Genomic DNA, 55,277 nt, shown 5'->3' with positions numbered 1-55,277 from the left:
GTGGTGCCCGGCATCCTGCTGATGGCGATCGCCAGCGCCTGCCAGGGCACCGCGATCTCGGTGGCGATGGACATGACCGAGGGCATCGTCGCGAGGTTCCGTACGATGGCGATCTCCCGGGCTTCGGTGCTGACCGGACACGTCCTGGGCAACATCGCGCAGAGCGTGGTCAGCCTCGCCATCGTGCTGGGAGTGGCGATATTGCTGGGATTCCGGCCGGCCGCGAGCCCGCTGGGCTGGCTCGCGGCGACCGGCATGGCCGTCCTGGTGATCCTGGCGCTGACCTGGCTGTGCGTCGCGCTGGGCCTGGGGACCAAAAGCGTGGAGACCGCCAGCAACCTCCCGATGCCGCTGACTTTCCTGCCGTTCCTCGGAAGCGGCTTCGTGCCCACCACGTCCATGCCGGCCGGGTTGCGCTGGTTCGCGCAATACCAACCGTTCACCCCGATTATCGAGACCTTCAGGGGACTGTTGATGGGCACTGCGGTCGGCGGCACCGCGCTCATCGCGATCACCTGGTGCGCTGTCATCGGGCTGGCCGGATACCTGTGGGCGAAAAAGCTCTACAACCGCGATCCCTCGCCGCGCTGAAACACAAAACGTCACCTTCGCGGCGATCGCGAAGGTGACGTGTTTTTGCTAGATAAGACCGTGTTTGAGGGCGTACGCGACGGCGTGGGAGCGGTTGCGCAGGTGCAGTCGGCTGGTCACGTCGTGCAGCACGTTTTTGACCGTACGCTGCGAATACGACAGCTTCTGCGCGATTTCCTCGGTGTCGAACCCGTCCGCCACCAACCGCAGCACCTGCACCTCCCGCTCCGCCAGACCGGAGAAGGTCAACCCCCGCGGGCCGAGCACCTGCCGCTGCAGCTGACCGACCTGGTTAAGCAACCTCCCCAGCAAATCCGGCGGCACCGCCCCATCGCCGGCCGCGGCCGACTTCAACACCGTCACCAAATGCTCAGCGGTAGCCTCCGCGCGCCGTACCAGACCGGCGACACCGATCTCCACGACCGCCACCAGCTCCGACTCCTCGATCTGAGTCGCGATGATCACCAACCGGTTGATCCCCCGAGCCCGCAGGCCACGAAGAGCGCGAATCGCGGTCTCATCGATCCGGTCCGTCACCACCAACGCGACCTGCGCGGACTGCCACTCGTCGTTGCTGACGATCCGAACCTCGGGACGCGGAGCCAACTGCCCCTTGATCCCCGCGTAGGAAATCGGGTCACGAGCGTGAAGAAGAACTGGTAGACGTTCCATCATCTGAACCACCTGCCGGAAGACGTGTCAATCTGATGGGACAAGCATCTTCGGCGTCGTTAAGGTGCCCTTAAAGCGCCGGTAAGGGCAGGTGAACGGGCATCAGCCGAGCAGCCGGTCGAGCGCCGCGCGGTCCATCCGATGGGCCAGGATCATGCCCGCCAGCGTCTTCACCATCAGGTCGAAATCCTCGTCGTACGGCAGCGGGCTCGCCATCCGGTGCAGCGCGAAACCGTCCGCGATCGCCACGAACGCCTTGGCCGCCTGGGCCGGCTCGCGGACCCCGAGCCGCTCCAAATGGCCGGCGGCGACCTGTTCGAAGGCGCTCATCGACTCCTGCACCACCTCCCGCAGGGCCGGGTTCCGGGTGGCCTCCAGATAGACCTCGTACTGCGCGACGCTGACCCCGGACTGACCGCGAATGAGTGCTTCCACGACACGTTCACCCAGCTCACGGGCCGTTTTCGCGGCCTGGGCAATGCTCTCGATGAGGGCCGCGAGGGTGGCCGAGCGCTCCCGTACGTGAAAGCGCAGCGCCTGCTCGATCAGCTCCTGCGCAGTCTGGAAGTAGTAGCCGGCGGCGGCCGGCGGCAACCCGGCTCGCGCCGACACCGCGCGATGGGTCACCGCCCGCGTACCGCTCTGGGCGATCAGCTCGATGGCCGCGCGCAACAGCGCTTCCCGCCGTTCGCGGCTGCGCTCCTGATGAGCCCCTCGAGACGTGACCATTGACACACCCTAATTCGTGACCGATACTCCTGTATCACTTAAAAGTAATACAGATGTATTAGTCTATCCGCCCTCCCGAGGAGGCTCCATGACCACACCCCGGTGGCGCGCGCTGTCGATCGCGCTCGCCACGCTGCTGAGCTGCCTGCTGGTCGGCGCGAGCGGAACCGCCGCGCACGCCGCGCAGGCGGCGCCGGCCGCGGTCCTGCCGCCCGACCAAGACCCCTTCTACCAACCGCCGGCCGGCTTCGAGGCCAGCAGCCCGGGCACCATCCTGCGCGAGCGGCAAGTCGCCGCCAGCACGTACCTGATCCCGGTGCCCGCCCGGGTTTTCCAAGTCCTCGTACGCACAAACGACGCCAACGACCAGGCGATCGCGACCGTCAGCACGGTCGTCGTGCCGCTCACGCCGTATCCCGGCAAGCGCCCGCTGCTCTCGTTCCAGATCGCCATCGACAGCCTCGGTCGCGACTGCAACCCGTCGTACGAGCTGCGCCAGGGCACCGAGCTGGACTCGACCGGCATCTGGACCCCGCTGTCGTACGGCTGGGCCGCGGTGATCACCGACTTCGAGGGCCCGAAGATGACCTTCGCGGTCGGCCGGGTCGCCGGGCACGCCACCCTGGACGGCATTCGCGCCGCGCTGACGCTGCCCGAGGCCGGCCTGGACGTGACCACCCCGATCGCCGGCTGGGGGTATTCCGGCGGCGGGCAGGCCACCGCGTGGGCCGCCCAAATGCAACCCGGCTACGCACCCGAGCTGAACGTCAAAGGCTGGGTGGCTGGCGACTTTCCAGGAGATCTCAAGAAAACCCTGGTCGGCGTCGACGGCGGCCCGTTCTCCGGCTTCACCCTCGGCGCGGTCGTCGGGATGCAGCGACAATATCCGGAGCTGACATCTTTGTTCAACGACAAGGGAAAACAGCTTGAGTCGAAAATCGGCAAACAATGCCTGGTGCAACTGGTGTCCACCAACACCTTCCAGAAAGTCAGTGACTACACCACTGCCGACGTGGTGACTGACCCGCGTACGCAACGAATGTTCGCCGACAACAGCACCGGAGCCACCGCGCCGAGCGCGCCGGTGCTTTTCCAGCAGTCGCCGCTGGACGAGATCATCCGGCCGGACTTCAACATCGACACGTACCATTCCTGGTGCGCCAAGGGTTCCACCGTGCAATACCAGGACTATCCGGTGCCCGAACACGTGCTGAACCTGTTCGCCACCATCCCGAACTCACTGGTCTGGCTGACCAGCCGCTTCGCCGGCCTACCGGCCAGCAGCACCTGCTAGCACAGTCGTGGGAGCGGGCCTGCGTCCGCTCCCACGACTGCTACTTTCGTTACGACGCCTGATCGTTTCGAAAGGACAACACGTGCAGCTCAGCGACGAACCGCTCGAAGGATCGTTGGTACGACTCGTGCTGGTCAGCCCGGACGAGGTGAAGATCCTGGCGGCCGGCGAGCGGCTGGAGTGGTTCGCGGAAGGTTATCCGCGCGAGGACGACCAGGACGCGATGACTCTGGTGAGCCGTACGCTCGAGGCCGACCGGCGGTGGTCCGTGCGGCACATCATCCGCCGCAGCGACGGTCTCGCGGTCGGAACGATCGGGTTTTTTTCGGGCCGCCTGAGGACAACGGCGAGGCCGAGATCGGCTACGGGCTGGTCCCGTCGGCCCGCCGCCTGGGCCTGATCACCGACGCGATCGCGATCGCGGTGACCGCCGCCGCCGCCGAGGCCGCCGGTGCCCGGGTCGTGGCCCACACCGCCGCCGACAACCTGGCCAGCCAGGGCGCCCTGCTCAAGAGCGGTTCGTCCGCGAGGAGGGCACGAACGAGGACGGCGAGTGGCGCTATGCCCGCCCGCTCGTACGCGCATAGTGCCGGTCGAAGCGGTCCGCACTCCAGCCGAATTCCACTGTCGGCCGCGGCTCTGCTTCGATTTCGCGCCATCGTTTCGGTGGATTTTCGAGCCTGTGCCGGGCCGCCGGCCGGCCGCCTCGGTGGATCGTGAGCCACCGCTCGCACAGGAAATTTTCCAGCGCCAGGTGGGGAAACAGCGGCGCATTTTCTCCTTGTGGAGATAACAAAAAACGTAGTAGTGGACATTTCGGTTATCCGACAAATCAACTCTTGTGTCGATGGTCAGGTTTAGTTGATACTTCCACCGACTCGGCATTTGGTGCGTACGAAGGTGTCTGCGCCTTTCGCGAAACATGTCCGTCGCCGCGTCTCCACTCCCATCAGGAGGCTCACGTGAGACTCACAAGGTCCTCGCTCCGCCACGCCGCCGTCGCCACGGCGGCCCTTGGCCTGATCGGCACCGCGCTGATGGCCGCCCCCGCGCAGGCCGCCACCAGCAGCACCATGTCGCCGGCCAGCGCCCAGGCACTGGCCAGCCAGCTCGGCGCCCGGTCCGCCGGCAACTATGTCGACAGCGCTGGAAAATCCGTCGTCACGGTGACCGACAACGCGGCCGCCCAGCAGGGTCGCGGCGGCCGGCGCGGTGCCGAAAATGGTCACCTACGGCGCCGCCCAACTCGCCGGCGTGACCGCCGCGCTGGGCCGCTCGGCGACCGTTCCGGGCACCGCCTGGGCCACCGACCCGGCCACCGACCAGGTCGTGGTGAGCGTCGACCAGAGCGTCACCGGCGCGAAGCTCGCCCAGGTCACCGCGGCGACCCGGCAGCTCGGCGACGCCGTCCGGGTGGAGAAGGTGGCCGGCGTGTTCAGCCCGCGTCTGAGCGGCGGCGACGCGATCTGGGGCGGCCAGTATCGCTGTTCGCTCGGCTTCAACGTCCGCAACGGCAGCACGTACTACTTCCTGACCGCCGGTCACTGCGGCAACGTGGCCTCTACCTGGTACGCCGACTCCGGCCACACCCAGCTGGTCGGCAGCAACCAGAACAGCCAGTTCCCGGGCAACGACTTCGCGCTGGTCAAGTACGCCGCCAGCTACACCAACCACCCCGGCACGGTGGGCAGCGTGGACATCACCGGCGCAGCCAACCCGACCACCGGCACAGCGGTGACCCGGCGCGGCAGCACGTCGGGCATTCACAGCGGCACGGTGACCGGCCTCAACGCCACGGTCAACTACTACTCCGAGGGCACGGTGACCGGCATGATCAAGACCAACGTGTGCGCCGAGCCCGGTGACAGCGGCGGCCCGCTCTACGGTGGCCACACCGCCTACGGCCTGACCTCCGGCGGCAGCGGCAACTGCAGCTCCGGCGGCACCACGTTCTTCCAGCCGGTCGTCGAAGCGCTCAACACGTACGGCGTCTCGGTTTACTAGGTTTACCCTGAAAAACCCTCCCCTGAAAACGCGCCACCCTCGGCCTGCCAAGGGTGGCGTTTTCTCGTCCCTGGGCCGTTTTAGTCTCTGGGCCGGCGGAGGCGGGAGAGTTTGCGCGGTTGACCGGGCGGACCGCCGGCGGTGCCGGGATAGTCGGCCGTGCCGATCACGGTCGCGAGCATGATCGCATCCGAGATGCCGACCACCTGTTCGGTGACGTCGTCAATGAAACTCATGCCGGAGCCGCCGCGGCCAAGCGCGAAAGCGGCCAGTTGCAGCCGGCCGGAGACGATGCCGGCCTCCAGCTGCGCGCTCCGGTAGCCGCGCTCGCCAGCCAACATGCCGAGGTCAGCCGAATGCACCGCGGTGTAGCCGCTGTCGCCGCCGAGCGTCTGCCGCTCGCAGAAAATACGTGGCCTCGTCCCGAAGATCGCCCAGCCGCTCGGCGATCAGCTCACCGTCGGACCAAAGATAGAGGCCAGGTCTTACGCCTTGCACCGCGTGCGCGAAAATCCGGTGCCGCAGGATCGAAGGGCCAGCATCCCAGGGCAGCGGCCGGGTGGCCGCCGCGAACGCCCAGCGCAGGCAGTCCGCCGGCAGCACGGCGGCCGGTGCGAACGTACGGGTGGACCCGCGGCGCAGGATCAGCGCCTCCAAGACGTCGGTGTCGCCCGGATCCTCGACCGGCGGGCCGGCCGGCACCGGACCGGCGCCCCAACTGTCCACATCGGACGCTCGCTGGGTGCTGGTCACCAACCCGAACTCGAGCACGTTCGTACCCACCAGGCCGGCCGCCGCGGTGCCCTCGGCCTTCGCGACCGGCTCGCCCGTGCCGAGCGCGACAACCGCGAGCGGGAACTCGTCGCGGCCGTCGGCGCCCACCAGCGCGCCGACTTCGTGGTCCGGGAAGGTCATCCGCAACCCGGCCGGGATGCCGGCGGACTCGGCCAACGCCAGCAGCTGGGCCAGCAGCGAGCCGCAGTCCCACCACAGGTGCCGGTAGCCGCGCTCCGCGTAGTAGCGCCATCCCGTACGCCACGGAATGCCAGTGATGACAACATAACTCGGGCCTGCTGACGGCGCGGCACCGACGCGTACCAACCGGTGCTCGATCGGGTCGTGATGCCAGACGCCGTCGGGCAGCCCGTCGATCCCGTTGGCCACCACGTAAAGCTCCAGCGGATGGGTGGCACCAGCCGAGCCGGCGGCCCGCAGATAGCGCCTGCCACGGGCGTCCTCGAGGTCGACATAACGCACCACGCCCGCCGAGTAGAACAGCAGCCGGGTCAACGCCGGCAGGTCCAGCCGGCCAGCTCCGTTGCGCTGTCCGGAAAGGGCCGCCGAGGCCGACACCCCAGGCGACGGCAGCTCGGTCGGCAGGCCCACCACCGGCAGATCAGGGTCGTACGTTTTCACCTGCCCGGGCCAAAGATCGACCAGGTTCGGCACGTACTCAGTGCGCAGTCGTGGGTCGTCCTGCGGCTGGTCCCAGGGACGGTCCGGTGAATAGTCGGTCAACCGGGTGAAAAGTGGCTGCTGCGGACATCGGTTCCCATCGTTTTCGCTGCTGTGGAGACCATAATCGTTCAGGCGATCGGGGGCCAGCGGCAAAGACCCCCAGCGAGGCGCTCGTCGCGTCGGACTGGGCGAGCACCCCTGGTACTTCTGCCCCGAGAGCCACGTTGACGATCTGTCGACACGCCGAGAGAGGGCGGTATCCAGCCGGTACGGGTGCGGATTGGGCATCCTGGTGCTATGCAACCCGTGTCGTCGGGTGACGGCGCCCCGGAGACCGACCTGCCGGTGGAGCGCCGATACCAGGTGCCCGCTCGCTGGCCGGCCGGTCGGGTGCCCAGCGGGGACACCGAGTTCCGCGCCGCGGTGAATTGGATGCGGCACGAGAACCTGGTGCTGCGCCAGCTCGCGGTCCGCGACCTGGTGGGCCTGCTGCGGCCGTTTTTCGAGAGCGGCTACCGCATCCGGGACATCGCGGAGGCACTGGAGACCAGCCCGACCGGCGACGGGTACGACGACGGGCCGCCGCTGCTGCGATGGGGATCCGTACGCATCCTGCAGTGGGTCAAGACCCGGCTGGAACGCTGGCTGGATCCGGCCAGCTCGCGGCCGCTGCGGCCGCCGTCCGCGGACGTCGCGCAGGAGGCGGCGCAGGCCAAGGCGGCCCACCGCCAGCAGGAGCGGACGTACGAGCAGTTGCGCGCCGCCGCCGTACCGATCGCCTCCTCACCGGCCGCCCAGGAGGCACTCCGGATCGCCCGGCAAGCCAGCCACCGCCGCCGTACGCCCCGCTGACGGTTTTGTCCACAACGTCCCGTTGCGAGCAGCGGGGCGTTGCGGACATAAGAGCAGTCAGGGGGTGGCGAGGGTGGGTTGGGAGCGGCGGGCCTTGCGGCGGCGATAGCGGCGAAAGGCCCACAGGAACAGCACGGTCATGCCGGCGAAGAAGATCAGCACCAACAGCGGTACGAAGATCGCCGCGAGGATCAGCACCACCGAGACGATGTCCTCGAAGAAGCTGACGAAAGGCGCGCCGAGCCCGACCGTACTGGCGTTGACCACCGCACGGGTGGTCGCTTTGCCGCCGTGGAAGAAGAGGGCGATGACGACGCCGACCACGATCGGCACCCAGTTCCAGTTCTGCAGGAAGGTGACCGGGTCGGCGAAGGTGGCGGTCTCACCGCTCGCGGCCGCGCCGAAGGTCAGGCCACCGGCGCTCGGGCGGATGACCGTCTGCACGATGTCGTTGAGGTGGTCGACGGCCGGCACCTTGTCCGCGACGAACTCCACGACCACCAGCACCCCGAGGACGCCGAGCACCCACGGATTCTGCAGCCACATCCAGCCCGTCGGCACCGCGACGAAACTGGTGAACTTGCTGGCCAGGCCCACGGCGAGCAGCGGCAGATACGCGTTCAGGCCGGCCGAGGCGGACAGCCCCATCCCGGTCAGCACCTCGATCATCCCCGACCGCCTTCCTCCGGTACGGGGTTAGCTTGCCATGACCACGCCAGCACGCACGGCGAAGCCGGTCAGCGCCGGCCCGGCCGGTCGGCCGCCGAGGGAGGGGCGACCGGCCGACCGGGTACGTACGAAACCTAGGCGCCCGCGCTGACATTGCGATGTCAGGAGGTGGCGCCGGCGAAGTCAACCAGTGCCGCGTTGATCTCCTCGGGACGTTCCTGCTGCACCCAGTGGCCGGCGCCGGGCAGCAGCCGGAAACCGCGCAGGTCCGAGATGACCGACCGCATGGACGCCTCCAACCGGACCGGGTCGAACCATGAGATGACCGGGTCGCGGTCGCCGGCCAGCATCAGCGCCGGCGGGGTGATCTTTGCGGTCTCCCAGGCCGCGGTCAGCGCCCAGTTCCGGTCGATGTTGCGGTACCAGTTCAGCGGGCCAGTGAGGCTGGTGCCCGCATATTCCCGCACGTACGCGCCGATGTCCTGCTCGGTCAGCCACGACGGCAGTTTCTCCGGCGCTGGCCAGATGTCCGCGAAACCGCGCCCTCCGGTACGACCAGTGGCCGGATGTGCGGGCTGTCGCCGGAAAGCCCGACCAGCGACCGGCGAAAGGCGCGGTCCAGGTCGGCTTCGAATCCGGCCTCCGCGACGCCCGGCTGCTGGAAATACAGCTGGTAGAAGTTGTCGCCGAACCGGGACCGCAGCCCGGTCAGCGTCGGCGTCGGGGAACGTTTGCTGTACGGCACGCTCAAAGCGGCCACCCCTCGTACGACATCGGGGCGCAGCAACGCCGTGTGCCAGGCCACCGGCGCACCCCAGTCATGCCCCACCACGGTCGCGGTCGACTCGCCGAGCGCCTCGATCAACGCCACCGCGTCCCCCACCAGGTGCAGGATCGTGTAGTCCTCAACGGCAGCCGGCCCGCCGGTCCCCGGATAGCCCCGCTGGTTGGGCGCCACCGCGTGGAATCCGGCCTCCGCCAACGCGACCAACTGGTGCCGCCACGAATACCAGCTCTCCGGAAAACCGTGCAGCAGCAGCACGAGCGGTCCTTCACCGGCCTCCGCGATCCGCAGCTGAAGCCCATTCGCCGGTACGGTTCGGTGCCTGATCTCAGTCATACCCGCGATTCTGCCTCGCCGGTCAGGAGTGCGCCTTGACCGCGGCCGTAGGCACCTCCGGGTCGATTTGCCAGCTGATCACCCGGCGCGGATGCACCCGGATGACCTCGCGACTGAAGAAGTCCGGCGCGAGCGGCGGATCCGCGTCGGTCAGCAGCTCAGCCTCGCCGCGGATCTCCCACTCCCCGCCCCCAGCCCGGCGCGAGCGCGCCAGGCTCGTCCGGCGTCATGTCGTCGACCAGGAACGACACCAGCGGCCGGGCCGCCGCGTTCCGATATTTCTGACTGGCCGCGTTGGCCGGTCCGCCGATGTCGATGGTGTCGTCGTCGTCATTCAGCTTGAATCCGACCGGCCGGACCTGCGCACCGCCGTCCGGCCCCACGGTGGCCAACCGGCCGAGGCTCTGGCCACGAAGATAGTTCCGCTCAGCTTCGGTTAGACCCACGGATCGTCCTCTCATCGGTGAAGCTTCAGCCTAGAACCTCAAGAATGCTTGATGTCAATCGCGAAATAATCGGCTGACTCGCGACCGCCGGCTCGCTAGCATGCGCGGTGAGGAGTTCATCGACCCAGGGAGTCGGGATGCGCCAGTCGTCGCAGGTCATCAAGACAGACGACTGTTCGGCAACCTCCCTGGGGATCTCTCTTGGCAAAAACGCTCAACATCGGCATCGTCGCGCATGTTGACGCCGGCAAGACCAGCCTGACCGAGCGGCTGCTCTACGCCACCGGCGTCATCGACCGGATCGGCAGCGTCGACCGCGGCACCACCCAGACCGACACACTTGAGCTGGAACGCCGGCGCGGCATCACCATCCAGTCCGCGGTGGCGTCCTTCATGCTCGGCGACCTGGCCGTCAACCTCATCGACACTCCCGGGCACAGCGATTTCATCGCCGAAGTGGAGCGGGCCGTAACGAGTGTTGGACGGCGCGGTGCTGGTCGTGTCCGCGGTCGAAGGCGTGCAGCCGCAGACGCGGGTGCTCATGCGTACGCTCGCCGCGTTGCGGATCCCAACGCTGATCTTCGCCAACAAGATCGACCGCGTCGGCGCCACATACGACGATCTTCTGAGCTCTGTCAAACAAAAACTCGTGGCCGGCACGGTTCCCATGAACACCGTCACAGACCTGGGCACGCGATCGGCTCGGACGACCGCGACCACCACCGACGGGTGGATCGAGACGCTCGCCGAGCACAGCGACGAGCTGCTGGAGTCCTATGTGGAGGGACGAGTGGTCAGCGAACAGCGGTGCCGGCGCGAACTCGCCCGGCAGACCGCGCGAACGCTGGCCCACCCGGTTTTCTTTGGTTCGGCGGTGACCGGCGAAGGCGTGGCCGACCTACTCACCGGCATCCGGGACTTGTTGCCGGCCGCCCAAGGCGCCAGTGACGGGCCACTGGCCGGCCGGGTGTTTCAAGATCGAGCGCGGTCCGGCGGGCGAGAAGCTCGCGTACGTACGACTCTTCTCCGGCTCTGTCGCGGCCCGCCAGCAGGTCACCTTCCATCGGCAGGATCTCGGTGCCGGACAAGGAAAAGTGACCTCGGTGCAGGTCTTTCGGCCCGGCGGGGCGGTGGTGGCCGACCAGGCCGTCGCCGGCCAGATCGCGAAACTCGGCGGACTGCCCGAGCTGCGGATTGGCGACCAGCTGGGGACCCCGGACGAAGCGGCCGAGCGCGCGTACTTCTCGCCGCCCAGTCTGGAAACCGTGGTGCGCACCGCGGATCCAGCGCAGCGGCCGCGACTTTTCGCCGCGTTGCAGGCATTGGTGGAACGCGACCCGCTGATCGCGGTCCGCCAGGACGCCGAGAGCGGCACCCTGTCGGTCCGGCTTTACGGCGAGGTGCAGAAAGAGGTGATCGCCGCCCAACTGGAATCGGAGTTCGGCGTGCGGGCTTTCTTCGCGGACACCCAGACCATCCACATCGAACGGCCGGTGGGCATCGGCGAAGCCGTGCACCAGATCTCCCGGCGCGGGCCGAACTTCTTCTGGGCCACCATTGGGTTGCGGATCGCGCCGGCCTCGGCGGGCAGCGGAGTAACGTACCGCATCGAGGTCGAGGTCGAGCTTGGCTCCTTGCCGGCCGCTTTTCACCACGCCGTCGAGGAAAAACCGTCCGACAGGAGCTGCGTCATGGGCTCTACGGCTGGGAAGTCACCGACTGCACGGTGACCATGACACACAGCGGATTCGCCAGCCCGCTCAGCACCGCCGCGGACTTTCGTGGCCTCGGCACCCAGGTCATCCGGGATGCCTTGAAGGACGCCAAAACTCGGGTTTTCGAGCCGTACCATCACTTCGACCTCGAAGTCCCGGCGGACGCGATGGCCGCCGTGCTGCCCAAAATCGCCGAGGCCGGCGGCATCGTGCGGGAGACGGTCGTACGCGCCGGCATCGGGCACCTGAACGGCCTGCTGCCCGGCCGCCAACCTGCACGCCATCGAACAACAGCTGCCAGGACTGACCCAGGGCGAGGCCGTACTCCGCGCCGCGTTCACCGAGTTTGCGCTGGTTAGTGGCCCTTTCCCGAAGCGCCAACAGGCGCTGGTCGCTGGCGTTGGCGGGGAACCTCTACGGTGAGCATCATCGACGTTAAGGATCGTTCCGAAGGGTTTCAGATGACTGTGGTGATAGCGGGCGCGACCGGCAACGTGGGCAGCGAAGTCCTTCGCGCCGTACTGGCGGCCGGCGGCAAGGCACGAGGGTTGGTACGGGCCGAAAAGCAGCTGCCCGAAGGCGCGGAGGTCGCGATCGGGGATCTCAACGACCCAGCTTCGCTGGCCGACGCTTTCCAGGGCGCGACGGCGGCCTTCCTGCTCAGCGGCTATGCCGACATGACCGGCCTGTTGGCCGCCGTCCAGCGGGCCGGCCTGGAGCGGGTCGTGCTGTTGTCAGGAGGCTCGGCCGAGCTCGGCGACCTCAGCAACGCCGTCAGCGCCTACATGGTCCGGTCGGAGGTGGCGGTCCGCGAGTCCGGTGTCCCGTTCACCATCCTGCGGCCGAGCATGTTCATGACCAACACCTTGGACTGGCTGCCACAGCTGCGAGAATCCGATGTCGTACGCGCCGCCTTCCCGGACGTGGCCGCCGCGGTCCTGGACCCGGCCGACATCGGCGCCGTCGCCGCGACGGCCTTGTTGAACACCGGCCACGAAAATCGTACGTACCGGCTGACTGGCCCGGAGGCACTGACGCCGGCGGACCGGGTACGCATCCTGGCTGGGATCCTCGGCCGCGACCTGCGTTTCGAGGGTCTGTCGAACGAAGCGGCGCGGGCTCAGATGACCGCCGCGATGCCGGTCGAATACGTCGACGCCTTCTTCAGTTTCTACGTCGACGGCACCCTCGACGAGTCCCCCGTACTGCCCACCGTCACCGACATCCTCGGCCGCCCGCCCCGCACTTTCCGTGAGTGGGGCGCAAACCCACGCCGCCAGCTTCTCCTAACTCTCAACGCACGCATTCGGTTACTGGGCGTGGGAGTGCTCGGAGTCGGGGCTGCCGCCCATCATGCGCAGCATCGGGAGGCCGCCGGAGCGGAAGAACCGCAAGACCAGTAGGGCGGCCAGGATCAGGAAGGCAATGTTCAGCCAGGTGGTGTAGTTCCAGGAAATGCCGGACTCCATCACCATCGCGCCACGGTTGGACGGCACCAGACCGAGGCCGCCAAAGATCAGCTCGATCGCGTAGCCGGCGATCACCATCGCGAGATAGAAAGCACCGACCATCAGGGCCGCCATTTTCAGGCCGTAGTATTTCCGATAGATGTTCAGGATCGGCAGGATAATCAGGTCGGCGAAGATAAACGCCACCACACCACCAAAAACTGATGCCACCGTTCCAGAGCACCACCGCGAGCGGCACGTTGCCGATCGAGCAAACGAAGCTGATGACGGCCACCAGCGGGCCGACAATCGGTCCCCAGATGCCGGCGAGTACGGGATCATTGGCCAGAAAGAAGGCTCTCCAGAAGCTGTCCGGCACCCAAGCGCCAATCGCGCCAGCGATCAACAAACCGCCGACAATGTCCTTCCAGACGGCTGCCCACTCCATCACGAAAATGTGCGAAACCGCGGTCAAACCCGGCGCGGACCGCAGCCGTCTCCACAGCGATCCCTGCATTTGTACGCTCATATCCATCGCCGCGTGACCCTCCATCGAGCCGGTCAGTCCGCGGTCGGCCTGTTCCAGTGCCTTTTCCAGGAGCTGTTTGCGGAGGAAGATGCGGAAGAACACGGCCAGCGCCACGATCATGATCGGCCCACCGACGAACTCGGCCAGGGTGAACTGCCAGCCCATCAGCAGCGCGAGGATCACGCCGAGTTCGATCACCAGGTTGGTGGACGCGATCTCGAAGGCCATCGCGGCGGTGAAGTTGGCGCCCTTGCGCAAAAGCGACCGAGCCAGCGCCACTGCCGCGTACGAGCAGGACGACGACGCGATGCCGAGCCCGGTGGCGATCGCCAGCGTGCGCGGCCGGTCGTCGCCGAGCAGTCGGACCACGGTGGCCCGGCGGACCAGCGCCTGCACGACCGCGGACAGCGCGAATCCGAGGATCAGCGCCCACAGAATTTCCCAGGTCATCGACCCAGCCAGCGCGAGCGCTCGACCGACGGCTTCCATCTTTTGGCTCCTTCCAGGGCTCGACATACCCCTCTGGGGTATGTCGAGCCCGACTGTACACCGCGGTTGGGGTTACCGCACCCGGAGTGTGATCGCCGCCGTGCGCAGCCGCCCGCCGGTCTGGAACTGGACGAACAGCCGCCAGTCGCCAGACTTGGGCAGCATCGCCACGAAAGTCAGCTTCGGCCCGCCGTGATCACCCTGCACCGAGCCCTCCGGGTGCAGGTGTGCGAACGCCTGGTCGCCGGCATGGAAGGCGGTCAGGTGTGCGTACGTGTCGAGGTACGGCTGGAGGTCCGTCACCGGCTTCCCCTCCCGCGCCACGCTGACCGTGAGCGGATGGGACATGCCGGCCAGCAACGACGGGCTGTCGACCGTCAGGGTGTAGCCGTCGACCGTGGTGGTCGTCGTCGGCGGTGGCAGCACCATCGCGGATGCCTTGCCAGGCACCGAAACTGGTTGACTGAGCACCAGCGCCTTGCCGGCGGAGAGGAAGGACGCGTACGCCCGATAACTGCCCGGTGCGGCAGTGGCGAGGTTCGCTGTCCAGGTGCCATCGGCGGCCATTTCCGGGTGGACGTGCTGAAAACCGGTGAGATCGGACCGGACGAGATAGAAGTGCATTCTCTTGGTCTGGTCGACTTCGAAGCTGGTGACCGGCTTCCCGTTCGTACCAAGGATCTGGAAGGTCAGTGGCCCGGCGGTTTTGCCGATGGCCAAACGGAATCCATCGGCACTGGCGGCGAGCCCGTCGCCGGTCGCCATTTCCATCCCGCGGTGATCTGCGGCGGACGGGTGAGGCGCCCATCGATCCGTGGTCGGCCATCGGGTTCGCGCAACCGGCGACCACCAGGGCGACCGCGGCGGCAGCACAGAGACGTGTGAACGTACGCATTTTTGGTTGTCATCTTTCCGAACATGCACGCGTACGCGTGCGAACTGGTCAGGGCAGCGAAAAAAACGGCCTGATCAGGTCCGGCTGATGCAGAGGTCCAGCAGCGGGTCGCGCGGCGGCGGACGGGCCGGCGGCACCGGACGTACGGCCGAAGAGAAAAGCCGGTCGATGCCGAAGACGGCGACAAACAGGACCAACAGGACCACCGCCCAGTGGAAATCACGAGGCAGGGTGGGATCGCAGGTCAGGCCTACCTTTTCGGCGACGGCCGGTCCCATCGCCAGGCCCATGACGTGACTCACGCCACTGTCCATTGTGGCCATGCTGCCGTGGCAAGCGCCCGTGTTGGGCGCGATGTGCATGCCATAGAGGCCCGCCAGCACGCCAAGCCAAGAACGACGACGAGCGACGCGAGCGTACGGTGCCGCCCGCGTCCGGTTCGCCCGATCGGTGCCATCAGGATGTCAGCGTACGACGGAACCATGGTCGCCTCGCAAGCGTCCGACACTCGTACGCGCGACACAAAGGAGCGAAGATGGTCAGACGCAGCGGCAAGTCCGCCGACGAGCGACGCGCCCCGGATAGCGGCGGCGATGGCGGCGAAGGCGCGGGCTCGCCGCCGCCGACAGCTGATGATGATCTGGAGCTCCGCCGCGGTGGTCGCGCTGGTAGTGGTGGTGGGCGCGGTGGTCATGATCATCGCCACCACCGGCCACAAGTCACAGGCCGCGCCCAAGGCCTCGCCGACCACCGCCGGCACCACCGCGAACCCGCCGTGGGCCGCGCCGACCGATCCGTCGGCGGCCATCCAGGCCGCCGGCCTGCCGCTGCTCAGCGCCGAGGGCACCGTCGAGCACATCCACGCCCACCTCGACGTGATCGCCGACGGCAAAACCCCGTCCAGGTGCCCGCCGAGCTGGGCATCGACGAGGCCGGCGGCCACATCAGCCCGCTGCACACCCACGACACCACCGGCGTCATCCACGTCGAGTCGCGCGGTCAAGAAGGACTTCACGCTCGGTCAGTTCTTCACCGAATGGCGGGTTTCCCTTGCCAGCGACCACATCGGCGGCCTCAAGGTCAGCTCCGACCAGGTTTTTCGCGCGTACGTGAACGGAAAACTCGTCCAAGGTGACCCGGCCGCGCTCGTCCTGCACGCCCATGACGAGATCGCGCTTGTCTATGGAACCACCGCGCAACAGCAAAATCCGCCGAACAAATACGCCTTCCCAGCTGGGCTTTAGTCGAGCACATCGCCAGCGATCGGGTGCCATTCGCGCAGCGAGTCGACGGTGACGCCGGGGCCGCGATAGTACGGGTCGGCGGCGACGATCTCGTCCATGCCGGCCTGGTCCGTACGGAAGATCAGCAGCGCACCGGACTCGTCGTCCCACGGCCCGGCCGCGAGAAGCCTGCCCTCAGCCTTGAGTTGGGCGAGCCGCTCGCGGTGGGCCGGGCGAGCGGCAAGCCGGCGGTCATCGCCGTCGAAAGAGACCTGCATGACGAAGAACATGCTCCGAATCGTATTCCGATGGTCCGCAACCGGCCCGTGGGTTGGCCGGTTGGGGCCTTAAGTAGTGGCAGCGGGCCCTTCGTACGTGAAAATAGCCCGGACCGTGCGGTGCGTTAGTGACTAATGCCCGCATCGCTTGCCCGGGAGGACACGGATGACGCTCGAACCCGCCGAATCGGCGATCGCCAGCCTGGTCAACCGCCGCGACGTGTTCCGGATGGCCGGACTCGGCGCGGCCGCCAGCGTGCTGCCCACCGCCGCCCTGGCCGCCGCCGCACCAACCGCCGCCGTCGCACAGGAGCGAGCCGCGGTCACGACCGGTGTGCAGCCACGCGCCGCCGCCGAGCTGCCGCTGGTCGGCGGAACACAGTTCCCGATCGGCATTTTCTGGGCCACCGCACCCGTACGAGACGACAGTGGCCCGCTACACCGAGATCGCGGATGCCGGTTTTACGTTCGTGGTCAGCGGAAACTATGCCGACGATGGCAACATCATCGGACAGATGCTGTCGGTGGCCGACCAGACCGGCTTGAAAGTTCTCGTCTCGGACGACACTCAGGTCCGGAACATGACCCGCTGGTTCACCATTTCGGACGACCGTAGTGTGCCGATGTCGATCACCACCGCGGACGCCCGCGAACTTTTCCAGCGGGCACTGGACGCGTACGGCCCGCACAAGTCGCTGGCTGGCTTCAACCTCTTCGACGAGCCGTGGGACGGCATTTTCGGCAGCCTGGGCAAGGCTTTCGACGTGGCCCGGACACTCGCACCGCAACTGCTCCCCTACGCGAACCTGTTGCCTGGCAACGGTCCTTCTTACGACACGTACGTCAACAACTACATAGCCGCGACCAAGCCGGCGCTGCTGTCCTTCGACCGCTATATCCGATCGTGGCCAGCGGCGAGGACACCGGATATTTCGACAACTGGGCCCGTTTCCGGCTCGCCGGGCTGGCCCACAACCTGCCGACCTGGACCTACATTCAGACATTGGCTTACAACGGCCACCGCTCCCCGACCGCGGCGGATTTGTTGTGGCAGGTCAACGTAAGTCTCGCCTACGGCGCGAAGGGCATCCAGTATTTCACCTACTGGACCCCGGATCCGGCCCGCGGCGAGGGCTTCGGCCCGGCGCTGATCACTCTCGACGGCCACCGCACCGAGCGTTATACGGCCGCGAAGAAGATCAACACGCAGTGGCTGCAGCCGGTCGGCCAGCAGCTCAAACCGCTGGTTTCGGAATCCGTACAACACGCCAACGAGTCGCCGCTGCCGACCAACGCCGCTGGTTTCGTGGCCGATGACTACGTAAGTGCGGTCAGCGGGAGCGCCGTTATTCTGGGCCGCTTCAGCGAAAGTGACAGCTCCCGCAAGCACCTGCTGGTCGCGAACCGCTCGGTCAGCGACGCCGCCGCGACCGTCGTACACACCGGCTCCGCCGTCACCGGCGTCCAACTGTTCGACCCACGCCACAACCGCTGGCTCACGTACGCCAACCCGCAGCAACTCGCCGTCGCCCTGCAGCCCGGCGAAGCCCAACTTTTCCGACTGCTGCACTAAGAGACACCCCTCGGCAACCCATGCCACTGGAGGGGCTCGCCGCGCCTTCACTGCGGCACAATGTCCCGCACTCGACATCGAGTGCGGGACATTGTCCCGCGCTCAAGGACCAAAGCCGCCCCGATCGGGGACACTGCCACGGCGCGGACAGCACTATCGTCGCTGGCATGACGGTGGCGATTCGGTTGGCGGGCGAGACTGACCTGCCGGTGCTCAGGAGGATCGAGGTGGCCGCCGGAAAGGCGTTCGCCGAGATCGGGATGGACGAGGTGGCCGGCGACGAGGGGCTGCCGGAGGAGCAGCTGCGGGCGTACCAGCAAGACGGCCGGGCATGGGTCGCGACGGACGCCGCCGATCACCCCGCCGCGTACGTCCTCGCCGACGTGGTGGACGGGAACGCCCACATCGAGCAGGTCTCGGTCGATCCGGACCACGCCCACCAGCGGATCGGTCAGGCCTTGATCGACCAGGTGGGCAGGTGGGCGCGCGAGCGTGGACATCCCGCGCTCACCCTCACCACCTTCGTCGAGGTCGCGTGGAACCTGCCCTACTACGAGCGTCTCGGCTTTCGTCGCCTGACCACCGCCGAGGTCACGCCTGGCCTGCGTACGATCCGCGACCACGAGGCGTCGCTCGGGCTGGACCGCTGGCCGCGCTGTTGCATGCTCCGCGCCCTCTGACCGGCGTCAAGAGCGAACATCGACAGACTTGGCCAGCTATATGACGGCTCGATTGTGCTCAGAGGACGAGCCGGGAGAGTTACGGTGCTGGCACGCGTTCCGTCGGACGGAAAGAGACTATGGCTCGCACTCGTCGGTTGTTGGCTGCTGATTTGGCACAGATCGCGGTCTTCGCCGCTTTCATCGCGGTCCTGGGATTGATGCCCGGTATCTACCTTTTCGGGAGTACGGTCCCGATCACCCTGCAGACGTTGGGGGTGATGCTGGTCGGCTGCCTGCTGGGCGGGCGGCGGGCGGCGTTGACGTTGGCGCTGTTCATCATGCTGGTCCTGGTGGGCTTCCCGCTGCTGTCCGGTGGTCGTGGCGGGTTGGCGGTGTTCGCCGGGCCCAGTGGCGGCTTCATCATCGGGTGGCTGCTGGGCGCGTACGCGACCGGCTGGTTGGTGGAGCGCGCGCTTCCCAAAACTGAGCTTCGTCAAAGCGTTGATCGCCTGTGTGGTCGGCGGGGTGGTTGTCATCTACGCGGTGGGCATTCCGTACTGGGCGGTCGTGGTGGGCAGCCTCCCCACCGCCGCGATCCAGTCGCTGGTGTTCATTCCCGGCGACGTGGCCAAGGCGGTGATCGTGTCCCTGGTGGCGGTCGCCGTGCATCGGGCATATCCGACGTTGGTGCCGGTCTCGAAGACGCACGCGGCGAAGGTCGACGTAACCTCCATAAGTGACTGAGGGGTTGGTGCTGGCCGAGCTGCGGCGCTGGGCGACCGAGAGGCCGGACGCCAGTGCGCTCGACGACGGCCGGCGGACGGTGACCTGGTCGGAGCTCTGGGAGTGGGTCGCTGGTGGCGCCGCCGAGCTGCGCGGCCGGGGCGTACGAGCGGGTGACCGGCTGGCGCTGGACGGCGTCGATCCGGTCGGCACGGTGGCTTGGTTTCTGGCCGCCGACTGGTGTGGCGCGGCCGCGTTGGTCTGCGATCCGGCCTGGTCAGCCGCCGAAACCAAGCACATCCTGGCCGCCGCGCGTCCCACCCACCATGTCGAGACTTCCCGAACTCCACGTTTTGGTAGCGATCTTTCCCTTGCTGACGACGAAAACGTCGAGTTCTATCTGGGGACGACGTCGGGGAGTACGGGCGGGCCGAAGGTTTTTGGGCGAACACGGCGGTCGTGGCATGAGTCCTATCCGGTGTTCACCGACGTGACTGGGATGACCGTCGATGACACCGTGTTGTCAGGTGGGCGGTTGTCGACTTCCGGTGGGATTTTCGCGGTGACACATGCGATTTCGGTGGGGGCGCGGTGCCTGCTGCTGCCGGACTGGTCGCCGGCGAAGGCGGCCGCGCGGGCCGCCGAAGCGACCGTGGCGCACCTCATCCCGGCGATGCTGGCCGCGCTCGTACCGGTCTGGGAGGTGGAGCCGGCGGCACATTTGCGGATGATTCTCACGGTGGGCGCCAAACTCGACCGTGACCTGGAAATCCGGGCCGAGAAAGCATTGCCCGGTTGCCAGGTCGTCGAATACTACGGATCGTCCGAGCAGTCGGTGGTCAGCGTTCGTACGACCGAGCCGGCAGCCACCGTCGGCCGGCCACCATCCACTGTGGACATTGAAATCCGGGACGACGGCGGACAGCCGGTGGGTGCCGCTGAGGAAGGCGAGATCTGGGTCCGTTCCGCGCTGCTTTTCGCCGGATACCTGACAAACGGCGTGAGAGTCGACGCAGGCGAGTGGGTCAGCGTCGGCGATCGCGGTCTGCTGCGGGAGGACGGCTCACTGGTGGTGGTTGGCCGGGGTGCCGCCACAGTTGTCAGCGGTGGCACGAAAGTCTCCGCCGAGGAAGTGGAAGCCGTGCTCCGGGCGGCGCCGGGCGTCGCCGAGGCGGTGGTGGTCGCACTACCGCATCCGTGGCTGGGAGCGGTCGTCGTCGCGCCGTTTTTGCAGCCGGAGCCTGGTACGGTCCTGCACCGGCGCGCCCTGCGCGCCCACACCGCGGTCCGGCTGAGCGCCGGTAAACGCCCGCGCCGCTGGTTCACAGTGGACCGGATTCCGCTGACCACCAGCGGAAAAAAATCGCCCGTGCGGCGGTCCAGGACCGCTGGCCGGACGTACGGCCGCTGCGATGACCGCGGTGATCGTGGCGGCCCGCCGCCGCAGCCGATCGGGACGGTCGGCAAGTCGCTCCGGTCGGTGCCGGCCGACCAGCTCGCGGCCGCCGTGTTGACCGCCACCGCCGATGACGTACGCCTTGCCGCAGCTGACATTGACGATGTCATCCTCGGGAATCTCATGGGGCCGGGCGGAAACACCGCCCGGGTGGCCGCACTTCGCGCCGGCTTGGGGGAATCCGTGCCGGGCCTGACCATCGACCGGCAGTGCGCGAGCGGACTGGAGGCGATCAACCTGGCCGCCGCGCAGCTCGCCGCCGGCCGCGGCCACGCCTATCTCGCTGGCGGCGTGGAGAGCCGTCGTCGACCGCGCCCTGGCGGGCCGAGCGTCCGCGTACGCCCGGCGAACCGCCGCGTTTCTATCCCAGGGCACCGTTCGCGCCGGCGTCGTACGGAGACCCGGAAATGGGGCCGGCCGCCGACGCGTTGGCCGCCGCGGCCGGGATCAGCCGGCAACGCCAGGACGAGTACGCGGCGGCAAGCCACGCGCGGGCGGTCGCCGCCCAGCGGTCGGGCGCCTTCGACCGGGAAATCGTGCCGGTCGCTGGAGTCACCACGGACGATCGACCACGACCCGGCTTCGGGGTCGGCCGGTTGTCTCGGTTGCCGGCCGCGTTCGGTCCCGGCGGCACCGCGACGGCCGGGAATTCCTGCGGTGTCAACGACGGCGCCGCGGTGGTCGCGGTGGTGAGCGAGAAATGGCGAGCGCAGCGCTGGCTGCCGGGCCTGCGGATCGTGGACTGGGCGGTCGCCGGTGTCGACCCGCGACGGCCTGGTTTCGGCCCGGTGCCAGCGATCCAGACGCTGCTCAGGCGCAACGGCCTGACGTTGGACCAAGTGTCCACTGTGGAGTTCAACGAGGCTTTCGCCGGCCAGGTGCTGGCCTGCCTGGACGCCCTCGACCTGTCCTGGCAGCGGGTGTGTCCGGACGGCGGCGCGATCGCGCTCGGCCATCCCTGGGGAGCCTCCGGCGCGGTGCTGATGGTGCGGCTTTTCAGCCAGCTCATCAACAAGCCCGGCGCGTACGGGTTGGCCGCGATCGCGTCCGGCGGCGGCCTCGGGGTGGCCACCCTGGTCCGGAGTGTGTCCGCGTGATCGAATTCCAGGGACTCTCGCACCGGTACGGCGAACGAGTCGTCCTCACCGATGTTTCGTTGCGCCTGGAGGAAAACCGGGTCGGGTTCGTCGGCGCCACGGTTCCGGCAAGTCGACCCTCGCGCGTACGGTCAATGGCCTGGTCACGCCCACCGCCGGCGAGGTCTTGGTGAATGGGCTGGAGGTGGGCAAGCACGGCCGGCAGGTGCGTCGCCAGGTCGGCTTCGTCTTCGCCGACCCGGACAGCCAGATCGTGATGCCCACGGTCGCTGAGGATGTGGCTTTTTCGTTGCGCCGCGGTGGTCTTTCCAAAGCCGAGATCGCCCAGCGGGTCACCGCGGTGCTGGACCGCTACGGCCTTGGCGGCCACCGCGACCATCCGGCGCATCTGCTGTCCGGCGGCCAGAAACAGCTGCTGGCGCTGATGTCCGTGCTGGTGGTGGAACCGGCCGTGCTGGTCTGCGACGAGCCGACCACTTTGCTGGACCTGTCGAACAAACGCAGATTCGCCGCCTTGCTGGACGAACTGCCACAACAAATTCTGCTGGTCACCCATGATCTGGACGCATTGGACTCATTCGACCGGGTGATCGTGCTGGACCAGGGCCGGGTGGTCGCGGACGACTCCCCCGAGCCGGCGCTGAAGTTCTATCGGGCGCTGGTCGGATGAGCCTGCTCGGCCTCTACCACCCAACTCCGAGCCTCCTGCACCGCCTGCCGGCCGGGCTCAAACTGGCCGCCCTGCTGGTCGCCGCGATCGGTCTTTTCCTGATCCCGTACGAGATCTGGCTGATCGCGGCCGCTGTCGGCTGCCTCCTGCTCTACGCGGTGGGGCGCATTCCGGTTCGGCTTGTCTGGGCGCAGTTGAAGCCCATCGCCTTCGTCGTCTTGTTCGTTTCGGTGCCCAGTGGATTTTCGCCGGCCTGCACACCGCGATCCTGATCTGCGCCCGGCTGATCGCCCTGGTGGCGCTCGCCGGCCTGCTGACCCTCACTACCCGTACCACCGAGCTCGTGGCCACGGTGGAAAAACTGCTCCAGCCGCTGCGCCGGTTCGGCGCCGACCCGACCCGGCTCGGCCTGCTGGTGGCGCTCACCCTGCGGTCGGTGCCGGTGCTCGCGGAAATCGCGTCGGACATCCGGGAAGCCCAGCGGGCCCGTGGCATCGCCTGGTCGGTCCGCGGTTTCGTGCTGCCCTTCGTCATCCGTACGCTCCGGCGTACCGAATCCCTCGGCGAGGCTCTGGTGGCCCGCGGTGTCGACGACGATTAAACTCGCACAGAAAGCATAAATCCCCTTTTCCAGCCAATCTGGCGGGTTCAACAGGTGCCCTGAAAAGGTCCCATTAGGGCAGGACAAGTGGGCACCGGGAATGCCATCCTCCGCAGTTATGGGGATTCTTCGGCTTACACCTTGGACAACGCGGCCGAGCAAGCCGCGACTCGTTTCGACAACCTGGAGTCGTTGTACGACCCAGGAACCATTCGGCACCTCGACGCGCTCGGGCTCGCGCCGGGCGCGCGCTGCTGGGAACTGGGCGCCGGCAGCGGATCGGTGGCCCGGCTGCTCGCGGACCGGGTCGGGCCGGCCGGCCACGTGCTCGCCACCGACCTCAACCCGCGGCTGGTCGACACCGGTGACGCCGCGGTGGTGGAGGTCCGCCAGCACGACGTGACCTCGGATCCGTTGCCAGCGGGCGGTTTTGACCTTATCCATGCCCGCCTGGTGATCGTTCACCTGGCCGATCCGGTGGCCGCGCTCGCCCGGTTGACCAGCGCGTTGAACCCCGGCGGCCGGCTGCTCATCGAGGATTTCGACCTCAGCCGGACGCCGGTGGTACGAGTGGACGCCGACCACGAGAATGTCTCCGTGGTTTCGCAGGCATTCATCATCACTTTTCTGGCCAATCACGGCTCGGATCTTTCGCTCGGACCAAAACTGCCGGAGCTTTTCGCCAGCCTCGGGCTGGTGGACATCCGGGCCGAGGGCACCTGCGCGATCGGGATCGGCGAATCCGCGGTCGGCGGGGTGAACCGGGCCAATATCGAGCAGGTTCGGGACGGGCTGATCGCCAGCGGCCTGCTCACCGACGACCAGATCGAACGGTTCTACCAGGAATTGTCCGACCCGGATCTGGTCATCCAAATGCCACCGCTGATCAGCACCACCGGCACCAAGCTCTGACGTTCAGGAACGCGAACGGCAATCCGCCAAGAAAGTCGCCGTGCGGGCGATTTGCGGCGATCACCGGAAAAATAGTTCTTGACTCTTCCGTATGCGGTTTTTGGTTAAGAAACCCGGAAGTTCGCTGATTTCCGGAAAGGTGGTATGCGAGGCTCTTCGCACGTGTTAGCGTGCTCCCGGTTTGCGAGCAGGAGCGGCAAAAGAGTTCCACCCGGGGATGGGGAGCCGCATGACAAGGCACGCTCGCGTTCATACCGTCCCGCTGCCGGCGCGCGAACGCCGATCCTGTGAGCTCAGCAGCAGGCCGCCCACGCGCGAACTGCGCGGCTCGGTGATCTGCTATCGCGGCTACCGGCTGCGCGGTCTGCCAAGGCGCCGGCTGGAGCTGCCAGACGGTGTGGTGACGGTTCTCCTGCAGTTCTCCGGGACCGTACGCACAGGTTCACCTTCGGCTGAGCACGGCTCGCTGGTCGCGGGCCTGCGCCGCACCGCCGTACTGGCCGAACACGGCGCCCACCTGGAAGGCGTGGAAATCATTCTTTATCCGCTGGCCGCTTACACCATTTTCGGGCTCCCCATGCATGAACTGACCGACACCGTCGTACGACTGACAGACCTGCTCGGCCCGCGCGCGCAGCGGTGGCTCGACCGGTTGGTTTGCTGCCCCAGTTGGGAATCCCGGTTCGCACTGATTGACCGGTTGTTGGTCTGGCGGCTGCGGTCCGGGCCGCCGCACCGGCCCGAAGTCGGCTTCGCGTGGCGGGCACTGCACCGGAGCGCGGGTGCCGCGCGCGGTGGAGAACCTGGTCAGCGAGCTGGGCTGGAGCCGCCGGCGACTGGAACGCTGGTTCGACCAGCAGGTCGGGCTGCCGCCCAAGACGCTCGCACGGGTACTGCGGTTACAACGTGCGTTGCGGCTGGCCGAGTCCGACATCTCCTGGGCCGAGGTGGCGGCCACCGCCGGATATCACGACCAGCCGCATTTCGACCATGTTTTCAAGGCCATGGTGGGCTGCAGCCCAAGCCAGTTCCGGCTGGCCCGCCGGCGCGGCGGGCACCCTCGCGCATTAGACCGGATCCCGCACCAGGTCACCAGCGTGGAGATCTCCGGTATTGACGCGTTCTTACAAGCCGCGCCCGCGATCGGCCGGCAGGCTGCCGGGTGACCGTCCCGACCAGGAGGCAGAAATGCGCGCTCACACCAAAATCGGCGCCGTCGCGGTTGGCGTACTGACCGCTCTCACGATGACGGCCGGCCCGGCCGCGGCTGCCACCGGCCGGCCGCGCCCAAGATCCTCTCCCCGCAGTCTGTGCAGACCTTCCAGGACTACGCCACCGGATTCTGCCTGGACAGCAACGCATCCAAGTCCGCCTACACGAACCCGTGTGGCAGCACCAACACGTACCAGCACTGGACCGTGGTCGCTTTTGGCAGCCACCGCGAGCTGCAGGACGTGGCCACCGGATTCTGCCTGGACAGCAACTCATCCAAGTCGCTCTACACGAATCCCTGCGGTCACGGCACGAACAGCTACCAGCTGTGGGACGTCTTCACCTTCGGTGGCAACATCGAACTGCAGGACTACGCCACCGGGTTCTGTCTGGACAGCAATTCGTCCAAGTCCGCATACACCAACTCGTGCGGGCACGGCACCAACAGTTATCAACTCTGGCACTGAAAACCGTCAGGTTGCCGGCAATGCCAAAGAAGCTGGCATTGCCGGCGACCGGGCGCGGCTCAACCGCGCAGGCGGGTGACGACCGGGATCACCTCGTCGACGAAACCGTAGTCTTTGGCTTCCTGCGCGGTAAACCAGCGGTCCCGGTCGGCGTCCGCCTCAATCCGCTCGTAGGTCTGGCCGGTGTGGAAAGCGGTCCGCTCCTGCAGCACCCGCTTGGTGTAGATGAGCTGCTCCGCCTGGATCGCGATGTCGGTGGCGGTGCCACCCATGCCACCCAGCGCCTGGTGCATGACCACCCGCGCGTGCGGCAGCGCGAAGCGTTTTCCGGGCGCGCCGGCACAAAGCAGCAGCTGACCCATCGAAGCGGCGAATCCCAGCGCGTACGTGGAAACGTCCGGCTGAATGAACTGCATCGTGTCGTAGATCGCCATGCCAGCACTGACCGAGCCGCCGGGCGAGTTGATGTAGAGGCTGATCTCGGCTTCCGGGTCCTCGGCCGCGAGAAGCAGTAACTGTGCGCTGATCCGTGTTGGCGTTCTCGTCTTTCACCTCACCGGTGAGAAAAACGATCCGCTCACGCAACAGCTGCTCGAAAACCGCTCCGTCGAAACCGAAACCACCCTGTGCCACCCGTGCCATTTCCGTCATCGAAACCCTCCAGGAACTGAATCGCCACTGCCGTGACGATAAACCTGGGGCCGACGTTTTCCTTACCGGAAAAGGGTGATTACGCTGTCAGCGGTTCCGCCCAGAGCGCAAGGAATCAGGTGCTGAAAAGCTCCACCAGCTCATGGCCGAGCACGGTGCGCTGGACCAGCACCGTACGGCCGGACCGAGTGCGCTCGATCAGGCCGGCCTCGGCCAGCCAGTCGCAGTGCCGACTGACCGAGCTCATCGCCCAGTCGCCGACCTCGGCGAGATCACCGATGGTGATCGGCTGCTGCGCGGCCCGCAACAACCGGGCTCGCACGCCACCCATCAGCGCCGGCAGCCGGTCAAGGGTGGCCGTTGCGGCGCCTCGGGGTCCGGATCCGCACCGAACAGCTGGTGCAGCGCGGGCAGCGGGTAGCCGATCCAGACCGTCTCGTCGTCCTCCAGGTCGTGCGCGATCGACTGCGCTCCAGACACCATCGGGCACCAGTACGAGCCGTTTGGCGCGCACCTCATAGCGGTTGCCCTCAATGGCCGGCAGCCACAGGGCGTCATCGGTGAACCGGGCCCGCGGATGGAGGCTGGCCAACAAAAGATCGGTCCGGCCGCGTACGACCGCATGCCCGACCCGGTCGATCTCCTTGTCCAGCAACCGGCCGGCCGCCGTCCAGGTCTGCGCGACCACCGCCGCGGCCACCTCGGCGGCGCCGGCGAAATGCCGCAGCCAGCGGCGCGGCTCGCGGGCCACCGGCTGCCACTGCGCCGGCAGGTCGATGCCGTACATGCCGTCCAGATCAGACAAAAGAGTGTCCGGCGAGGTGGTCCGCAGCTGCTCCAGCGCGTCCGCCAGCGAGGTCTCCTGGTCAGCCGGCGGCGCCGGCGCGATCACGCAGTCCGGTTGGCGAGCCCGGCCGAGCTGGGTCATCGTGCGCACCGAGGACCGTTGCTCAGCCGACGCCGTCCGGGCGATCCGCTGCCGCCAGCCGTCCGGCACTCCCCGATCCCACCCGCCGAGCGCGTCGAACAGCAGCGTCGGGATGCTCGCGTACGGATTCAGCGAGACCTCGACCCGCAGCGTGTCCACCGGCTCGCAGAACCGGATCTCCTCCCACTGCGGCTGCGCCCACATGACGGTCCTCCTGGATCGGGTGTCTGCCTCCCCACCCCCCGCAGCTGGTCCCGATCGCATCATGACACATGTCATCCAGTCCACAGAGCGGAACGGATCCTTCGCAACAACATCGACACAAACGAAAAGACCCCTGATCGCGGGGATCAGGGGCCTTTCCGGACTGCCGGTCAGATCACGCCGTACGCAGCTCCGGCTCGACCGCGAGCTCCAGCGCTTCCTTCTCCACCGCCGCGGCGACCTTGTCGCTGCTCATCGCGAGGCTGACGGCCCAGTAGAAGATCACCAGGCTGAACGCCGCGACCACCAGCAGGTCGACCCAGTTCGGGATGATCTTGAGCGCGGTAATGATGTTCGTCTTCGGGTCGCCATAGTCCTGGCCGAGATAGCCAATGATCAGCGTTCCCAGCAGCCACGGACCCACCCACCAGGCGGCCCGCCAGTCCTGCAGCGAGCGCTCCACCTGCGGGGTGAGGGCCTGGGTGATCTCGAACAGCACCAGCCCAATGATCATCGCGACGGCGATCCGCCAGGTGGTGTCGAAGTTGCCCCAGTAGATGATCATGTTCGCGGCCACGAAACCAACCGGTGCCAGCACCTTGGGGAAAGGCACCTTGTACGGCCGATGCCGGTTCGGGTCGCGCTTGCGCAGCGCCGCCAACGAAATCGGTGCGTACGCGTACATGACCGCGGTGGCCGAGGTGACCACGCTGACCAGCGACTTCCAGCTCGGGAAAGGCAGGAAGGCGATCTCGCCGATGACGAAGGCCAGCAGGATCGACCACAGCGGAATGCCGCGGAAACTGATCTTGCCGAGCAGCTGGGGCAGCTGCCGGTCCCGGCCGAGCGCGTACGAGAGCCGGGCTGACGTGCCCACGTAGATCAGGCCCGTACCAGCCGGCGAGATGAACGCGTCGGCGAACAGGATGTAGGCCAGCCAACCGGCACCCACGCCCAGTGCCAGCGTCGCGTACGGACCGAAATCGCCGGCGCCGATTGGGTTCGTCCACCCGTGCACCAGGTTCCCCGGGTTCAGGCCGCCGATGAAGGCGACCTCCAGCCCGATGTAGATGATCGTCCCAATGATCACCGCGACGATCACCGCCCGGGAGATGTCGCGCTGCGGATCCCGCGCCTCACCGGCCAACTGGATGCATTGCTCGAAGCCCTGCAGGGCGAACACCACCCCCAACGGCAGCGCGGCGAAGACACCGTGCGCGCCGAACGGAGCGAACCCGCCGCCGGCAGTGAAGTTGCTCAGGTGGAAGGTCAGGAAGAACAGCACGCCGATGGTAAGCAGCGGCACCGCCGTCTTCCAGATGACCATCACCGTGTTGCTTTCGGAAAGGAACTTGACGCCGACACAGTTGATGACCGTGAAGACGATCATCAACAAGGTGCCCCAGAAGAAGCCGCTCGCGGTGAGCAGACCGCCCTGGTTCAGCAGGTGCAGGTGGTCCTTCACCCAGGCGATGCTGTTCAAGTAAGACAGGCTGGCCTCGACCTCGATCGGGGCGATCGCGACCGCCTGCAGCCACGCGGCCCAGCCGGCCGTGAAGCCGGTCACCGAGCCGAAGGCGAACAGCGGGAACCGGGCCGTACCGCCGGCGACCGGGTAGGCCGCCCCCAGCTCCGCGTGAATGAGCGCCAGCACGATCAGGATGACTGCCGCGAGGACCCAGGACAGGATCGACGCGGGACCGGCGACCTGAGCCGCCGTGAGAGCACCGAGCAGCCAGCCGGAGCCGATGATGGATCCCAGCGAGATGAACATCAGCCCCCAGAAGCCGACGTCTCTTCGCAGTTTTCCTTCGCCAGCGTGGGCTACCACTCCTGTGGGCGCTGCCATCTCGCCACCACCTCGCTCCGTGTCGCGCTGTGTCTGGCGGGCAATGCTTGCAGAAGTTCCGGAGTGACGGAGCGAAACGTCAGAACCGGCCACTCACAACTAGATTTCTTTTGGTTCGACCAGAAGTAGCCGGTTTATTCTTTGCATTTTCTTTACTCGAATCTCGTACGTGTAACCAGTGACGAGGCTGATGTTGCCCCGCCACTGGCATGGTCACGAATGGGTCAGCGCTTGCCGATGGTCGGACTTCCGCCGCCGTCGACCAGACCGGCCCGACGCAACGCGTCCGCCAGCGCGCCGCGGAAGCGGAATTGCTCGTACCGCCGTTTCCCCTTGATTGGCCCCCCGACTGCCCGCCGGACTGGCCGCGCTGCTGTCCGGACTGCTGGCCGCTCGCTCCCTGACTGACCGCCACGCTGACCGCGCTGCTGACCACCGCCGCGGCGGTCCCGGTCGCCGCCGGCCGGAGCGGGCGTCGCCTCGTCGTCCAACCGCAGGGTGAGCGCGATCCGCTTCCGTGGGATGTCCACGTCCAGGACCTTCACCTTCACGATATCGCCCGGTTTGACGACATCGCGCGGGTCTTTGACGAAATTTTTGGACATCGCGGACACGTGCACGAGCCCGTCCTGGTGGACGCCGATGTCCACGAAGGCGCCGAAGGCCGCCACGTTGGTGACCGCGCCTTCCAAGATCATCCCGGACTTCAGGTCGGCGAGCGTCTCCACGCCGTCCGCGAAGGACGCCGTCTGGAATGCCGGCCGTGGGTCGCGGCCAGGTTTCTCCAGCTCCGCGAGGATGTCTGTGACCGTCGGCAGCCCGAACGTGTCGTCCACGAACTCGGCCGGCTTCACCTTGCGCAGCGCCGGGGTGTTGCCGAGCAGGCCAGCGATGTCGCCGCTGGTCGCGGTCGCGGCGATGCGGCGTACGACCGGATAGGCCTCGGGGTGCACACTGGAGAAGTCCAGCGGATCGTCGCCACCACGGATCCGCAGGAAGCCCGCGCACTGCTCGAAAGCCTTCGGGCCGAGCCGCGGCACCTCCTTGAGGGCCGTACGCGAGCGGAACGGGCCGTTCGCGTCGCGGTGCGCGACGATGCTGGCGGCGAGCCCGCTGGTGATGCCGGAGACCCGGGACAGCAGCGGCACCGAGGCGGTGTTCACGTCCACGCCAACCGCGTTCACGCAGTCCTCGACGACCGCGTCCAGCGACTTGGACAGCTTGTTTTCGGCCAGGTCATGCTGATACTGGCCGACCCCGATGGACTTCGGGTCGATCTTGACCAGCTCGGCCAGCGGGTCCTGCAAGCGGCGGCCAATCGAGGCCGCGCCGCGCAGCGACACGTCCAGATCGGGCAGCTCCGCCGACGCGTACGCGGACGCCGAATAAACCGAGGCGCCGGCCTCGGAGACGACGACCTTGGTCAGGCCAAGCTCCGGATGCTTCTTGATCAGCTCGATCGCCAGCCGGTCGGTCTCCCCCGGGACGCGGTGCCGTTCCCGATCGCGATCAGCTCGGTGCCGTATTGCTTGGCGAGCCGAGCGACGGCCGCGATGCCCTCGTCCCAGCGGCGCTGCGGCACGTGCGGGTAGATCGTGTCGGTGGCGACGACCTTGCCAGTCGCGTCCATAACGGCGACCTTCGTACCGGTCCTAAAGCCCGGGTCCAGCCCGATCGTCGGCCTGGTGCCGGCCGGCGCCGCGAGCAGCAGATCGCGCAGGTTGAAGGCGAAGACCCGGACCGCCTCGTCCTCCGCGTTCTGGCGGAGCCGAAGCCGCAGGTCGATGCCCAGATGCACGAGGATGCGCGTACGCCACGCCCACCGCACCGTGTCGCCCAGCCAGCGGTCCGCTGGGCGGCCCTGGTCGGCGATGGCGAACCGCTGGGCGATCCGCCGCTCGTACTCGGTCGGGCCGACCGGCGCGTCCGGATCGACCTCCTCGGGCTCCAGGACGAGCTCCAGCATGTCCTCTTTTTCGCCGCGCAGCAGCGCCAGGATGCGGTGCGACGGGAGCTTGGTGAACGGCTCGGCGAAGGCGAAGTAGTCGGAGAACTTCGCGCCGTCGGCCTCCTTGCCCTCCCGGACCTTGGACACCATCCGGCCCACTGACCACATGCGTTCGCGCAGGTCACCAATCAGGTCGGCGTCCTCACCAAAGCGCTCAACCAGGATCGACCGGGCACCTTCCAGCGCCGCACCAGCGTCGGCCACCCCCTTGTCAGCGTCGATGAACTCGGTCGCCTTGGTGTGCGGGTCCTGGTTCGGATCGGTGAGCAGCAGATCGGCCAGCGGCTCCAGCCCGGCCTCGCGGGCGATCTGCGCCTTGGTCCTGCGCTTGGGCTTGTACGGAAGGTAGATGTCCTCCAGCCGCGCCTTCGTCTCGGCCTGCATGATCTGCGCGCTGAGCTCGTCGGTGAGCTTGCCCTGCGACCGGATCTCCTCCAGGATCGCGCCCCGCCGCTCTTCCAGCTCCCGCAGGTAGCCCAGCCGTTCCTCCAACGTACGCAACTGCGCGTCGTCCAGAGTGCCGGTCACTTCCTTGCGGTAACGAGCGATGAACGGCACCGTCGCGCCGCCGTCGAGCAACCCGACCGCCGCCGTCACCTGCCCTTCCCGTACGCCCAGCTCTTCGGCGATCTTCTGGTCGATGCTCGTGGTCACAGTCCCGTCCGCTCCCTTACCCAGCTGACAACGCTCCCCATTCTGCCGGCCGCCGGCTGGGACTCTCCATCGGACTGCTGGGCAGGTCTCGCTCGGGTCGCGGTGAGCGTGTCCTCTTAACCCCGAAGCGTCTGGTTTCTTGACGGGGGTGCGGCGCGAAATTGTCGTAGGTGTCTGTTTTTCTTTCCCCCTCCCTTTGAACGGGCGGGGGGTGGGTTGAGAGGTGGACCTTAATTTTAGTTGAACATTGGTCCCCAAACCCGCCCCCACCCGTTCTTGGGTGGGGGTGATTTTTCGAGGTGGGTACGACAATTTCGCGCCGCACCCGGTGTAGAGGGCTGCACAATTGGATTCCGATTGTGCAGCGGGGCGTGCGGTGAGGTGGGTGGGGGCCCTTCGGGCGGAGCCTCAAGGAAGAACGGGGTCGACGGGTTCCGTGCGGTTTGGGTATGGGTGGCGAGGGTTCGTTCTCTCCGTCGTCGCCCTGGGGGTTACCACACGTCCGGGGTTGGCGGTGGAGCTTGAGTGGGTGGTTGGGTTTTGTGGGCCGCCGCCGACCCCGGACGTGTGGTAAGGCTTCGCCCGCCGACAGGGAGAACGAACCAGCATCACGTTTGCGGGGGGCAATGCCCTTAAGTTAAGCGTTTCGCCTGCTCAGAATGGGTGCCGGAGGTCGGCGGAGTCAGTGTCGAAGTTGTTGATCTTGTTCACTTTGCCTACCCAAAAAGGAAATTCAGTTCCATGTCCGTTTTGGATAGGCAAACTGAGCAAGATCAACAACGAATCTCACTATCAGTAGCCACATGCTGGCGACTGGGTGACGCTGAGTATTGCGCGCTGCTGACGTGCGTCGCGCTCACCCCCCCCTTTGTGGGGTGCGGTTTTGACTGTGGGTGATCTGGTACTGGGTAGGGGTATGTCCGATTGTGACGGTGTTGCCCATTCTGGGGCTCTGGATGGGCAACAACGTTACAAACGGACATGGTGGGTGGCGATGTTCGCGAGAATTGGCTACTGGCGGTGAGAGTTGATCCCACCAGTCCCAATAAGAACAGCGGAATGTGCCTGACCGGATTCTGTCCCATATTTTGGGATTGGCGTCCCGTACTCCGGATGGGTCGGTTATCTCTGTGACTCAAGTGACTCCTGCGCACTCAACCACTCGCGAATGTAGCGAAACGGACAAAACCTCACCAGTTTCGTTACATTCCCAGGCGGCTGCCGCCGAAGATCACGCGGCGCGAGAGACTCCGGCGCGAAGCAGGACTGGGTCGCCGACCGTGACGCGACCGGGGCGCGTGATGGTGCCGTAGACCCCGAGGCAGGCGTCGCGGTCACGGGCGATGGTACGAAGGATGGCGGGGTTGCGTTCGGTGGTGAAAGGGTCGTAGTTGACCAGCACGCAACGCTGGTCGCGCTGGTCGACGCGCATTTCCAGGTCGCCGACGCGGATCGTCGAGCCGACCCACCGGTCCTCCGGATAAGGCGCGTCGCCGGCGGCCTCCACAACCAGGTTCGGGCGGAACCGTACGGGATCCAAAACAGTGCCGACAAGCTCGCCGAGACTGTCGACGGTTTGGGTTGTCATCAGGGAAACGGGGAGTACGTCGAAAATTCCGCGATTCTGTTTCATCACCCGTACGCCGTCACCGAGTTCGCCGGCCAGCGCCGGATCCTGCACGTCGACCTCGGCGCCGGACGGCGTATGCACCACCGTAGGCGAGGCGTCGGGGCGGTCCGGGTCGGTGAAAACGGGGCGGTAGAGCGACATTTCCGGGCGCTGCCGGATGGTCAGCCACGGAAATCCGTTGGCCACCTGGCCAGCACGGATGAAAGCCCAGCGGCGGTCGCCGGCAACGCCGTGCCACGATACATCGGCGGAGTCCAGCGACTCGCCTGCCATAGATTTCACCGGATAGCGCCACAGCGCGACCACCCGACCGAGCACCTGCATCAGAGCCACCTCCTTGACGGAGGCGCCCTTCGCGGTCAACCCGTGGCCGAGCGTGGCGGGTGTCACCCGTCGCAGCGCCTCTCGACCCAGGTGCGCTTTATGGCGCTCACCCATAGTCAGCGACCCCCGCGGTCACTGTCAACCGGCATGCGCGGTTTTACCTCCGTCAATGACCATTTGGGCACCGGTCAGGTACGGGAAGTCATCGGAGGCCAACGCCAGCGCGAATGCCGCGATCTCGTCCGCGGTGGCCATTCGCCCCAATCCAGGTACGTGAGTTTTGGCCCACTGGCTGGCGAAAACTCGCCAGGCCGGGTCCGGTACGTTTTCCATTCCGGCGGCGCGGCGGACCAACTCGGTATCGGTGGTGCCCGGGATGAGGGCGTTGACCCGGATGCCCTTCGCCGCGAAGTCGAAAGCGGCCGACTGAATGAGACCGACAATGCCGCGTTTGCTTGCTGTGTACGCGGCGCGATTCTCCGTCGTCGCCAACGCGTTGGACGATGAGGTGACCACGATGGTACCGCCGCCAGCGGCCACCAAATGCGGGATTTCGTATTTGGTGGCCAGGAAACTGCCACGAAGGTTGGTGTGGATCACCCGGTCGAACTCGGCCGATGTGAGTTGGTCCAGTGGCTTTTCGATGGTGATACCGGCATTGTTGAAAGCCACGTGCAGCCCGCCGTAGCGACCCCGCGACAGTGTCCACAAAGGACTTCACGTCGCCTTCGACAAGCACATCCGCTCGTACGTAGGTGGCCTCGCCACCAGCCGCCCGAATCTGTTGCTCCACCTGCTTGCCGCGGTCCACCCGCCGGCCGCAGAAGCCCACTTTCGCGCCCTCGGCGGCGAACTGAATCGCCGCGGCTCGCCCAATCCCGGAGGTGGCGCCGGTGATCAGCACGACCTTGCCGGCGAACCGCCGGCGGCCGGAGCCCTGGTACGGCGGAGCTGCCGCGCCCACCCCCACCGTGGCGCCCGCTCCGAAGCCGACCGCGAGGCCGGCGGCCCCTATCGCGGCTCCCCGCAGCAACCCTCGCCGACTCCGACTGGTTTCGTCTTCCGCCATGACCAACTCCCCTATCTGAACAGCGTTAAGATGGACCTTAAACACTCGATCTAAACACTGTCAAGATAGAGGTACGAGTAAGTTGTCGCCGGACGTACGATCGAAAGGAAACGCATGACCGAGCTGCCTCGGCATGGTTACCACCACGGCGACCTGCGCGACGCGCTGATCAGGGCCACCGACGAGATCCTGGCCGAACGCCGGCGTCGAGGGCTTCACCCTGCGCGAGGCGGCCCGCCGCGCCAAGGTGTCACCGGCCGCACCCGCGCACCACTTCGGCGACGCGGCCGGGCTGCTCACCGAGGTCGCGATCCGCGGCTGCGAGACCCTCCGAGCAGCCCTGCGCGCCAGCACAGGCGCCGACCCGACCGAGCGGCTGCATGCCCAAGCGCTCGCCTACGTACGCTTCGCCCTCGACCATCCCGGCCGTTTCCAGCTGATGTTCCGCCGCTCGATGCTCAAATCCGATGACCCGCGCCTGCGCGCCGCGCTCGCCGCCGCGCGCGCACGACGACTGCGGTACGCGATGAGCGCCTACCTCGGCGGTGGCCAGCTCGACGAGACCGGCCGCCTCGCTGTCACGGCCGCTTGGTCGCTCTGCCACGGCTTCGCCCAGCTGGCACTGGACGGAAAATTCGACGACGCGGCCCCTGCTGGCCGGGACGCGTACATCAGCACCGCCCTCTCCCACATCATCACCCCTGACGTTCCGTTCCCGCCTCGAAACTGACCTGGTGTTCCGAGGTAGGAGCGGTGAAACGCAGGAGGGACAGAGCTTCGGCTTCGGTGGCTTCCTGGTCCAGTACGGAAAAGGGCGTCACCACCAAGGTGGCTGCCGTCTTCGTACGCTGGATTTTCCACAGCCCTGCCACAAAACCGTCGGAAAGTACGGTGCCGCGGACGATGCCGTTGACGGTCATGATCCGCTTTCGGTATTTGTCGGGGACAATCCGGGAGCGGTCAGCGTGCCCCAACACCACGTTGTCGAATTCGGCGACAAGTCGCACCGGCACTGGCAGGTCCGGATCGGGTAACGCGCCGCGCGGCAGGTCGAAAAGCTCGGCACCGTCTTCGGTGCGCAAAGTTCGCAAGGTCGGGCGCATCCGCTCCACCACCTCGCCGAGTCGGGTCAAGCCGGACCAGTTCTGTACGTCGGCGACGGTCGCCGGACCGAAAACGGATAAATAACGGGAAATCAGTGACTCCCCCGCTGGTTCGGCGGACACCGGACGGTCGAGCCACTTCTCGATCGTGGTGTAGACCCGCGGCCCGCTGCGGTCCCACGTGCCGCATGGCGGCACCTGGACGAGCGGCACCTGCGTACGCACCGCATTTGTCACCATCGTCGGGTGCCGGCCCGGCCAGCGAGCCAGCAGTCCGTCCCGCAACTGCCCGAAGGTGAGCGGCTCGCCGGCCAACAGCTCGCGTCCGACTTTGGCTAACTCATTGACATCCATTCCATCCAGGACCTTGGCGTACGTGGACTGCATGGCCCGCTCGAAGCCGGGCTGAACGACCGCCCGGATGGTCAGGAAATCGTCGGCGGTGTGCAGGTGCAGGGTCCCGCGCATGGTCGCCGCCCGTACGACCTGACGACTGGTGATCAGCTCGTCCAGCTGCCGCTGATCAAAATTCACCAACCGCGACCAAAGACCATGAAAGGGCGGATTGGTGGCCTGCGCCTGCAGTCCCACCAGCCGCTCGATGGCCGCGGCGGGCCTGAGCTTGCACCGCCGTACGAGCAGCTGCCGTTCCAGCAAGGCCCGGTTGAGCACTCGCCGGCTCACCACTTTCGTTGCCATTCCAGCAGCGTACGGTCCGCGGGAGACCTTGGTATCACCCGGTGATACTCCAGAGAGGGACCCGCGGGACAGGACCACAGGGTGACGCCCGTCCGTAGTCGGAGGCAATAGCGTCCCTGGCCATGAGAAACCGATTCCGGAAAACAAAAGACGCTCGCGGCTATCACATTGCCAATGACGGCCGCGATCGTCGCGGCCGGCCTGTTCGCGTCGCGCCAGGTGCAGCTTTCGCGTCCGCCACCACGAATCCGGCGGTCAGTACGACCAGTTCCCGCGGCCAGCTGCTGTCCGTCGACTATCTGGGCACTTTTGCCAATGCCCAGGCCGTTTCCGCGACTCTGAAGAAGGGCGAATTCACCGACCCCGGCACCCTACGCTACGGCGTCAAGACTTATCGGTTGATTTATCGTACGGTCGACCCGCACCGCCGTCCCACCACCGCGAGCGGCCTCCTTGCCTTGCCGATCAACAAAAAGGGCGACCTACAGGTTGTCTCGTACACGCACGGCACGGCGAACTACTGGCAGGACACCCCGTCGACCTACCTGCTCTCGGGCGATATCTGGAATGTGGCGCCGGCGCTCACGTATGCCAGCACCGGTTTCGCCGCGGTGGCACCGGACTATCTGGGCCTCGGCTATGGAACCCCGATGTATCCCGCCTATCTCGACATCCCCTCCGAGACGACCACCTCAGTGGACATGCTGAGGGCGGCTCGTACGGCCGCGCAGCGACAGGGCCGTCAGCTGCAACGCAAAGTGCTGGTGAACGGCTTCTCGCAGGGCGCGAACGCGGCCGTCGGGCTGGCCCGGGCGCTACAGGGCGGCGCCGACGGCTGGTTCCGGCTGGGCGCACTGTCCGCGATCAGCGGCGCGTACGACTTCGGTGGCATCGAATTTGCCCGCGCTGGTCAACGGAAAACTCAATCCCAAGGCGAGCGTCGCGTACAGCGCGTTCGTGATGGTCGCGTGGAACAAGCTGCACCACCTTTACCCGAGCCCGCGGGACGTTTTCCAGCAGCCGTACGCGGACAAGGTCGAGCGGCTGTTCAACGGGCGCACTTCCGGCCCGGAAATGCTGTCGACGCTGCCGGCCACCGTCGACGAGCTGTACACCGAGCAGGGCCTGGACATGCTGCGGCACCCGACCGGCCGACTCGCCGCCGCGCTCGCCGAGGCGGACAGCATCTGCAAGGACTGGGCGCCGCGGGTGCCGGTCCGGCTGCTGCGCTCGGCCAGCGGCGATGTCGAGGCCGCGCCGGCGAACACCACGTCGTGTCAGGCGTCGTTCCAGGCGCACGGCGTCCACGTGCCGGTGACGGAGCTGACGCCGCTGTCGTACGGCGGGTCGTACCACTCAGGCTCCAACATCACCGGCGTCGCCGACACCGCCCGCTGGGTTCACACCCTCTGACCGGGCTGTTCTGTCCGCAACGCCCCGTTTCTGCGTCTGGCGCAAGCAACGGGGCGTTGCGGACATAAGGACAAAGGGACAGGTCAGCCGCCGATGATGGGCTTGCCGAGCGGCAGGTTCGACCCGCCGGTGGTGGCGGACGCGACGCCCGCGTAGAGGTAGACGCCGACGGCGGCGAACACGAAGACCAGGACACCGCCGATCTTCAGCCAGCCAGCCGAGCCCTGCAAGGTGCCTATAAGGACTGCAACCAGGGCGAGGTCGATGAGTACGAAGAGCAGGCTGAACGCGAACGGCAGCCGCAGTGTCGTGAGGGTCAACATCACCACGATGATCAGCCAACTGATCAGGAACAGGCCCTGGGTGGCCACCGCCGCGTCCGCAGTGATGCCGAACCAGCTGTGGATCAGGCCCATGACGAGCACCGCGTACGAGAGCCAGAAGCCGGCGAAGATCCCGAAGATGCTGGCGACCGCGCTCTGGCCGGCGGCGGCGGCCCAGAAGGCCGCGATCGTCAACCCGATCGCGGTGGCCGCCCCGATGATCGGCAGCGACGCGCCGACCGCGCTGGCCGGCACGTATCCGACCAGTACCAACCCGAGCGCGATCGAGCCGGCGATGAAGGCGGGCAGCCCGACGGCGGCCGGGTTGCTCTCCAGGAAGGGGTTCGGGACCGCCGGGGCGGCGGCCTCTGGCGGGGCGAGATGGGCGGCGGAGGTGGTCATCGAGAACTCCCTACGGATAGGCGCGCGTACCCGGCCCGGTAACCAGGCACCGCATGGTGGTTGGGAGGTACCGCGGACTCCAGCCATCACACCGCGTCAGGAGGCGACCAACCGTCTCAATCTGAGACACGGCCCACACCGGGATGGCCCTACTCTTGCTCGTACGGCCACTCAAAGGAGCTCTCGTGGCAGGAGAGCCGGGCATCAGACCAAGCGGGTACGAGGACGCCGAAGTCAGCCACGCTCGTGACCGCTTTCTCACCGGTACGGGCGAGGGTCCGCCCGGAATCAGGCGGGTCATTCTCGCGTCCTGGGAAAGATCCCGGGAAAGCAAGGTAAACGTCGACCGGATTGTCGCGCCCTTTGTTCGCGATCCCGATCTGGAAGCGCCACTGGCCCGCAGTGCCGCGCCGATCCTGGAGGTACTGCACGAAAAACTTAGCGGCGAAGTGGTCAGCACCATTCTCACCGACCACACCGGGGTGGTGCTTGACCGGCGCTGTTCCAGTTTTCCCATCAGCCAGGCACTGGACGCTGTTCAGCTGGCGCCCGGTTTCAGCTACGCCGAACAGTTCGTCGGCACCAACGGGATCGGGACCGCGATTTCCAACCGGTCAGCGGCATTCGTGGACGGTCGTGAGCATTACACCGGCGAGCTGGGGCAGTTCGCCTGCGCGGGCGAGCCGATTCGCGACCCGATCCGCGGCAAGGTGGTCGGCGTACTGGACATCACCACGTGGAGCCGGACACCTGGGCCGATGTTGATCGCACTGGCCTCAGCGACCGCACGGCAGATCGAGGCCGAGCTGTTGGCCCAGTCAGGGCAACGCGAACTGGCCTTGATGCGGGAATACATGAAAATCTGCCAGCGGTCCGCCGGACCTGTGCTGGCGCTCAACAATGACGTGCTGATGATGAACGATTCACTCAGGCAACTGATCGATCCGGCCGAACAACAGACCCTTTTCGGCTACGCCGTGGACACCATGGACGACAGACACGCGTTGCGTACGGTCGAACTGCCCAGCGGGCGTACGGCCCATCTGCGCTATTCGCCGGCCACCACCGAAGCTGGCCGGGCCGGCGGAGTTTTTTCCAGATTCGCTTGGAAAGACCAACCGGCGCGGTCTCTTTCCATGGTGGAAACCGAAAGCGGACGGCTTTGCCGGGCCTGGCCGGCACCGGGCCAGCCTGGCAGCGCTGTGTCGAGCAGGCTTCTTCCTGTTATGCCACCGGAGACTGGTTCGCGATCGAGGGTGAGCCCGGCGCCGGCAAGCTGACGCTGCTCCGGGCCGTCCACCACCACCACGATCCCGGCCGGCCGTTGCGGGTCATCGGTCCGCCGGACGCGGCCGAGGTGGACAGCTGGCTCCGGGCCCTGTCCGAGGACCTCACCATTCCTGGCGCGACCGTTGTCCTTACACAAGCCGAAAAACTCACCGACCAGCAGGCCGCGGCGATCGCCGACCTGCTCAGCGACGACTGCTGGGACACCCCGGACGGTCCGATTCGGGTCGTCCTCACTCACACCACCGGATCGCCGGACACCGCGTTGCGTTCGATTTTTCCCCGCACGGTGGAAGTTCCGGCGCTGCGCCACCACCTCGACGACCTGCCGGAACTGGTGCACCATTTGCTCTGCCAGCTCACCAAAAGCGAGCAGCTCACCTGTTCACCGCAGGCTTTGGCCCAGCTCGGCCGGCTCAACTGGCCGGGAAATGTCGGTCAGCTGCGCAGGGTCCTGTCCACCACGATCAAAAGGCGGCCGTCCGGGGTGATCGAGGTCGTCGACCTGCCACCGGAATGCCGCTCGGCCAGCCACCGGCTGCTGTCCCCGATCGAGGCGCTGGAACGAGACGCGATTGTCAACGCGCTGCTGGAAAACGACGAAAACCCGACCCGGGCGGCGAACGCCATCGGCATGTCCCGGGCCACCATCTACCGGAAAATCCGGCAATACGGCATCTCTTCGGCGGCTCGCCCGGCCTGACACTAGTGTTGTCCTCCGGAGCAGGAGGTTGCCGGTGAGTGAGCCATTCCGCGTTGCGGTTCCAGAGGCGGTTTGGACGATCTGCGTGAGCGTCTTCGGCGCGTACGCATGCCGGCGCCGCCGGTGCTGGACGGTGGCGAGACCGCCGACACGATCAGTCGAATCGAAGAGCTGGTTCGCTATTGGCGGGACTCGTACGACTGGCGCCGGCAGGAAAAGCGGCTGAACGCGTTCCCGCAGTTCCGCTCGAGCACTGGCCTGCACTACCTGCGGATTCCCGGCACCGGCCGGGATCCGCTGCCGCTGCTGCTCACCAACGGCTGGCCGAGCTCCTTCGTCGAGTATCTGAATGTTCTCGGCCCGCTGTCCGCGAACTTCACCGTGGTGGTGCCCACGCTGCCCGGCTTCGGTTTCTCCGACCGGTACGCCACCGACGATGTCAGCCAGGAACTTGTCGCCGATCTTTTCGACCAGTTGATGGTGTCCGAGCTCGGACACCGCCATTATGTGGCGCACGGCGACGATATCGGCGGCGGCATCGTCAACCGGCTGGGCCAGCATCACGCCGATTCGGTGCTCGCCATTCAGACCGCGAATCCGCTCAGCCCGCCCGCCGCGCTGACCGACGCCGAACGAGATTTCGTTGCCGCCGAACAGGAATGGGACGCGACGGAAGGGGCGTACGCACACGTTCAGGAGACCCGACCGCAGATCCTCGCGTACGGGCTGAACGACTCGCCACTGGGACTGGCCGCCTGGATCCTGGAAAATTCCTGACATGGAGCGATCCCGCGACCCGCGACCAGCTCAGCGCCGACGACCTGCTGACCACCGTGATGATCTACTGGGTGACCGAGACGATCAGCACGTCGATGCGGCGATATGCGTTGCCGTACAAGCCTTTGCTGCCCGGCGAATCCGTACCGGTGCCCACTTCGGTGCTGCTGCCGCACGAGCCGAAGCTGCCGGTGCCACCGGAGTCCTGGCTGCGCCGGGCCTATCCGAACCTCACCCGCCGGGTCGTCCTGGGCGAAGGCGGCCATTTCCTCGCGCTGGAGTCACCGTCCCGGTTCGTCGCCGAAATCGAGGCCGCTTTCCGGCCGTACTTTCCCAGCCCGGACAAGCCATAAATCGCGGCCCATCAAGATGTGCTTGGTCTCCGGGCGAGGACAAGTAGGCACCGTGGGCTGTCGTCCTCGCGGCGGCCCAGGGCCGTCAAAGGGAGCGTTGTCACGGTGAATCCGGCTGTTGTCAGGTCGTTGCGGTCGCGTGCAGCGGGTGGGTGCGGTAATACATGACGAACGGAGGCCGCCACACGATATTGCGGACCCTCATAGCCACATCGAATCCGAGCAGCGCCCAATACCAGCCCGAGATGATCGGCGCAGGCGCAGCTATCGGCATGGCAAAGAGGCCACCCGGCCGCAACGAGCGGTATATCCCGTCAAACAGCGCGAGCCGTTCGGCGGGCAGGAAGTGTCCAAGCGCCCCGAAACTGACCGCCAGGTCGAAGGCCTCGACGAACGGCAGAGCCCGGACGTCGGCCCGCACCCAGTCCGCGTACGGGTGTGCCCTGCGCGCCTGCGCGAGCATGCCGGTGCTGAAGTCGACGCCCGTGACCTGTCCGTGACACAGGGGTCCAAGGACCCGCATGCCCGCGCCCGTACCGCAGCACACGTCCAGTCCACGCTCGAACGGCCCAAGCGGACGCAAAGCATCAGCGGTCGCGCCAAGAATGGTCTCGGGGGTGCGAAAAGGCGTGTGGTCGAACTTCGGCCCGAGCAGGTCGTAGCCGCGCTCGACCGACGACAGCGCCTGGATCGCCAGTTCACGCGAAGAAGGACCTTGAGACCAGAACACCCACCAAGGCTACAACGTGAACGGGAAGCCGCCCGGATCGTGGACAGCAAGCGGGAGATCGGCCGGATGCAGTCAGGAATACGGCGCGGCGGAATCGTCAGGTGGGCCGAACCGGTCGACCAGCTCCCCCATGGCCGGCTGTTAGATTTCCAGTCATGGCCGCAGAACCCGAACAGGTGCACCCGGAACTCGCCGCCGCCTTCAACAACGGCGACCTTGAGGGGGTGCTCGCGACCTACGACCCGAAGGCGGTGTTCGTCATCAGGCCCGGCGAAGTCACCGACGGACCCGCGGAGCTGCGCGCGGCGTTGCAACGGCTCCTCGAACTGGATGCGCGGCTAACGGTCACCCCGTCGAGCCTCGTGCGCTCCGACGATGTGGTGCTCGCGCTCGGCCGGTACGCGCTCACCGGTCGCCGACGCGACGGCACCCCGTTCGACCTCGACGCCGGCTTCGCCGACATCCTGCGCCACCAACCCGACGGCACCTGGCGCATCGCCGTCGACAACGGCTTCACCAACGCCTGACGCTTTCCCCGGGATTGTTGAGGCTAGAGCTGGTTGACGTCCACGATCCGTACGACGGCGGTGCCGGCCTCGTCGGAGGCGGCCAGGTCGACTTGCGCGCTGATGCCCCAGTCATGGTCGCCGGCCGGGTCGTCGAGGATCTGCCGGACATTCCACCGGTCGGCGAGCTGCTCGATGATCAGCAGCGCCGGGCCGCGGGCGTTCGCGCCGGTGCCGATGTCGTTGTGTTCGTCGAAATACGGCCGCAGGGCGTCCTGCCAGGCGGTCGCGTCCCAGCCACTCTCAGCGTCCATCTCGCCAAGGTCGAAATAGCGCCGGCGGGCCGCGAGCTCCACCCGCCGAAAGAGTTCGTTTCGTACGAGCACCCGGAAAGCGCGCGCATTCGAGGTGACGGCCGGCGGCCGGTCGTCGCCCGGCACCGGCGCCGCGATCTCGGCCTCCGGGTTGCGCAGCCGCTCCCATTCGTCGAGCAGGCTGTTGTCGGTCTGGCGCACCAGCTCGCCGAGCCATTCGACCAGGTCGATCAGCTCGTCGGTTTTGGCTTCGTCCGGGACAGTTTGCTTCAACGCCTTGTACGCGTCAGCCAAATAGCGCAGGACCAGGCCCTCGGATCGGGCCAGCTGATAGAACGAGATGTATTCGGTGAAAGTCATCGCCCGCTCGTACATGTCCCGGGCCACCGTCTTGGTCGACAGCTCGTGGTCCGCCACCCACGGATGGCCGCGCCTGTACATCCCGTACGCGGCCTCCAAAAGCTCGAGCAGCGGCCGGGGGTAGGTCACGTCTTCCAACAAGGTCATCCGCTGCTCGTACTCGATGCCCTCGGCTTTCATCGCCTCCACGGCCTCGCCGCGAGCCTTGTTCCGCTGCGCGCGGACAGCACCTGGCGCGGATCGTCCAAAGTGGACTCCACAATGGACGCCATGTCCAGCGCGTACGTCTCGGACTCCCGATCGAGCAACTCGAAAGCGGCCAGCGCGAACGGCGAAAGTGGTTGGTTTAGCGCGAAGTCGAACTGCAGGTCGACGGTCAGCCGGACGGTACGCCCCTGCGCGTCCGGTTCGTCGAGCTTTTCCACCACCCCGGCGGCCAGCAGCGCCCGATAGATCGCGATCGCGCGGTGGATGAGTTTGCGCTGGGTGGGCCGGCTCTCGTGATTGTCGGTCAGCAGGTGCCGCATCGCCACGAAAGCGTCGCCCGGTCGGGAGATCACATTCAGCAGCATCGCGTGGCTGACCGCGAAACTCGACGTGAGCGGCTCCGGCTCCGCCGACACCAGCCGCTCAAACGTGGCCGTGCCCCACGAAACAAAGCCCTCCGGCGGCTTCTTCCGGACCACCCGCCGGCGCTTCTTCGGGTCGTCGCCGGCCTTGGCCAACGCCTTTTCGTTCTCCACCACATGATCGGGCGCTTGTACGACGACCGACCCGACGGTGTCGTAGCCGGCGCGGCCGGCGCGGCCGGCGATCTGGTGAAACTCACGGGCCTTCAGGTGTCGGGTCTTGATGCCGTCGTATTTGCTCAGAGCGGTGAAAACCACCGTACGGATGGGCACGTTGATGCCGACGCCGAGCGTGTCGGTGCCACAGATGACCTTCAACAGACCGGCCTGCGCGAGCTGTTCCACCAGCCGGCGGTATTTGGGCAGCATGCCGGCGTGATGTACACCGATCCCGTGACGTACCAGCCGGGACAGCGTCTTTCCGAATCCCGAGCTGAACCGGAAATTGCCGATCAGCTCGGCGATCGCGTCCTTCTCCGCCCGCGTACTGACATTGATGCTCATCAATGCCTGGGCCCGCTCAATCGCCGACGCCTGGGTGAAATGCACGATGTAGACCGGCGCCTGGTGAGTGGTGAGCAGCTCGGTTAGTGTTTCGTGCAGGGGCGTCAAAACGTACGAGTAGTGCAGTGGCACCGGGCGTTCGGTGGAATGGACGACCGCGGTCGTACGACCAGTGCGCCGAGTCAGGTCCTTTTCGAAGAAACTGACATCGCCAAGAGTCGCTGACATGAGCAAAAACTGTGCGTCCGGCAGTTCCAGCAACGGCACCTGCCAGGCCCAGCCGCGCTCGGGATCGGCGTAGAAATGGAACTCGTCCATGATGACGAACCGAAAATCGCAGGCCGCACCATCGCGCAGCGCGATATTCGCCAGCACCTCGGCCGTCCCGCAGATGATCGGCGCCTCCGGGTTGACACTGGAGTCACCAGTCATCATGCCGACATTCTCGGCGCCGAAAATGTCGCAGAGCGCGAAGAACTTCTCCGAGACCAGCGCCTTGATCGGCGCCGAGTAGAAACTCCGCCGGCCGTCCGCGAGCGCGGCGAAATGCGCGCCGGCGGCGACCAGGCTCTTCCCGGACCCGGTCGGGGTCGCGAGGATGACGTTGGAGCCGGACACCACCTCGATCAGCGCATCCTGCTGGGCCGGATAGAGGCTGATGCCACCGTCCTGGACCCAGCCGGCGAAAGCCTCGTAAAGGGAGTCGGGATCGGCGGTCTGCGGCAGCTGGTCGGTGAGGGTCATCAGACCACCCATGGTAGCGATGCCGGCGCCGGCCCGGCCGTACGCAGGGACCTGGGCCGGCCGTACGCAGGCACCTGGCTCGGCCGTACGCAGGCACCCGGCGTGGCCAGGAGGTGACAACATCCGTTCCGCGTACTTTCCGCCAACTATGGCCCTGACCAGGCATTTGTCGCTGATATGTGAATAGTCTGTGAAGAACGTACCGTTGAGTAGCCAGTTTTGTGGGTGTAAGAACCACATTGCCCATCCCCGCTGAGAGCTGCGTCACCGCGGCTTCGCCAAGGAGAACCGATGAAGCTGGCCACCCGCCGCCTCGCCACCATCACCGCCCTGGCGGTCGTGCCCGTGCTCACGCTCGGCACGGCCGCGTCCGCCACCCAGACCGCCATGTACAAATGCCAGGCCACAGCTGTCGGCCAGACCGCCGACTTCACCCTCAACCAGGACCTCGACGCGAGTGCGCCAGCCACCGTCGCGGCCGGCGGCGCGGTCGCCGTCGTCATCGACCCGGCGTCCAACCAGATTCCCGGTTCGGCCGGCGGTTACACCATCAAGAATGTCCAGGATCTTTCACTGAACATTCCGGTGCCGGCGAATGCGACGTTCGTGTCGGCAACCCTGGTCGGCGGCTCCGGGTTGAACTCGACCCCGACCGTCGCTCTCAGCGGCAGTAATGTCGTGCTCAGCGTGCCCGGCCCGGTGAACGGCGGCTCCACTTTCGAGCTGCCCACCATCACCCTCAACCTCACCGCCGGCGGCTCCGGCACCATCACCAGCCAGCTCGGCGGCACACCAGCTGGACGACCCGGGCCTGACCGTGACCGCGAATGTCAACGGCCCGCTCGGAATTCCGATCAGCGCGCCGGCCAAGTGCTACCCGGACCCCAACCCGACCCTGACCACCACCACGATCGGCTGATTTCCCGCTGGCCACTTGCGGCCCTTTCCCGGCCGTCTCCGACCCGCCCCACGCGCCGGAGACGGCCTTTTGGCGTTCACATCTATGAACCATTTTTTGGCTTCTTAGAAGGGGATTGACGGCAGAAGAGCCAGCCTCCTAGGGTCGCTTGCATCCGCTTCCAGGAGGCACCACATGATCCGTGACCGTGTCCGCCTCGGCATTCTGGCGGTGACGCTGGGCGCCGCTCTCACCGGCTTTACGGCTCCCGCGGTGACCGCGAACACCGTTCATCCGCACGCTTGGCGAGTCGTCGACCAGACCACTGTGAGCGGCTCGATCGCCGGCGAAGGTGTCGCGACCGTTCGTACGCCCGGCCAGCCACTGCGGATCTACTACACGGCCGGGGCCACCATTCCGGCCGACCTGCAGGCCCAGGCTGGGGTCACATCGGTGATCCGGACTCGTTCCGCGGCTATGTTTTCGATCCTTACCAGCAAACCGTCGGCACGGTGACGAAGAAAATGATGCTGGTCACGACACCTGGCGGTCAGCGGTACGAGTACGTGCACCAGCTGGGCGACGGCGAAACGACTGCCAACGCCAACGCGTACACAACCGTCTCCCCGGACGGACAGTGGCTGGTTTCCAGCGAACTCGCCCCGGTCACCCGGCTGTTGGTTTTCCCCGCACCACTGCTGAATCCAGTTCTCCCGCGCACCGGCGGCAACCTGCCGCTGGCCGGCCGGGTGCTGCTCGAGCAGCTGGTCCGCAACCCACAGGGCTGCGACTTTGTCAGCGCCACCAGGCTGATCTGCGCCTCGGACGACTCGAACAACGATCTTTACCCGACCAGCAAGCCGTTGCTGCAGATCGATCTCGCCCATCGCTTGGATGGCAAGGATGTGACCGCGCACGTGACCTGGCTGGCGCAGCTTCCGTTGCGCAGCAGCTGCGTCGGCGCATACACCGTCGAAGGCGTCGACTACGACACGGTCACCGGCAACCTGCGAGTCGAGGTGAACGCTCCCAGCCCCTGCAATGCCGACACCACCATCTACACTCTCCGCCGCTGAGTCGGCTTTCTGTGTTTCTATGGTCTGGTTTCCATGGCCTGGTTTCCATGGCCTGGTTTCCATGGCCTGGTTTCCATGGCCTGGTTTCCATGGCCTGGTTTCCATGGCCTGGTTTCCATGGCCTGGTTTCCATGGCCTGGTTTCTATGGTCTGGGGCGAATGCGGGCGGCCCGATGAGCGGCGGCAACAGGTCGTACGCGTCGTGGACCCAGTCACAGAGCAGGCCGCGAGTTCGGGCCGGATCGATGATGTCCTCGACGCCGAAACGTTCGGCCGTACGGAACGGCGAACGCACCGCGTCGAGCCTTTCCAGAATGCGGGCCCGCTCGGCAGCGCGGTCCGGCGCTGCCTCCAACTCCGCCGCTCGGTAGGCCGCTTCCAGGCCGCCTTCGACCGGCAGCGAACCCCAGTCGCCGGACGGCCAGGCCCATCGCCGGACCAGCCGGTGCCGATTGACCTGACCCGCACCGCCGACCCCGAACACTCGCCGCACAATAACCTCGGCCATCGGCACTTTTGCCTGGTAAATGGCGGCAACCGCGCGGGCGCCGTGGCGGATCGCGGCGGACCGTTCGCCGGCCGTACCAATCACCATGCCGGACTGGTCGGTCAGCGATACCAGCGGTAGGTGGAAAGTCTCGCAGAGATCGGCCAGCCGGGTGAGAGCGTCCGCCGCGCCCTGGGCGGTCAAAGTCGCGCCTTTGTACGGATCGGTGGCCACCACACCCACCGGATGCCCGTCCAGTCGGGCCAGCGCTGTCACCAACGAGCCGCCGAAACCCGCGTACCGGAACACCGAGCCGGCATCGAAAACCGCGTCGAGCAGCGGCGCGATTTTGTACGGCTGGCGGCGATCGCGTGGCACCAGCGACACCAGGCTCTCTTCTCGCCGATCGGGATCGTCAGTGCCTTCGATCACTGGTGGGAGGTGGTAAACGCTTGTCGGCAGGTACGAGAGAAACGCTCGTACGGCGGCGAAAGCAGCGATCTCGCTGCTCACCACCAGATCGACGGCACCACTGCGCCGATGAATGGACGCGCCGCCCAACTCCTCTTTGGTGACATCCTCTCCGGTCGCATATCGCACGACCGGTGGACCAGCAACGAAAAGTTGTGCCGTTTTGTCCACCAGGAGCGTCAGATGCGAGGTGACCGCGAGCGCGGCACCCAGGCCCGCGACCGGCCCGACGCAGGCCGAAACCACCGGCACGGTGGAAAGATTGGCGACCACATGGTCCCAGCCGGGGTTCACCGGCACGTATGTGAACCCGTGATCCTCCAGCATCTTGACGCTGCCACCGCCGCCGCTGCCCTCGATCAGCCGGACCAGCGGGTGCCGCATTTCGTGTGCCAACTGCTCTGGATATGCGGTCTTGGCGAGGTTTCCGGCGTCCGCCGATCCACCTCGCACAGTGAAATCGTCGGCGCGTACGACGATTTTGCGACCATCGATCCGCCCAGTGCCGACGACCAGATTCACCGGCGAGAAATCCGTGAGTTCGCCATTCTCATCGTACGTGCCACGGCCGGCCAGACCGCCGATTTCCCGGAAAGAACCAGGATCCAACAGGCCGTCGATCCGTTCCCGTACGGTCAGCCGGCCGGCGGCCCGCTGCCGGGCCACCTTCTCCGGGCCACCCAGCTGGGCGGCCAGTTCGGCCCGCCGGGCTCGTTCGGCCAGCTCCGGTTCCCAGACCATCGTCTCACCGCGCCAACGGGTTGGGGACCGTGCCATGCACAGCCGCGTGCGGACGCTCCGGGCGATCTCGATAGCCGTCCAGCAACAATCGGTTGCGGTTCAGGCAAAGTCGCTCGATCCGGTCGGTCAACAGGTCGAAAAGCGCGAAACGCTCGGCCAGTTCGGGAAAACGCCGCTGATAGGCGAGGATCTCCGCACGTACAACCGACCAGAAGTCATCCTGAGAGAGGTCCATCACCTCGACCAGATAGCGGAAATGCCCGACGAACAGCCCCGAATGGATGAACTGACAAAGAAAGTCCGGCTGCTCCTGCAGCAGGATCGTATCCACCGGCGCCGGCATGTCGGCGAGCTCCGGCAGCGGCGCGGCGCTGACGTTGACATCGTCGACGAAGTCCTTGACGGCGAGCCGGGTCGGCACCTCGTGCTCGTCGAAGACCACGATCGCGTTTTCGCCGTGCGGCGAGAAGACCACACCATAGCGGTAGAGAAAGTGCAGCAGCGGCGGCAACATCGCGTGTACGAGCCGCGCCAGCCATTCCTTTGACGTCAAGCCGGAGCGTGAAACGAGTTCACCGACCAGCGAACGGCCCTCCGGGTCGACATAGAGCAGGGCGGCGAGCGTACGCGCATGCTCGTCCGCATCCAGCTGTTCGGTCGTCAGTGGCTGCCGCCAAATCGCGCCCAACAGCTCCAAATACTGGTAGGGCACGCCCGGAACGCTTTCCAGCAGGTCATGGCGTACGGTCACCGACGCCACCTCGCCAAGCAGCACCGGACGCGCCTCATCGCTGAGGAATTCATCCTGATCGCGCAGCCCCAGCACCCACTCGGTCACCGCCGGCGCGGCCACCGTTCGCTCGGTCGGCAGGCCGCGCCACACCAGCGTGTTCAGCACCGACAGCGGCAGCTTCACGTGGTGCCGACTCGGCGAGGTGACGTTGCTGAACGTACGAATCGACTGCTGCGCCCGGAAATCGTCCGGCCCATCGCCCAACGGGACGATCCGACCAGCGGCCACGTCGGCGGCGAACAGCGGCAGGATCGTGTCGTCCCACTGCCACGGATGCACCGGCAGCCACAGATAGTCGGCCGGGTCGAGGCCGCGTTTGGTCAGGACGGCCACAAATCTCGCGCGAGCGTCGGAATCCAGCTCGGTTTTTCGAAAGCCGCTGCTCGGTCAGATCCCCGGTGAACTGGTAGGTCGCGAGGTCCCGGTGCACAGCGATCCACGGCAGGCGTAAGAGTTTGCGTGCTTCGGGTGGGAAGGTCGCCGCGTCGGTGGCCGAGAACCCGAGCCGCCCTTTGTTCGGCACGATCCAGGGGTGGCCGGTCTGATAGCCTTCCACCTCTGCGTACGGCAGGTCAGCGAGCTTTTCCACTGGCAGCGCGGATCCGGCCAACCGAGTGTCAGCGCTGAGGGTGGCCGACAGTTCCCGGATGAGATGCCCGGTGGTGTCGCCGCTGAGTCCGATCGCCGGTCCGGCATCAAAAATGAACCGCAGTGCGTCGTCGGCGGGCGCGTCGATTCCATCCTCTCGGCGGACAATCGTCTCCGCGTCGACATGCCACGAGTCGTACGCACCACGGTGGGCGGTAAAGACGTACGACAGCCGCTCGGAAAGTTCGACGGCGTACCGATCCCGCCCGGCAGCGACGACGGGACGAGCAGTTCCTCATAGCTGAATTCGGCCAGTGCCTTGGCCAACATCCGGCGGGACGCGTCCTGCCAGCGGTCGGCGGTCAGCTCATCGGGCAGGTACAGCGACACGGGGCGCCTCCGAGTCCGGCTGCGGTGCCGGGGCACCGAAAGTGGTGAATGACGTACGGGCCGGCAGCCGGTAGGCGGCCTTCCCGGCGATCGCGTTCAGGATCATCGCGGCCCGATGCGCGCCAAGGCCCAGGTCTGGCGCGCCGACGCCGTGAGTGTGCAACTCCGCGTTCTGTACGTACAAGCCGGCCGGCCAGTCGTCCACAAAGGACACTCGATAGTTCTCGTCGATTTGGTAGCGACCCTGTTGGTCCCAGGCGACGCCGCCGGAGATCGGTGTCAGAAAATCCGGTTGCCGAGCCGCGTAACCGGTCGCCGCGACCACCGCCGCGGTCCGTACGCCGAATTCGCGACCTTGCTCGACATGCCGGCACGTCAGGTCCAACTGTCCGCCGGTGTCGGCGGCCGCGTTCACTGTGACGCCAGGCAGCAGCACTGCTTCCGGCCATTCGCCGCCGATGCCTTGTTCGTAGAGCACATCGAAAATCTCCGCGATCGTCTCAGCACTGATCGCTTTGTAGAGCTGCCATTGCTCAGGTACCAGCGCGTCTCGTACGGGTGCGGGTAGCCGGCGGAAATAGTCGGTGTAGGCCGGGGTGAAATGCTCCAGTCCGAGCTTGGAATACTCCATCGGCGCGAACGGGGTCTGGGTGATCCAGCGGACCCGGCGGCCGTGTTCGGGCGCATCCCGCAGCAGATCCAGGAAAACTTCCGCGCCAGACTGCCCGGCACCCACCACGGTCACGTCCGACAGGCCCGCGATGGAGTCCCGGCGGCCGAGATAGCTGGCCGAATGCACCACTCGATCACTGTCCAGAGCAGCCAACGCGGCCGGCAGCACCGGCTCGGTTCCCACGCCCAGCACCACATTGCGGGCCAACACGGTGTGGTTCCGCTCGGCTTCTCGGTAGGTCACCTCGAAGAAGTCGCCGGACCGACGAACCGCGCCAACCTCGGCGCCGAACCGGCAGCCCGCCAACTCCCGGCTGACCCATCGACAGTAATGATCGTATTCGCGCCGCGGTGCGTGGAACCTTTCGCTGAAATAGAACGGGAAAAGCCGGTCATGCTCACGCAGGTAGTTGAGAAAGGACCAGCGGCTGGTGGGATCCGCGAGGGTCACCAGGTCCGCCAGGAACGGCACCTGCAGCTGGGTGCCGGGGAGCAACATCCCCGGATGCCAGGAAAACTCCGGTTTCGCGTCCAGGAAAAGGGCTCGCAGCCCCGGCACCGGATCGGCCAACGCCGCCAGGGACAGATTGAACGGCCCGATCCCGACGCCGATCAGATCGTACGGTTCGCTGTTCACTCAGATCACCTCTCGCGCACCATCAGCGCGGCGCGCTTCTCGGGAAGGACAATGTCCGTCGTACGACTGAAACCGGCCCGCTCGAAGGCGCGGATGGACCGGACGTTCCGCACGTCCGGCTCGGCCACGATCCGGGACATCTCGGCGTCGCCGGCGAACATCCGATCGGCGACCGCGCCGATCAGGACGGCGGCCAGGCCACGGCCGCGAGCCGTGGCCGGCCCCAACAACAAATGGATGCCGCCATCGTGCGGGAGAGCCGGGTAAAACTGGCCGAGCCGATCCTGGTCGGCCCGGTAGAGCTCCCAATAGCTCATCGGTTCGCCAGCAATTTCCCCGATGTAGGAGGTGGTGTGTCCCAGCGCCACCTGCGTGGCGAGGTGCGCGACCGTTCGCTCAGGCGGCCCGGCCAGCTCCCAGAACCGGTCCACCTCCGGGTCGTTCATCCACCCCACCAACAAATCGGTATCCGCCTCGGTGATTTCCCGGAGCTGGAAGTCGTCCGCGCTCATGACCGCAGCGGATTCGGGATCGTCACGTAGACCGACTGGGTAGCCACCGGCCCGACCAACTCGTCCATCCCGTGCACCCTGGTCAGCAGATTTGCCTTGCATCGCAGGGTGGGCGAGGTCAGGAAGGTGTCCACCATGGCCGGCACGCGCAGTCCAGCCACCGTCATCGCCTCTCGCGTCGCGGCAAGTCCGCCCCTCAACGCATGGAAAAGTTCGGTCTCCGCCACCAGGCCGGCGGATCCGAAGCCACCGATCAGACCGAGAATGTTGTTGATCCCCAGGTAATAGCCCAACCGCTCATCGGCCACCTCGTCGGGCACGGTGGTGTCCGACTCCTGCCCGGCGCCAGCCACCAGCCGGTCCAGCTCGCCGATCCGTGAAGCCATGAAGTAATAGCCTTGGTTGTCCCCGATAACGGCCGCCCACCGGCCACCCCTGATCGTCGAGCTGCACGAGGGTGTTCTGGTGGTGGGCTTCCAATGCGATGCCATGGGCACCGCACAACCAGAGCACCGGCTCGATCACCGCCAGGTAGTAGCGCTGGAACCACTCCACTGAAAGATCGCCGGGTGTACGGGAAAGGCGCTGGCTGAGACTGCCGATCAGCGTCGCCAGGCGGGACGGGCCGATCCCCGGCCGAGCGGCCACCAGCCCTGCCACGCAACGAAACTCGTCATCCGCGCCAAACGGATTGGCGCGCAGCACCACATCCAGCCCGTGAATGGGTTCGTCGACCGCGAGCCAGGCGGGATCCCGGAGGATGTCAAAGCAGGGATACCTCGACTGGATGGACGCGCCGATGCCGGCGTCAAGCAGTCGACTCACCTCGGCGCCGCGGACCAGCTCCTTGCGCAGGTTTTCCCGGCGGGAGTTGGTGATCCGCAATCCCAGCGAGAGTTTCAGCATCACCGGCGCGTCCGGTCGATAGATCGTACGAAGCGAGGAGGTGGGAAACCAGGGCGCTCCAGCCGGCCCGAGATCGATGAGGGTTCCCTTGCGCAGAGCCTCGACCACTGCCGGCCGGCCGACCAGATCGGCCGCCTGCCAGGGATGCGCCGGCACCGCGACATGCCGGTGGGCACCGCTGGACCATCCAATGTGGACATCATCGGGGCGGACGAGTCAGAACTGACAATCTCCTGCGCCGCCGCGAACCAGTGCAGCGCAAAAGATCCACGCAGCTCCGGCGCGTACGCCCGCGCCTCCGCGTCGCGCATGCCGTCCCGACTCTTGGGCGTCGGGTGCAACGGGTGGCCGAGAATCAGCGCCTGCTCACCGGAAAGGAAGGGTGTGGTGCCCTCCGGATCTCGCGGTTCGGCCCGCCGGCCGGCGACGAATTCGGCCGTACGACGGGCCGAATCCAGGATCCGGGCGACCAGATCGGCGCCGGACACCGACTCTCCCGAGCCAAAGCCAGCCTCGCGAGCGATCAGCGCCGCGACCGTCGCGAGATCAGCCGGACCGTGCCCGGCCACCAAAACCTCGCCGAACCGGTGCCACCCGGCCGCCGACCAGTGCGTGACCACTGCCTCGAGCGTGATCCCAGAAGACTTCAGCGACAACACAATCGGTCGCCATCTGGCCGCGGCACGTTTGTTTCCCTTATCCAACAACGAAGAAGGTTCTCCATCGCGGCGAACTCGGCAACCGCCGCCGGATCGGCGTCATCCAGCCGGTCTGTCATTTGTTCTCCTGCGCTTCGCCGGCCGCGACGACGGCGTCCAGCACCCGGTCGAGGTCGGTGCGGGTGGCGTACGGATTCAGCAGTGTCAGCTTCAGCCAGGTCTCGCCGGCACGCTCGGTCCGGCCAACCACGGCCGTCCCGTCCACGATCAACTGTCGCCGCAGGGCCGCATTGACCTTGTCCACATCGGACTTCGCCCGATATCGGAAGACCACGGTCGTCAGAATCGGCGGAGCCAGCAGCTCCAACCGTGGCGCGGCGGCGATCGCCGCCGCCGCCGACAGCGTCAGTTTGGTGGCAGTATCGCCGAAACTCCAAGGTTGTACAGGTCCGAAGTCGCGGTGAAGGTGACGGCGATCCGTCCGGAACGCGTCGCTCG

60 protein-coding genes and 14 pseudogenes (1 of these 74 running past the window's edge) are annotated in these 55,277 nt (G+C 66.6%); 36 read left to right on the top strand and 38 right to left on the bottom strand.

Annotated features, from left to right (window positions below):
• On the top strand, nt 1–591 hold the 3' portion of the coding sequence (locus GNX96_RS37850) for an ABC transporter permease (protein WP_163572560.1). Its footprint begins 195 nt before the window's first position; 591 of the gene's 786 nt are visible here — the last part of the coding sequence; the start codon falls outside the window, past its left edge; it ends in the stop codon at nt 589–591.
• Nucleotides 592–639: 48 nt separating this feature from the next.
• Here GNX96_RS37850 and GNX96_RS37845 read toward each other — a convergent pair whose 3' ends face one another.
• Together GNX96_RS37845 and GNX96_RS37840 are read right to left on the bottom strand one after the other, a co-directional pair.
• Complete coding sequence (locus GNX96_RS37845) at nt 640–1,266, bottom strand: helix-turn-helix transcriptional regulator (protein WP_279582522.1); 627 nt, start codon at nt 1,264–1,266, stop codon at nt 640–642.
• Nucleotides 1,267–1,365: 99 nt separating this feature from the next.
• On the bottom strand, nt 1,366–1,992 hold the full coding sequence (locus GNX96_RS37840; RefSeq protein ID WP_163572559.1) for a TetR/AcrR family transcriptional regulator: 627 nt from the start codon (nt 1,990–1,992) through the stop codon (nt 1,366–1,368).
• A gap of 88 nt (nt 1,993–2,080) precedes the next feature.
• On the opposite strand from GNX96_RS37840, the gene GNX96_RS37835 reads away from it, so the two are divergent.
• The 3 genes from GNX96_RS37835 to GNX96_RS37825 all read left to right on the top strand — a co-directional run bounded on the left by GNX96_RS37835 (nt 2,081) and on the right by GNX96_RS37825 (nt 4,006).
• Nucleotides 2,081–3,286 (top strand): lipase family protein, encoded by a 1,206-nt coding sequence (locus GNX96_RS37835; RefSeq protein WP_163572558.1) that lies wholly within the window; start codon nt 2,081–2,083, stop codon nt 3,284–3,286.
• An 82-nt stretch (nt 3,287–3,368) separates the two neighbouring features.
• Nucleotides 3,369–3,686, top strand: a complete 318-nt coding sequence (locus GNX96_RS58280) for a hypothetical protein (protein WP_279582528.1) — start codon at nt 3,369–3,371, stop codon at nt 3,684–3,686.
• On the top strand, nt 3,644–4,006 hold the full coding sequence (locus GNX96_RS37825; protein ID WP_279582527.1) for a GNAT family N-acetyltransferase: 363 nt from the start codon (nt 3,644–3,646) through the stop codon (nt 4,004–4,006). The genes GNX96_RS58280 and GNX96_RS37825 overlap by 43 nt, the downstream gene beginning before the upstream one ends.
• Before the next feature lie 137 nt (nt 4,007–4,143).
• Here the strand turns inward: GNX96_RS37825 and GNX96_RS58275 are convergent, their stop codons facing one another.
• Complete coding sequence (locus tag GNX96_RS58275; RefSeq protein ID WP_279582521.1) at nt 4,144–4,515, bottom strand: hypothetical protein; 372 nt, start codon at nt 4,513–4,515, stop codon at nt 4,144–4,146.
• On the opposite strand from GNX96_RS58275, the gene GNX96_RS37820 reads away from it, so the two are divergent.
• On the top strand, nt 4,508–5,290 hold the full coding sequence (locus GNX96_RS37820) for a S1 family peptidase (protein WP_279582520.1): 783 nt from the start codon (nt 4,508–4,510) through the stop codon (nt 5,288–5,290). The genes GNX96_RS58275 and GNX96_RS37820 overlap by 8 nt on opposite strands.
• Nucleotides 5,291–5,370: 80 nt before the next feature.
• Here the strand turns inward: GNX96_RS37820 and GNX96_RS37815 are convergent, their stop codons facing one another.
• Together GNX96_RS37815 and GNX96_RS37810 are read right to left on the bottom strand one after the other, a co-directional pair.
• The gene (locus GNX96_RS37815) at nt 5,371–5,652 is read right to left on the bottom strand and encodes a nitroreductase family protein (RefSeq protein ID WP_163572555.1); all 282 of its coding nucleotides are present in this window, start codon (nt 5,650–5,652) and stop codon (nt 5,371–5,373) included.
• Nucleotides 5,639–6,808, bottom strand: a complete 1,170-nt coding sequence (locus tag GNX96_RS37810) for a SagB/ThcOx family dehydrogenase (RefSeq protein WP_163572554.1) — start codon at nt 6,806–6,808, stop codon at nt 5,639–5,641. The genes GNX96_RS37815 and GNX96_RS37810 overlap by 14 nt, the downstream gene beginning before the upstream one ends.
• Nucleotides 6,809–7,054: 246 nt before the next feature.
• Between GNX96_RS37810 and GNX96_RS37805 the strand changes: the two genes are divergently transcribed.
• Nucleotides 7,055–7,600, top strand: a complete 546-nt coding sequence (locus GNX96_RS37805) for a hypothetical protein (protein ID WP_163572553.1) — start codon at nt 7,055–7,057, stop codon at nt 7,598–7,600.
• Between the two features lie 57 nt (nt 7,601–7,657).
• Here the strand turns inward: GNX96_RS37805 and GNX96_RS37800 are convergent, their stop codons facing one another.
• From GNX96_RS37800 to GNX96_RS37790, 4 genes are all read right to left on the bottom strand, one after another.
• Entirely contained in the window at nt 7,658–8,269 is a 612-nt protein-coding gene (locus GNX96_RS37800) for a DUF4126 domain-containing protein (protein ID WP_163572552.1), read from the bottom strand.
• Nucleotides 8,270–8,430: 161 nt separating this feature from the next.
• The gene (locus GNX96_RS58270) at nt 8,431–8,736 is read right to left on the bottom strand and encodes an alpha/beta fold hydrolase (RefSeq protein ID WP_279582519.1); all 306 of its coding nucleotides are present in this window, start codon (nt 8,734–8,736) and stop codon (nt 8,431–8,433) included.
• Nucleotides 8,737–8,759: 23 nt separating this feature from the next.
• Entirely contained in the window at nt 8,760–9,389 is a 630-nt protein-coding gene (locus GNX96_RS37795; RefSeq protein ID WP_279582518.1) for an alpha/beta fold hydrolase, read from the bottom strand.
• Between the two features lie 158 nt (nt 9,390–9,547).
• Entirely contained in the window at nt 9,548–9,835 is a 288-nt protein-coding gene (locus GNX96_RS37790; RefSeq protein ID WP_279582517.1) for a pyridoxamine 5'-phosphate oxidase family protein, read from the bottom strand.
• 201 nt (nt 9,836–10,036) lie between these two features.
• On the opposite strand from GNX96_RS37790, the pseudogene GNX96_RS65875 reads away from it, so the two are divergent.
• From GNX96_RS65875 to GNX96_RS37780, 5 genes and pseudogenes are all read left to right on the top strand, one after another.
• Nucleotides 10,037–10,297: pseudogene (locus GNX96_RS65875) on the top strand (GTP-binding protein); the annotation flags it as partial.
• Between the two features lie 13 nt (nt 10,298–10,310).
• Nucleotides 10,311–10,703, top strand: a pseudogene (locus GNX96_RS65870) (GTP-binding protein); the annotation flags it as partial.
• 76 nt (nt 10,704–10,779) lie between these two features.
• Nucleotides 10,780–11,565, top strand: coding sequence for a hypothetical protein (locus GNX96_RS58260; RefSeq protein WP_279582515.1), 786 nt, complete (start codon nt 10,780–10,782; stop codon nt 11,563–11,565).
• On the top strand, nt 11,562–11,909 hold the full coding sequence (locus tag GNX96_RS58255) for a hypothetical protein (RefSeq protein WP_279582514.1): 348 nt from the start codon (nt 11,562–11,564) through the stop codon (nt 11,907–11,909). Before GNX96_RS58260 ends, GNX96_RS58255 begins: the two co-directional genes overlap by 4 nt.
• A 102-nt stretch (nt 11,910–12,011) precedes the next feature.
• Nucleotides 12,012–12,953 (top strand): NmrA family NAD(P)-binding protein, encoded by a 942-nt coding sequence (locus GNX96_RS37780; RefSeq protein ID WP_279582513.1) that lies wholly within the window; start codon nt 12,012–12,014, stop codon nt 12,951–12,953.
• Here GNX96_RS37780 and GNX96_RS37775 read toward each other — a convergent pair.
• The 3 genes and pseudogenes from GNX96_RS37775 to GNX96_RS37765 all read right to left on the bottom strand — a co-directional run bounded on the left by GNX96_RS37775 (nt 12,861) and on the right by GNX96_RS37765 (nt 15,213).
• Nucleotides 12,861–14,043, bottom strand: a pseudogene (locus GNX96_RS37775) (permease). The gene GNX96_RS37780 and the pseudogene GNX96_RS37775 sit on opposite strands and share 93 nt — an antisense overlap.
• Nucleotides 14,044–14,088: 45 nt before the next feature.
• Nucleotides 14,089–14,781, bottom strand: coding sequence for a hypothetical protein (locus tag GNX96_RS37770; RefSeq protein ID WP_279582512.1), 693 nt, complete (start codon nt 14,779–14,781; stop codon nt 14,089–14,091).
• 204 nt (nt 14,782–14,985) lie between these two features.
• Nucleotides 14,986–15,213: a hypothetical protein gene (locus GNX96_RS37765; protein WP_163572550.1), complete on the bottom strand. Its 228-nt coding sequence runs from the start codon at nt 15,211–15,213 to the stop codon at nt 14,986–14,988.
• 180 nt (nt 15,214–15,393) lie between these two features.
• On the opposite strand from GNX96_RS37765, the gene GNX96_RS37760 reads away from it, so the two are divergent.
• Complete coding sequence (locus tag GNX96_RS37760) at nt 15,394–16,155, top strand: hypothetical protein (protein WP_279582511.1); 762 nt, start codon at nt 15,394–15,396, stop codon at nt 16,153–16,155.
• Here GNX96_RS37760 and GNX96_RS37755 read toward each other — a convergent pair.
• Nucleotides 16,152–16,424 (bottom strand): YciI family protein, encoded by a 273-nt coding sequence (locus GNX96_RS37755; RefSeq protein WP_163572549.1) that lies wholly within the window; start codon nt 16,422–16,424, stop codon nt 16,152–16,154. The genes GNX96_RS37760 and GNX96_RS37755 overlap by 4 nt on opposite strands.
• 120 nt (nt 16,425–16,544) lie before the next feature.
• Complete coding sequence (locus GNX96_RS37750) at nt 16,545–16,808, bottom strand: hypothetical protein (RefSeq protein ID WP_163572548.1); 264 nt, start codon at nt 16,806–16,808, stop codon at nt 16,545–16,547.
• A gap of 32 nt (nt 16,809–16,840) precedes the next feature.
• Between GNX96_RS37750 and GNX96_RS37745 the strand changes: the two genes are divergently transcribed.
• The 11 genes and pseudogenes from GNX96_RS37745 (at nt 16,841) to GNX96_RS37700 (ending at nt 24,106) form a co-directional block, all read left to right on the top strand.
• Nucleotides 16,841–17,476 (top strand): hypothetical protein, encoded by a 636-nt coding sequence (locus tag GNX96_RS37745; protein WP_163572547.1) that lies wholly within the window; start codon nt 16,841–16,843, stop codon nt 17,474–17,476.
• Nucleotides 17,458–17,985: a hypothetical protein gene (locus GNX96_RS37740; protein ID WP_163572546.1), complete on the top strand. Its 528-nt coding sequence runs from the start codon at nt 17,458–17,460 to the stop codon at nt 17,983–17,985. The genes GNX96_RS37745 and GNX96_RS37740 overlap by 19 nt, the downstream gene beginning before the upstream one ends.
• 167 nt (nt 17,986–18,152) lie before the next feature.
• Nucleotides 18,153–18,665: a GNAT family N-acetyltransferase gene (locus GNX96_RS37735; protein ID WP_163572545.1), complete on the top strand. Its 513-nt coding sequence runs from the start codon at nt 18,153–18,155 to the stop codon at nt 18,663–18,665.
• 119 nt (nt 18,666–18,784) lie between these two features.
• A pseudogene (locus GNX96_RS61720) lies at nt 18,785–19,066 on the top strand (biotin transporter BioY); the annotation flags it as partial.
• Nucleotides 19,067–19,148: 82 nt separating this feature from the next.
• A complete protein-coding gene (locus GNX96_RS58245; RefSeq protein ID WP_279582510.1) occupies nt 19,149–19,391 on the top strand; it encodes a biotin transporter BioY in 243 nt (80 codons plus the stop codon).
• Nucleotides 19,384–21,066, top strand: a pseudogene (locus tag GNX96_RS58240) (AMP-binding protein); the annotation flags it as partial. The gene GNX96_RS58245 and the pseudogene GNX96_RS58240, both read left to right, overlap by 8 nt.
• Nucleotides 21,036–21,923, top strand: a complete 888-nt coding sequence (locus tag GNX96_RS37715; protein WP_279582509.1) for a thiolase family protein — start codon at nt 21,036–21,038, stop codon at nt 21,921–21,923. The pseudogene GNX96_RS58240 and the gene GNX96_RS37715, both read left to right, overlap by 31 nt.
• Nucleotides 21,920–22,593: pseudogene (locus tag GNX96_RS37710) on the top strand (energy-coupling factor ABC transporter ATP-binding protein). The gene GNX96_RS37715 and the pseudogene GNX96_RS37710 overlap by 4 nt, the downstream one beginning before the upstream one ends.
• Nucleotides 22,590–22,865 (top strand): hypothetical protein, encoded by a 276-nt coding sequence (locus tag GNX96_RS58235; protein WP_279582508.1) that lies wholly within the window; start codon nt 22,590–22,592, stop codon nt 22,863–22,865. Before GNX96_RS37710 ends, GNX96_RS58235 begins: the two are co-directional and overlap by 4 nt.
• 23 nt (nt 22,866–22,888) lie before the next feature.
• Nucleotides 22,889–23,194, top strand: a complete 306-nt coding sequence (locus GNX96_RS58230; RefSeq protein WP_279582507.1) for an energy-coupling factor transporter transmembrane component T — start codon at nt 22,889–22,891, stop codon at nt 23,192–23,194.
• An 87-nt stretch (nt 23,195–23,281) separates the two neighbouring features.
• Nucleotides 23,282–24,106, top strand: a complete 825-nt coding sequence (locus tag GNX96_RS37700; protein ID WP_163572544.1) for a class I SAM-dependent methyltransferase — start codon at nt 23,282–23,284, stop codon at nt 24,104–24,106.
• Between the two features lie 442 nt (nt 24,107–24,548).
• Here GNX96_RS37700 and GNX96_RS58225 read toward each other — a convergent pair whose 3' ends face one another.
• Nucleotides 24,549–24,878 (bottom strand): hypothetical protein, encoded by a 330-nt coding sequence (locus tag GNX96_RS58225; RefSeq protein ID WP_279582506.1) that lies wholly within the window; start codon nt 24,876–24,878, stop codon nt 24,549–24,551.
• Nucleotides 24,879–24,888: 10 nt separating this feature from the next.
• Between GNX96_RS58225 and GNX96_RS37695 the strand changes: the two genes are divergently transcribed.
• Nucleotides 24,889–25,272 carry a helix-turn-helix transcriptional regulator gene (locus tag GNX96_RS37695; RefSeq protein WP_163572543.1) on the top strand — a complete coding sequence of 128 codons (384 nt, stop codon included), beginning with the start codon at nt 24,889–24,891 and terminating at the stop codon, nt 25,270–25,272.
• 144 nt (nt 25,273–25,416) lie between these two features.
• On the top strand, nt 25,417–25,785 hold the full coding sequence (locus GNX96_RS37690; RefSeq protein WP_163572542.1) for an RICIN domain-containing protein: 369 nt from the start codon (nt 25,417–25,419) through the stop codon (nt 25,783–25,785).
• A gap of 59 nt (nt 25,786–25,844) precedes the next feature.
• On the opposite strand, the pseudogene GNX96_RS37685 reads toward GNX96_RS37690, so the two are convergent.
• The 7 genes and pseudogenes from GNX96_RS37685 to GNX96_RS58215 all read right to left on the bottom strand — a co-directional run.
• Nucleotides 25,845–26,436, bottom strand: a pseudogene (locus GNX96_RS37685) (ATP-dependent Clp protease proteolytic subunit).
• 115 nt (nt 26,437–26,551) lie between these two features.
• On the bottom strand, nt 26,552–27,568 hold the full coding sequence (locus GNX96_RS37680; RefSeq protein WP_163572541.1) for an ArsR/SmtB family transcription factor: 1,017 nt from the start codon (nt 27,566–27,568) through the stop codon (nt 26,552–26,554).
• A gap of 175 nt (nt 27,569–27,743) precedes the next feature.
• Nucleotides 27,744–29,417, bottom strand: a complete 1,674-nt coding sequence (locus GNX96_RS37675; protein ID WP_163572540.1) for an APC family permease — start codon at nt 29,415–29,417, stop codon at nt 27,744–27,746.
• A gap of 224 nt (nt 29,418–29,641) precedes the next feature.
• A pseudogene (locus GNX96_RS37670) lies at nt 29,642–32,103 on the bottom strand (Tex family protein).
• 1,207 nt (nt 32,104–33,310) lie between these two features.
• Complete coding sequence (locus tag GNX96_RS37665) at nt 33,311–34,099, bottom strand: MOSC domain-containing protein (protein WP_279582505.1); 789 nt, start codon at nt 34,097–34,099, stop codon at nt 33,311–33,313.
• A gap of 72 nt (nt 34,100–34,171) precedes the next feature.
• Nucleotides 34,172–34,744, bottom strand: a complete 573-nt coding sequence (locus tag GNX96_RS58220) for an SDR family NAD(P)-dependent oxidoreductase (protein WP_279582504.1) — start codon at nt 34,742–34,744, stop codon at nt 34,172–34,174.
• A 37-nt stretch (nt 34,745–34,781) separates the two neighbouring features.
• Nucleotides 34,782–35,102 (bottom strand): annotated as a pseudogene (locus GNX96_RS58215) (SDR family NAD(P)-dependent oxidoreductase); the annotation flags it as partial.
• 247 nt (nt 35,103–35,349) lie between these two features.
• Between GNX96_RS58215 and GNX96_RS37655 the strand changes: the two are divergent.
• Nucleotides 35,350–35,832 (top strand): TetR-like C-terminal domain-containing protein, encoded by a 483-nt coding sequence (locus GNX96_RS37655; protein ID WP_163572539.1) that lies wholly within the window; start codon nt 35,350–35,352, stop codon nt 35,830–35,832.
• Here GNX96_RS37655 and GNX96_RS37650 read toward each other — a convergent pair.
• Nucleotides 35,798–36,904, bottom strand: a complete 1,107-nt coding sequence (locus tag GNX96_RS37650; protein ID WP_163572538.1) for a winged helix DNA-binding domain-containing protein — start codon at nt 36,902–36,904, stop codon at nt 35,798–35,800. The two genes, GNX96_RS37655 and GNX96_RS37650, sit on opposite strands and share 35 nt — an antisense overlap.
• Before the next feature lie 742 nt (nt 36,905–37,646).
• On the bottom strand, nt 37,647–37,796 hold the full coding sequence (locus GNX96_RS37645) for a hypothetical protein (RefSeq protein WP_163572537.1): 150 nt from the start codon (nt 37,794–37,796) through the stop codon (nt 37,647–37,649).
• Here GNX96_RS37645 and GNX96_RS37640 point away from each other — a divergent pair.
• A complete protein-coding gene (locus GNX96_RS37640) occupies nt 37,790–38,317 on the top strand; it encodes a hypothetical protein (protein WP_279582503.1) in 528 nt (175 codons plus the stop codon). The genes GNX96_RS37645 and GNX96_RS37640 overlap by 7 nt on opposite strands.
• 83 nt (nt 38,318–38,400) lie before the next feature.
• Here the strand turns inward: GNX96_RS37640 and GNX96_RS37635 are convergent, their stop codons facing one another.
• On the bottom strand, nt 38,401–39,042 hold the full coding sequence (locus GNX96_RS37635; protein ID WP_163572535.1) for a GPR1/FUN34/YaaH family transporter: 642 nt from the start codon (nt 39,040–39,042) through the stop codon (nt 38,401–38,403).
• Nucleotides 39,043–39,227: 185 nt separating this feature from the next.
• On the opposite strand from GNX96_RS37635, the gene GNX96_RS37630 reads away from it, so the two are divergent.
• From GNX96_RS37630 to GNX96_RS37615, 4 genes are all read left to right on the top strand, one after another.
• A complete protein-coding gene (locus tag GNX96_RS37630) occupies nt 39,228–40,322 on the top strand; it encodes a GAF domain-containing protein (RefSeq protein ID WP_163572534.1) in 1,095 nt (364 codons plus the stop codon).
• Nucleotides 40,205–41,032 (top strand): helix-turn-helix domain-containing protein, encoded by an 828-nt coding sequence (locus GNX96_RS37625; protein WP_163572533.1) that lies wholly within the window; start codon nt 40,205–40,207, stop codon nt 41,030–41,032. The genes GNX96_RS37630 and GNX96_RS37625 overlap by 118 nt, the downstream gene beginning before the upstream one ends.
• Nucleotides 41,033–41,104: 72 nt before the next feature.
• On the top strand, nt 41,105–41,809 hold the full coding sequence (locus GNX96_RS37620; protein WP_163572532.1) for an epoxide hydrolase family protein: 705 nt from the start codon (nt 41,105–41,107) through the stop codon (nt 41,807–41,809).
• 56 nt (nt 41,810–41,865) lie between these two features.
• Nucleotides 41,866–42,162, top strand: a complete 297-nt coding sequence (locus GNX96_RS37615; protein WP_279582502.1) for an alpha/beta hydrolase — start codon at nt 41,866–41,868, stop codon at nt 42,160–42,162.
• Between the two features lie 121 nt (nt 42,163–42,283).
• Here the strand turns inward: GNX96_RS37615 and GNX96_RS37610 are convergent, their stop codons facing one another.
• Nucleotides 42,284–42,892 carry a class I SAM-dependent methyltransferase gene (locus GNX96_RS37610; protein WP_279582501.1) on the bottom strand — a complete coding sequence of 203 codons (609 nt, stop codon included), beginning with the start codon at nt 42,890–42,892 and terminating at the stop codon, nt 42,284–42,286.
• 155 nt (nt 42,893–43,047) lie between these two features.
• On the opposite strand from GNX96_RS37610, the gene GNX96_RS37605 reads away from it, so the two are divergent.
• Complete coding sequence (locus GNX96_RS37605) at nt 43,048–43,419, top strand: YybH family protein (RefSeq protein WP_163572530.1); 372 nt, start codon at nt 43,048–43,050, stop codon at nt 43,417–43,419.
• A gap of 23 nt (nt 43,420–43,442) precedes the next feature.
• On the opposite strand, the pseudogene GNX96_RS37600 reads toward GNX96_RS37605, so the two are convergent.
• Nucleotides 43,443–45,949, bottom strand: a pseudogene (locus GNX96_RS37600) (DEAD/DEAH box helicase).
• Nucleotides 45,950–46,240: 291 nt separating this feature from the next.
• Here GNX96_RS37600 and GNX96_RS37595 point away from each other — a divergent pair.
• The 3 genes from GNX96_RS37595 to GNX96_RS37585 are packed head-to-tail and all read left to right on the top strand — an operon-like array spanning nt 46,241 to nt 47,923.
• Entirely contained in the window at nt 46,241–46,987 is a 747-nt protein-coding gene (locus tag GNX96_RS37595) for a hypothetical protein (protein ID WP_279582500.1), read from the top strand.
• 55 nt (nt 46,988–47,042) lie between these two features.
• Nucleotides 47,043–47,363 (top strand): hypothetical protein, encoded by a 321-nt coding sequence (locus GNX96_RS37590; protein ID WP_163572529.1) that lies wholly within the window; start codon nt 47,043–47,045, stop codon nt 47,361–47,363.
• On the top strand, nt 47,360–47,923 hold the full coding sequence (locus tag GNX96_RS37585; RefSeq protein WP_163572528.1) for a hypothetical protein: 564 nt from the start codon (nt 47,360–47,362) through the stop codon (nt 47,921–47,923). Before GNX96_RS37590 ends, GNX96_RS37585 begins: the two co-directional genes overlap by 4 nt.
• On the opposite strand, the gene GNX96_RS37580 is transcribed toward GNX96_RS37585, so the two are convergent.
• The 4 genes and pseudogenes from GNX96_RS37580 to GNX96_RS65855 all read right to left on the bottom strand — a co-directional run.
• A complete protein-coding gene (locus GNX96_RS37580) occupies nt 47,844–49,622 on the bottom strand; it encodes an acyl-CoA carboxylase subunit beta (RefSeq protein WP_163572527.1) in 1,779 nt (592 codons plus the stop codon). The two genes, GNX96_RS37585 and GNX96_RS37580, sit on opposite strands and share 80 nt — an antisense overlap.
• Before the next feature lie 4 nt (nt 49,623–49,626).
• Entirely contained in the window at nt 49,627–50,175 is a 549-nt protein-coding gene (locus GNX96_RS65865; protein WP_390624242.1) for an IucA/IucC family C-terminal-domain containing protein, read from the bottom strand.
• A gap of 66 nt (nt 50,176–50,241) precedes the next feature.
• A pseudogene (locus GNX96_RS65860) lies at nt 50,242–50,778 on the bottom strand (IucA/IucC family protein); the annotation flags it as partial.
• 73 nt (nt 50,779–50,851) lie between these two features.
• Nucleotides 50,852–50,938, bottom strand: a pseudogene (locus GNX96_RS65855) (hypothetical protein); the annotation flags it as partial.
• Nucleotides 50,939–50,947: 9 nt separating this feature from the next.
• Between GNX96_RS65855 and GNX96_RS58210 the strand changes: the two are divergent.
• Complete coding sequence (locus GNX96_RS58210; protein WP_279582499.1) at nt 50,948–51,304, top strand: hypothetical protein; 357 nt, start codon at nt 50,948–50,950, stop codon at nt 51,302–51,304.
• Nucleotides 51,305–51,370: 66 nt separating this feature from the next.
• On the opposite strand, the gene GNX96_RS37570 is transcribed toward GNX96_RS58210, so the two are convergent.
• From GNX96_RS37570 to GNX96_RS37555, 7 genes and pseudogenes are all read right to left on the bottom strand, one after another.
• On the bottom strand, nt 51,371–52,702 hold the full coding sequence (locus GNX96_RS37570; protein ID WP_163572526.1) for a lysine N(6)-hydroxylase/L-ornithine N(5)-oxygenase family protein: 1,332 nt from the start codon (nt 52,700–52,702) through the stop codon (nt 51,371–51,373).
• A 5-nt stretch (nt 52,703–52,707) separates the two neighbouring features.
• The gene (locus GNX96_RS37565) at nt 52,708–53,214 is read right to left on the bottom strand and encodes a GNAT family N-acetyltransferase (RefSeq protein ID WP_163572525.1); all 507 of its coding nucleotides are present in this window, start codon (nt 53,212–53,214) and stop codon (nt 52,708–52,710) included.
• Nucleotides 53,211–53,600 (bottom strand): ferric iron reductase, encoded by a 390-nt coding sequence (locus GNX96_RS58205; protein WP_279582498.1) that lies wholly within the window; start codon nt 53,598–53,600, stop codon nt 53,211–53,213. The genes GNX96_RS37565 and GNX96_RS58205 overlap by 4 nt, the downstream gene beginning before the upstream one ends.
• On the bottom strand, nt 53,512–54,276 hold the full coding sequence (locus GNX96_RS58200; protein ID WP_279582497.1) for an IucA/IucC family protein: 765 nt from the start codon (nt 54,274–54,276) through the stop codon (nt 53,512–53,514). The genes GNX96_RS58205 and GNX96_RS58200 overlap by 89 nt, the downstream gene beginning before the upstream one ends.
• A gap of 62 nt (nt 54,277–54,338) precedes the next feature.
• A pseudogene (locus GNX96_RS58195) lies at nt 54,339–54,608 on the bottom strand (IucA/IucC family protein); the annotation flags it as partial.
• A gap of 158 nt (nt 54,609–54,766) precedes the next feature.
• Nucleotides 54,767–54,898 carry a hypothetical protein gene (locus GNX96_RS58190; RefSeq protein WP_279582496.1) on the bottom strand — a complete coding sequence of 44 codons (132 nt, stop codon included), beginning with the start codon at nt 54,896–54,898 and terminating at the stop codon, nt 54,767–54,769.
• Nucleotides 54,895–55,277, bottom strand: a pseudogene (locus GNX96_RS37555) (hypothetical protein); the annotation flags it as partial. The gene GNX96_RS58190 and the pseudogene GNX96_RS37555, both read right to left, overlap by 4 nt.

The organism is Fodinicola feengrottensis, from assembly GCF_010993775.1.
In the GTDB taxonomy this organism is placed as follows: Bacteria; Actinomycetota; Actinomycetes; order Mycobacteriales; family HKI-0501; genus Fodinicola; species Fodinicola feengrottensis.
The sequence above is the reverse complement of the archived record's forward strand: the minus strand, read 5'-3'. Positions and strand labels throughout refer to the sequence as shown.

Coding starts and splice junctions, on each gene's coding strand:
- GNX96_RS37845 (WP_279582522.1), bottom strand. CDS start 1,266: ATGATGGAACGTCTACCAGTTCTTCTTCACGCTCGTGACCCGATTTCC.
- GNX96_RS37840 (WP_163572559.1), bottom strand. CDS start 1,992: ATGGTCACGTCTCGAGGGGCTCATCAGGAGCGCAGCCGCGAACGGCGG.
- GNX96_RS37835 (WP_163572558.1), top strand. CDS start 2,081: ATGACCACACCCCGGTGGCGCGCGCTGTCGATCGCGCTCGCCACGCTG.
- GNX96_RS37820 (WP_279582520.1), top strand. CDS start 4,508: ATGGTCACCTACGGCGCCGCCCAACTCGCCGGCGTGACCGCCGCGCTG.
- GNX96_RS37800 (WP_163572552.1), bottom strand. CDS start 8,269: ATGATCGAGGTGCTGACCGGGATGGGGCTGTCCGCCTCGGCCGGCCTG.
- GNX96_RS37795 (WP_279582518.1), bottom strand. CDS start 9,389: ATGACTGAGATCAGGCACCGAACCGTACCGGCGAATGGGCTTCAGCTG.
- GNX96_RS37780 (WP_279582513.1), top strand. CDS start 12,012: ATGACTGTGGTGATAGCGGGCGCGACCGGCAACGTGGGCAGCGAAGTC.
- GNX96_RS37770 (WP_279582512.1), bottom strand. CDS start 14,781: ATGGCGACCGGCGACGGGCTCGCCGCCAGTGCCGATGGATTCCGTTTG.
- GNX96_RS37760 (WP_279582511.1), top strand. CDS start 15,394: ATGGTCGCCTCGCAAGCGTCCGACACTCGTACGCGCGACACAAAGGAG.
- GNX96_RS37755 (WP_163572549.1), bottom strand. CDS start 16,424: ATGTTCTTCGTCATGCAGGTCTCTTTCGACGGCGATGACCGCCGGCTT.
- GNX96_RS37750 (WP_163572548.1), bottom strand. CDS start 16,808: ATGCCGATCGGGAACTGTGTTCCGCCGACCAGCGGCAGCTCGGCGGCG.
- GNX96_RS37735 (WP_163572545.1), top strand. CDS start 18,153: ATGACGGTGGCGATTCGGTTGGCGGGCGAGACTGACCTGCCGGTGCTC.
- GNX96_RS58235 (WP_279582508.1), top strand. CDS start 22,590: ATGAGCCTGCTCGGCCTCTACCACCCAACTCCGAGCCTCCTGCACCGC.
- GNX96_RS37680 (WP_163572541.1), bottom strand. CDS start 27,568: ATGTGGGCGCAGCCGCAGTGGGAGGAGATCCGGTTCTGCGAGCCGGTG.
- GNX96_RS37675 (WP_163572540.1), bottom strand. CDS start 29,417: ATGGCAGCGCCCACAGGAGTGGTAGCCCACGCTGGCGAAGGAAAACTG.
- GNX96_RS37650 (WP_163572538.1), bottom strand. CDS start 36,904: ATGGCAACGAAAGTGGTGAGCCGGCGAGTGCTCAACCGGGCCTTGCTG.
- GNX96_RS37645 (WP_163572537.1), bottom strand. CDS start 37,796: ATGCCACCGAAGTCGTACGCGCCGCTGATCGCGGACAGTGCGCCCAGC.
- GNX96_RS37635 (WP_163572535.1), bottom strand. CDS start 39,042: ATGACCACCTCCGCCGCCCATCTCGCCCCGCCAGAGGCCGCCGCCCCG.
- GNX96_RS37605 (WP_163572530.1), top strand. CDS start 43,048: ATGGCCGCAGAACCCGAACAGGTGCACCCGGAACTCGCCGCCGCCTTC.
- GNX96_RS37595 (WP_279582500.1), top strand. CDS start 46,241: ATGAAGCTGGCCACCCGCCGCCTCGCCACCATCACCGCCCTGGCGGTC.
- GNX96_RS37590 (WP_163572529.1), top strand. CDS start 47,043: ATGATCCGTGACCGTGTCCGCCTCGGCATTCTGGCGGTGACGCTGGGC.
- GNX96_RS37580 (WP_163572527.1), bottom strand. CDS start 49,622: ATGGTCTGGGAACCGGAGCTGGCCGAACGAGCCCGGCGGGCCGAACTG.
- GNX96_RS37565 (WP_163572525.1), bottom strand. CDS start 53,214: ATGAGCGCGGACGACTTCCAGCTCCGGGAAATCACCGAGGCGGATACC.
- GNX96_RS58205 (WP_279582498.1), bottom strand. CDS start 53,600: ATGGCTTCACGGATCGGCGAGCTGGACCGGCTGGTGGCTGGCGCCGGG.
- GNX96_RS58190 (WP_279582496.1), bottom strand. CDS start 54,898: ATGACAGACCGGCTGGATGACGCCGATCCGGCGGCGGTTGCCGAGTTC.